The organism is Mameliella sp. CS4 (assembly GCF_019392335.1).
Lineage (GTDB): Bacteria > Pseudomonadota > Alphaproteobacteria > Rhodobacterales > Rhodobacteraceae > Antarctobacter.
Genome location: NZ_JAHXRQ010000028.1, coordinates 1 through 49,271, shown reverse-complemented (window position 1 = coordinate 49,271; position 49,271 = coordinate 1). Strand labels below are relative to the sequence as shown.

General features: G+C 64.2%; 49 protein-coding genes and 3 pseudogenes. 28 read left to right on the top strand and 24 right to left on the bottom strand.

Features of this window, described 5'->3' with window-relative positions:
* The 3 genes and pseudogenes from KZZ07_RS28150 to KZZ07_RS28290 all read left to right on the top strand — a co-directional run.
* Window positions 1-287 (top strand): annotated as a pseudogene (locus KZZ07_RS28150) (transposase); the annotation flags it as partial.
* 51 nt (window positions 288-338) lie between these two features.
* On the top strand, window positions 339-776 hold the full coding sequence (locus KZZ07_RS28145) for a DDE-type integrase/transposase/recombinase (protein ID WP_219518013.1): 438 nt from the start codon (window positions 339-341) through the stop codon (window positions 774-776).
* Window positions 777-893: 117 nt separating this feature from the next.
* A pseudogene (locus KZZ07_RS28290) lies at window positions 894-1,001 on the top strand (integrase core domain-containing protein); the annotation flags it as partial.
* A 185-nt stretch (window positions 1,002-1,186) separates the two neighbouring features.
* Here the strand turns inward: KZZ07_RS28290 and KZZ07_RS23190 are convergent.
* The 3 genes from KZZ07_RS23190 to KZZ07_RS23180 form a co-directional block, all read right to left on the bottom strand.
* Window positions 1,187-4,558, bottom strand: a complete 3,372-nt coding sequence (locus KZZ07_RS23190) for a caspase family protein (RefSeq protein ID WP_219518009.1) — start codon at window positions 4,556-4,558, stop codon at window positions 1,187-1,189.
* Between the two features lie 9 nt (window positions 4,559-4,567).
* Window positions 4,568-5,218 carry an OmpA family protein gene (locus KZZ07_RS23185; RefSeq protein WP_219518007.1) on the bottom strand — a complete coding sequence of 217 codons (651 nt, stop codon included), beginning with the start codon at window positions 5,216-5,218 and terminating at the stop codon, window positions 4,568-4,570.
* Window positions 5,219-5,341: 123 nt separating this feature from the next.
* On the bottom strand, window positions 5,342-6,151 hold the full coding sequence (locus tag KZZ07_RS23180) for an ABC transporter permease (RefSeq protein ID WP_219518005.1): 810 nt from the start codon (window positions 6,149-6,151) through the stop codon (window positions 5,342-5,344).
* A 117-nt stretch (window positions 6,152-6,268) separates the two neighbouring features.
* On the opposite strand from KZZ07_RS23180, the gene KZZ07_RS23175 reads away from it, so the two are divergent.
* Complete coding sequence (locus KZZ07_RS23175; protein WP_219518002.1) at window positions 6,269-6,859, top strand: GcrA family cell cycle regulator; 591 nt, start codon at window positions 6,269-6,271, stop codon at window positions 6,857-6,859.
* Window positions 6,860-6,895: 36 nt separating this feature from the next.
* On the opposite strand, the gene KZZ07_RS23170 is transcribed toward KZZ07_RS23175, so the two are convergent.
* Window positions 6,896-7,141 carry a hypothetical protein gene (locus tag KZZ07_RS23170; RefSeq protein WP_219518000.1) on the bottom strand — a complete coding sequence of 82 codons (246 nt, stop codon included), beginning with the start codon at window positions 7,139-7,141 and terminating at the stop codon, window positions 6,896-6,898.
* Between the two features lie 45 nt (window positions 7,142-7,186).
* Between KZZ07_RS23170 and rimO the strand changes: the two genes are divergently transcribed.
* Window positions 7,187-8,548 carry a 30S ribosomal protein S12 methylthiotransferase RimO gene (rimO, locus tag KZZ07_RS23165; RefSeq protein WP_219517983.1) on the top strand — a complete coding sequence of 454 codons (1,362 nt, stop codon included), beginning with the start codon at window positions 7,187-7,189 and terminating at the stop codon, window positions 8,546-8,548.
* 75 nt (window positions 8,549-8,623) lie between these two features.
* Here the strand turns inward: rimO and KZZ07_RS23160 are convergent, their stop codons facing one another.
* Window positions 8,624-9,082: a hypothetical protein gene (locus KZZ07_RS23160; protein ID WP_219517980.1), complete on the bottom strand. Its 459-nt coding sequence runs from the start codon at window positions 9,080-9,082 to the stop codon at window positions 8,624-8,626.
* 204 nt (window positions 9,083-9,286) lie between these two features.
* Between KZZ07_RS23160 and KZZ07_RS23155 the strand changes: the two genes are divergently transcribed.
* The gene (locus tag KZZ07_RS23155) at window positions 9,287-9,874 is read left to right on the top strand and encodes a thymidine kinase (RefSeq protein ID WP_219517978.1); all 588 of its coding nucleotides are present in this window, start codon (window positions 9,287-9,289) and stop codon (window positions 9,872-9,874) included.
* Between the two features lie 54 nt (window positions 9,875-9,928).
* Here the strand turns inward: KZZ07_RS23155 and KZZ07_RS23150 are convergent, their stop codons facing one another.
* A complete protein-coding gene (locus KZZ07_RS23150) occupies window positions 9,929-10,846 on the bottom strand; it encodes an MBL fold metallo-hydrolase (protein WP_219517976.1) in 918 nt (305 codons plus the stop codon).
* A 145-nt stretch (window positions 10,847-10,991) separates the two neighbouring features.
* On the opposite strand from KZZ07_RS23150, the gene KZZ07_RS23145 reads away from it, so the two are divergent.
* Window positions 10,992-12,314 (top strand): MFS transporter, encoded by a 1,323-nt coding sequence (locus KZZ07_RS23145; RefSeq protein ID WP_219517974.1) that lies wholly within the window; start codon window positions 10,992-10,994, stop codon window positions 12,312-12,314.
* Here KZZ07_RS23145 and KZZ07_RS23140 read toward each other — a convergent pair.
* A complete protein-coding gene (locus KZZ07_RS23140) occupies window positions 12,278-13,396 on the bottom strand; it encodes a beta-ketoacyl-ACP synthase III (protein WP_219517972.1) in 1,119 nt (372 codons plus the stop codon). The two genes, KZZ07_RS23145 and KZZ07_RS23140, sit on opposite strands and share 37 nt — an antisense overlap.
* A 102-nt stretch (window positions 13,397-13,498) precedes the next feature.
* On the opposite strand from KZZ07_RS23140, the gene KZZ07_RS23135 reads away from it, so the two are divergent.
* A complete protein-coding gene (locus tag KZZ07_RS23135; RefSeq protein ID WP_219517970.1) occupies window positions 13,499-13,744 on the top strand; it encodes a hypothetical protein in 246 nt (81 codons plus the stop codon).
* On the opposite strand, the gene KZZ07_RS23130 is transcribed toward KZZ07_RS23135, so the two are convergent.
* The 5 genes from KZZ07_RS23130 to pcaQ form a co-directional block, all read right to left on the bottom strand.
* Window positions 13,741-14,082: a tRNA-binding protein gene (locus tag KZZ07_RS23130; protein ID WP_219517968.1), complete on the bottom strand. Its 342-nt coding sequence runs from the start codon at window positions 14,080-14,082 to the stop codon at window positions 13,741-13,743. The two genes, KZZ07_RS23135 and KZZ07_RS23130, sit on opposite strands and share 4 nt — an antisense overlap.
* Window positions 14,075-14,887: a pyrroline-5-carboxylate reductase gene (gene proC / locus KZZ07_RS23125; protein WP_219517966.1), complete on the bottom strand. Its 813-nt coding sequence runs from the start codon at window positions 14,885-14,887 to the stop codon at window positions 14,075-14,077. Before proC ends, KZZ07_RS23130 begins: the two co-directional genes overlap by 8 nt.
* A gap of 60 nt (window positions 14,888-14,947) precedes the next feature.
* Window positions 14,948-16,345 carry a tannase/feruloyl esterase family alpha/beta hydrolase gene (locus KZZ07_RS23120; RefSeq protein WP_219517957.1) on the bottom strand — a complete coding sequence of 466 codons (1,398 nt, stop codon included), beginning with the start codon at window positions 16,343-16,345 and terminating at the stop codon, window positions 14,948-14,950.
* 186 nt (window positions 16,346-16,531) lie between these two features.
* Complete coding sequence (locus KZZ07_RS23115; protein WP_219517935.1) at window positions 16,532-17,032, bottom strand: type III secretion system chaperone family protein; 501 nt, start codon at window positions 17,030-17,032, stop codon at window positions 16,532-16,534.
* Window positions 17,033-17,213: 181 nt separating this feature from the next.
* On the bottom strand, window positions 17,214-18,137 hold the full coding sequence (gene pcaQ, locus KZZ07_RS23110; protein ID WP_219517933.1) for a pca operon transcription factor PcaQ: 924 nt from the start codon (window positions 18,135-18,137) through the stop codon (window positions 17,214-17,216).
* Window positions 18,138-18,230: 93 nt separating this feature from the next.
* Here pcaQ and pobA point away from each other — a divergent pair, with 93 nt between their 5' ends.
* From pobA to KZZ07_RS23085, 5 genes are all read left to right on the top strand, one after another.
* Window positions 18,231-19,400: a 4-hydroxybenzoate 3-monooxygenase gene (gene pobA, locus KZZ07_RS23105; RefSeq protein WP_219517932.1), complete on the top strand. Its 1,170-nt coding sequence runs from the start codon at window positions 18,231-18,233 to the stop codon at window positions 19,398-19,400.
* A gap of 49 nt (window positions 19,401-19,449) precedes the next feature.
* A complete protein-coding gene (gene pcaC, locus KZZ07_RS23100; protein WP_219517929.1) occupies window positions 19,450-19,863 on the top strand; it encodes a 4-carboxymuconolactone decarboxylase in 414 nt (137 codons plus the stop codon).
* Between the two features lie 12 nt (window positions 19,864-19,875).
* Entirely contained in the window at window positions 19,876-20,604 is a 729-nt protein-coding gene (gene pcaH, locus KZZ07_RS23095) for a protocatechuate 3,4-dioxygenase subunit beta (protein ID WP_219517927.1), read from the top strand.
* A gap of 3 nt (window positions 20,605-20,607) precedes the next feature.
* Window positions 20,608-21,228 carry a protocatechuate 3,4-dioxygenase subunit alpha gene (pcaG, locus tag KZZ07_RS23090; protein ID WP_219517918.1) on the top strand — a complete coding sequence of 207 codons (621 nt, stop codon included), beginning with the start codon at window positions 20,608-20,610 and terminating at the stop codon, window positions 21,226-21,228.
* A 109-nt stretch (window positions 21,229-21,337) separates the two neighbouring features.
* The gene (locus KZZ07_RS23085; RefSeq protein ID WP_219517917.1) at window positions 21,338-22,168 is read left to right on the top strand and encodes a 3-oxoadipate:acetyl-CoA acetyltransferase; all 831 of its coding nucleotides are present in this window, start codon (window positions 21,338-21,340) and stop codon (window positions 22,166-22,168) included.
* 51 nt (window positions 22,169-22,219) lie between these two features.
* Here KZZ07_RS23085 and KZZ07_RS23080 read toward each other — a convergent pair whose 3' ends face one another.
* Together KZZ07_RS23080 and KZZ07_RS23075 are read right to left on the bottom strand one after the other, a co-directional pair.
* Window positions 22,220-22,765, bottom strand: a complete 546-nt coding sequence (locus KZZ07_RS23080; RefSeq protein WP_219517914.1) for a DUF3859 domain-containing protein — start codon at window positions 22,763-22,765, stop codon at window positions 22,220-22,222.
* Window positions 22,766-23,103: 338 nt separating this feature from the next.
* A complete protein-coding gene (locus KZZ07_RS23075; RefSeq protein ID WP_219517912.1) occupies window positions 23,104-24,702 on the bottom strand; it encodes a phosphoenolpyruvate carboxykinase in 1,599 nt (532 codons plus the stop codon).
* A gap of 340 nt (window positions 24,703-25,042) precedes the next feature.
* On the opposite strand from KZZ07_RS23075, the gene KZZ07_RS23070 reads away from it, so the two are divergent.
* The 8 genes from KZZ07_RS23070 (at window position 25,043) to KZZ07_RS23035 (ending at window position 31,476) form a co-directional block, all read left to right on the top strand.
* The gene (locus KZZ07_RS23070) at window positions 25,043-25,744 is read left to right on the top strand and encodes a response regulator transcription factor (RefSeq protein WP_219517910.1); all 702 of its coding nucleotides are present in this window, start codon (window positions 25,043-25,045) and stop codon (window positions 25,742-25,744) included.
* Between the two features lie 3 nt (window positions 25,745-25,747).
* Window positions 25,748-27,466 (top strand): sensor histidine kinase, encoded by a 1,719-nt coding sequence (locus KZZ07_RS23065; RefSeq protein ID WP_219517908.1) that lies wholly within the window; start codon window positions 25,748-25,750, stop codon window positions 27,464-27,466.
* Window positions 27,467-27,475: 9 nt separating this feature from the next.
* Window positions 27,476-27,892 (top strand): HPr kinase/phosphorylase, encoded by a 417-nt coding sequence (locus KZZ07_RS23060; RefSeq protein ID WP_219517899.1) that lies wholly within the window; start codon window positions 27,476-27,478, stop codon window positions 27,890-27,892.
* Window positions 27,893-27,894: 2 nt separating this feature from the next.
* Window positions 27,895-28,824, top strand: coding sequence for an RNase adapter RapZ (rapZ, locus tag KZZ07_RS23055; protein WP_219517897.1), 930 nt, complete (start codon window positions 27,895-27,897; stop codon window positions 28,822-28,824).
* Window positions 28,821-29,219 carry a PTS sugar transporter subunit IIA gene (locus KZZ07_RS23050; RefSeq protein WP_219517887.1) on the top strand — a complete coding sequence of 133 codons (399 nt, stop codon included), beginning with the start codon at window positions 28,821-28,823 and terminating at the stop codon, window positions 29,217-29,219. Before rapZ ends, KZZ07_RS23050 begins: the two co-directional genes overlap by 4 nt.
* A 34-nt stretch (window positions 29,220-29,253) precedes the next feature.
* Window positions 29,254-29,532 (top strand): HPr family phosphocarrier protein, encoded by a 279-nt coding sequence (locus KZZ07_RS23045; RefSeq protein ID WP_219517885.1) that lies wholly within the window; start codon window positions 29,254-29,256, stop codon window positions 29,530-29,532.
* A 46-nt stretch (window positions 29,533-29,578) separates the two neighbouring features.
* Window positions 29,579-30,457, top strand: a complete 879-nt coding sequence (locus tag KZZ07_RS23040) for a lysophospholipid acyltransferase family protein (protein WP_219517884.1) — start codon at window positions 29,579-29,581, stop codon at window positions 30,455-30,457.
* A 149-nt stretch (window positions 30,458-30,606) separates the two neighbouring features.
* On the top strand, window positions 30,607-31,476 hold the full coding sequence (locus KZZ07_RS23035) for a response regulator transcription factor (protein ID WP_219517875.1): 870 nt from the start codon (window positions 30,607-30,609) through the stop codon (window positions 31,474-31,476).
* Here the strand turns inward: KZZ07_RS23035 and KZZ07_RS23030 are convergent.
* Complete coding sequence (locus tag KZZ07_RS23030; protein WP_219517872.1) at window positions 31,471-32,406, bottom strand: helix-turn-helix transcriptional regulator; 936 nt, start codon at window positions 32,404-32,406, stop codon at window positions 31,471-31,473. The genes KZZ07_RS23035 and KZZ07_RS23030 overlap by 6 nt on opposite strands.
* A gap of 155 nt (window positions 32,407-32,561) precedes the next feature.
* Entirely contained in the window at window positions 32,562-33,437 is an 876-nt protein-coding gene (locus KZZ07_RS23025) for a 3-hydroxybutyryl-CoA dehydrogenase (protein WP_219517871.1), read from the bottom strand.
* A gap of 144 nt (window positions 33,438-33,581) precedes the next feature.
* Here KZZ07_RS23025 and KZZ07_RS23020 point away from each other — a divergent pair, with 144 nt between their 5' ends.
* Window positions 33,582-34,412 (top strand): DUF6473 family protein, encoded by an 831-nt coding sequence (locus KZZ07_RS23020; protein WP_219517869.1) that lies wholly within the window; start codon window positions 33,582-33,584, stop codon window positions 34,410-34,412.
* Window positions 34,413-34,484: 72 nt separating this feature from the next.
* On the opposite strand, the gene KZZ07_RS23015 is transcribed toward KZZ07_RS23020, so the two are convergent.
* From KZZ07_RS23015 to KZZ07_RS22985, 7 genes are all read right to left on the bottom strand, one after another.
* Complete coding sequence (locus KZZ07_RS23015) at window positions 34,485-35,411, bottom strand: electron transfer flavoprotein subunit alpha/FixB family protein (protein ID WP_219517867.1); 927 nt, start codon at window positions 35,409-35,411, stop codon at window positions 34,485-34,487.
* Window positions 35,411-36,169 carry an electron transfer flavoprotein subunit beta/FixA family protein gene (locus KZZ07_RS23010; protein WP_219517864.1) on the bottom strand — a complete coding sequence of 253 codons (759 nt, stop codon included), beginning with the start codon at window positions 36,167-36,169 and terminating at the stop codon, window positions 35,411-35,413. The genes KZZ07_RS23015 and KZZ07_RS23010 overlap by 1 nt, the downstream gene beginning before the upstream one ends.
* 399 nt (window positions 36,170-36,568) lie before the next feature.
* Window positions 36,569-37,684: a M48 family metallopeptidase gene (locus tag KZZ07_RS23005; RefSeq protein WP_219517855.1), complete on the bottom strand. Its 1,116-nt coding sequence runs from the start codon at window positions 37,682-37,684 to the stop codon at window positions 36,569-36,571.
* The gene (locus tag KZZ07_RS23000; RefSeq protein WP_219517853.1) at window positions 37,684-38,904 is read right to left on the bottom strand and encodes a DUF898 family protein; all 1,221 of its coding nucleotides are present in this window, start codon (window positions 38,902-38,904) and stop codon (window positions 37,684-37,686) included. Before KZZ07_RS23000 ends, KZZ07_RS23005 begins: the two co-directional genes overlap by 1 nt.
* A 129-nt stretch (window positions 38,905-39,033) precedes the next feature.
* Complete coding sequence (locus KZZ07_RS22995) at window positions 39,034-40,161, bottom strand: M48 family metallopeptidase (protein WP_219517851.1); 1,128 nt, start codon at window positions 40,159-40,161, stop codon at window positions 39,034-39,036.
* Window positions 40,158-41,399 carry a DUF898 family protein gene (locus tag KZZ07_RS22990; RefSeq protein WP_219517849.1) on the bottom strand — a complete coding sequence of 414 codons (1,242 nt, stop codon included), beginning with the start codon at window positions 41,397-41,399 and terminating at the stop codon, window positions 40,158-40,160. Before KZZ07_RS22990 ends, KZZ07_RS22995 begins: the two co-directional genes overlap by 4 nt.
* A gap of 248 nt (window positions 41,400-41,647) precedes the next feature.
* Window positions 41,648-44,071, bottom strand: a complete 2,424-nt coding sequence (locus KZZ07_RS22985; RefSeq protein ID WP_370631235.1) for a DNA topoisomerase IV subunit A — start codon at window positions 44,069-44,071, stop codon at window positions 41,648-41,650.
* Window positions 44,072-44,223: 152 nt separating this feature from the next.
* Here KZZ07_RS22985 and KZZ07_RS22980 point away from each other — a divergent pair, with 152 nt between their 5' ends.
* From KZZ07_RS22980 to KZZ07_RS22965, 4 genes are all read left to right on the top strand, one after another.
* The gene (locus tag KZZ07_RS22980; protein WP_219517846.1) at window positions 44,224-45,015 is read left to right on the top strand and encodes an SH3 domain-containing protein; all 792 of its coding nucleotides are present in this window, start codon (window positions 44,224-44,226) and stop codon (window positions 45,013-45,015) included.
* Window positions 45,016-45,121: 106 nt separating this feature from the next.
* Window positions 45,122-45,952, top strand: a complete 831-nt coding sequence (locus tag KZZ07_RS22975) for an SDR family NAD(P)-dependent oxidoreductase (RefSeq protein WP_219517843.1) — start codon at window positions 45,122-45,124, stop codon at window positions 45,950-45,952.
* A gap of 63 nt (window positions 45,953-46,015) precedes the next feature.
* On the top strand, window positions 46,016-46,216 hold the full coding sequence (locus tag KZZ07_RS22970) for a twin transmembrane helix small protein (RefSeq protein WP_219517834.1): 201 nt from the start codon (window positions 46,016-46,018) through the stop codon (window positions 46,214-46,216).
* A gap of 1 nt (window position 46,217) precedes the next feature.
* Entirely contained in the window at window positions 46,218-46,793 is a 576-nt protein-coding gene (locus tag KZZ07_RS22965; protein WP_219517832.1) for a cob(I)yrinic acid a,c-diamide adenosyltransferase, read from the top strand.
* 215 nt (window positions 46,794-47,008) lie between these two features.
* Here KZZ07_RS22965 and KZZ07_RS22960 read toward each other — a convergent pair whose 3' ends face one another.
* On the bottom strand, window positions 47,009-48,367 hold the full coding sequence (locus KZZ07_RS22960) for a cytochrome P450 (protein WP_219518015.1): 1,359 nt from the start codon (window positions 48,365-48,367) through the stop codon (window positions 47,009-47,011).
* Window positions 48,368-48,496: 129 nt separating this feature from the next.
* On the opposite strand from KZZ07_RS22960, the gene KZZ07_RS22955 reads away from it, so the two are divergent.
* On the top strand, window positions 48,497-49,060 hold the full coding sequence (locus tag KZZ07_RS22955; RefSeq protein WP_219517824.1) for a hypothetical protein: 564 nt from the start codon (window positions 48,497-48,499) through the stop codon (window positions 49,058-49,060).
* 134 nt (window positions 49,061-49,194) lie between these two features.
* A pseudogene (locus KZZ07_RS22950) lies at window positions 49,195-49,271 on the top strand (GTP-binding protein); the annotation flags it as partial.

Genomic DNA, 49,271 nt, shown 5'->3' with positions numbered 1-49,271 from the left:
CACGGCATCCACTGCCCGGCAAGGCATTGCGCAGCAATGTCCCGAGTGGGAGCGATGGCACGTTTTACAAGTGGCGCGCAAAGTATGGCGGCATGGAAGTGTCCGAGGCCAAACGGCTGAAGGCCCTCGAGGCCGAGAACGCGAAGCTGAAGAAGATGCCGGGAAAAAACTTTTGAAGCCCGGCGCAAGGCGGAGAGCCATGGACTGGGCCGTGACGGAGAAGAACGACAACCAGCGGCGGGCCTGTGCCTTGGCCGGGATTGACCCGCGCGTCTACAGACGTCGATCGATCAGGCCTTCGGACACAGAGTTGCGAGAGAGGCTCAAGGAGCTGTCCGGTGAGCGGCGGCGCTTTCGGTTATCGGAGGCTGCACCTGTTGCTTGGGCGAGAGGGCTGGCAGGTGAACTGGAAGAAACTCTATCGGATCTACCGTGAAGAGGGTCTGACTTTGCGCAAGCGTGGCGGCCGCAAACGAGCCATCGGAACGCGGGCGCCCATGGCGATCCCACAGGGCCCGTACCAGAGGTGGTTGCTCGACTGCATGTCGGACGCGCTGGAAAAGGGGCGTCGGTTCCGGGTGCTGAACGTGATTGATGACTTCAGCCGGGAATGCCTGGCCGTCGTGGTAGATACTTCCATCGGCGGTGCGCGTGTCGCCCGTGAGCTGGATCGGATCGCCCGAACGCGCGGGTATCCTTGCCTGGTGGTCAGCGATAACCATTGCCCGGCAGACGATTTGCAAGGCAAATCTGCCGTGAGGGGGGCACCGAACTGACGTCGAATGCCATTCTGAAATGGCAGGAAGATCGAAAGGTCGAGTGTCACTACATCGCGCCAGGCAAACCCCCTCTGGGGACATTGCTTCGCAATGCCCTGCCGGGCAGTGATGCAGAACGGGTTTGTCGAAAGCTTCAACGGCCGCCTCCGGGACGAGTGCCTCAACGAGCACCTGTTCGCAAACCTGCGCCATGCCCAGGAGCGGATCTCGGCTTGGCGCAGGATCGCAAGGATCTGTGGTACGTTCAATCTCGTCATCTTCATCAGAATCTCATCAGGTATCTTGCTGAGAAAATTCTACGTCCGCATCCCCTTGGTTTTGGGACGGGTTACCCATCTGCCACGCGCGCAAATGCTTTTCTCCGCTTGCCAAAGCCATTGAAACCGACCGGCCCGCGCGGCAATCCGTCAGAACAGAACGAAGTCTCCGACCATCAAATTGCGCGCCATCCAGGGGGTTTGGCTGAGGCGGTCTTTTTCCGGAACGCCCGCTTGCGCATCCCGGACGCGCGATGACACCAGGCTTTTGGTTCCGCGGAACAACTCGCTGAGTTCGACCAGGCCGTTTCCGTTGCGGTCGTAGGCATTCCCGACGATCACCTCCGCAAGAGCCTGGGCGAAAAACCCTTGCGCCGTTTCCGGGTCTTCCAGCGAGAATTCGCGCCCTTTCGCAGCGGCCAGAACCACAAGACCGGAGGGCATCTGATCTATGGCCCCGCCCACAACCTGATCGTTGGTAGAGAAGAGGCCTTCACCGGCGCGTCCGCTATGGCAGGCGTCAATGAACAAAGCGATGCGCAGGTCCGTTCCCTCCAGAAGCGACGAGATCGAAGAAAAGGACAGAGCCGTTCCTGCGATATCGTCCAGCGTCGTCCCGGACGCGCCTAGGTAATATCCCCCGTCCAGGTCCAGCCCGTGACCGGCAAAATAGAGCGCGAGCGTGTCGCCAGGACGGGCTTTCTCAATGATGGCCGCCAGTTCGGACAGGATCCGGTCCGGAGTGGCCTCTCCGTCCAGAAGGACGGTTTCCGAGGCAATCTCAACCGTTTCCCCGGCACGCCCGGCCAGGGCCGATGCAACCAGGCGCGCGTCCGGAACCGCCGCCGTCAGGTTCAGGGCAGGATCCCCATAGTCATTGATCCCGACCGACAGTACATGAAGCTGGCGCTGAGCCTTTCCTGCGTTCACTTCCAGGCTGAATGGCACGCTGGCGACATCGTTTTCATCCGTTGCAACAAGGCTGATCCAGCGCGTCCCGGGCAGAAGCTCGATATCCTCTTGCCAGTCAAAGCGTAGATTTTCGCCGGGCAGGACATCTGTGCGCAATCCGTCCTGAAACAGGCTCAAGGCCTTGATGGGGACGGAAGCCTGTGCCCGCGCGTCGAGCCGAACCTTGGTTCCGTTGACCATGACCGAGGCTTGCAGGACCGGGGGTGGCGTGATCCGGACGGGGTCCGGCGCAGGCACGCCCGCCAGAACGCGTTGGGCTAGGCCGGGAACCTTGAGGAAGCCTTCGAATTGCTGGGCAGTGTATTCGCCGAAATGGCCGGGAAAGGTGTAGGCCACGAAATAGGCGCCTTCCGAGGTGGCATCGTAGTGGCCGTTTTCGGTCCAGACGATCACCTCGTCATCCGCGTAGAGACCGGACAGAACCGTCCGGGAATCCGACAGGCGATTGACGAAAAAGCTGCCGTCTTCCTGAACCGTGACAAGGTGGCGCCCGTCTTCGGTGATCATCACGTTGTCAAAGAGATCGCCGCGCGGCAGATCGAACTGCTTGGCAATCACCTTGCCGGTCCGCAGGTCGACCACGGCATAGCCAAGCGCCTCTTGCGAGTGCAGGATCGCCAAATCGCCGAAGGCCTTTAGCCGGAAGGAGCAGGCGTCGATCGCATAGGGGCAGATCGTCGCCGTGTTCGTGCCGTCATTGCGCAGGTCGAGGCCAAAGACGGTTCCCCAGGGTTTTTCAAACTGGGAGACACCGCCGTCAATGTTGGAAGAAAAGAGGTAGGTTGTCGGATAGGCGAAGGCAGCCGAGCCTTCGTGGCACTGGAATGTGGTCAGCCGATGCTCGGCCCCGCCAGAGGACCATCGCCAAAGGGTGTGGAAATCCCCGAGCAACTTGTCGTTGGCGGCGCTGCAGGACGACAGGCTCATCCGCCGCCCAAAGCGCGTGACATCGACACCTGTTTTCGTGGCGATCTCGGTCCAGAATTCGCGATAGGCTTCGGTCACTCTGAGGTCGTGTTGATCCTGCGCGGCGAAACGATCTGCGGGAGTGACATATTTCTTGCGGTCGTCGAACTTGGGCAACCGTTCCTCGACGTCGATCCGATCGACGACTTCACCCGCGACCACCGGCAGGCCAAACTCCCGCAACCGCTTGTGCATCCGGTCAGCGGCCCCGGGCGCATCCGCGTCCAGGGACCGCCACGCCAGCGCACCGCCCGACAGGGGCCGCGACGCGGAGCCGCCCTCAGCCAGCGGTTCCAGTTTGCGCTGAGCAACGAGGTACGGCGTCAGCGCGTCCGAGATGATCTGGTTTTCCTTTGACTTGTAAGACTGAGAGAAATGGGTCGGAAACGCCTGCGTGATGGCCACCTCGGTGGAATACCGGAGCCCGATCCCGATGGCCGGTTCCACCACAGCCTGTTGACGTCCGATTTCCCTGAGCGCGCGATTGCGGTGCGAGGCATCCACGCGCGCGCGCCCGGTGATCTTGGGCATGAACCTGTAAAACGGATTGCCGTCGCTCAGCCGAAAGACCGTCATCTCGTTGTAGGCCTCGGTCACGAGGGCGTTGTTTTCCAGCTCCAGAAGGTAGCGGTTCTTGTTCGCGCCGCAGATGCGGCAGCCGTTGTTCGTTGCCAGTAAGGTGCGCCCGGCAACGAAGTTGTGGAACCGCGAAAGACCGCCACCCGAGAGGACCTGCAAGGCGAAACTGTCGTCGTGGGACCAGATCAGCGCGCTCCAGTCCGAATTCACCAGCATACCGTCCTGGTCCTGAACCACACGTTTGCCGTCGACCGAGTCGTAGATCCCGGCCTCGTCGCCGCCGGTCAACACGACGTAGCGCCCGGCGGGCGAGAAATGCGGAACCCCGACCCTGTCCATGATTTCTGCGCCCGTGGCGGCATCGGTCAGGCGAAAGCGTCCGTCGAACAGCTGCAGGTGCCGGGTGCCATCGCGGTTGATCAGCGTGCTGGACGGCGCCGTCCCCGTGACCCTGTCGCGGACAACGATCACGGGCCGGCCCGCGGTGGCGACTGTCACGGTGGCGCTGCCCTGTCCGGGCGTCTGCACGTGCTCGTCACAGCCGCTATGGCCCAGAACGGCCCAATCCACCCGAAGTGGCCCGGATTGCAGCGGCTCGACCGCGATGTTGCCGGATTTCGGCATGCCGCGCCCGTAGTAGGGGATGACCGCGCGGGTTCGATCACGGTTCCACGAAATGTCAAAAGGCGCCTTGGCGCCGGGCAGCAAGGCATACATGCCATCGCCCGAGAGGCGCACGGGACGGTCGAAAGAGACCATCAGGAAGATCGGTTCGCGTTCCGGAAAGCCGGGCCGCGCCCAGTCGATGGAGAGGCGTTCGCCCACGTCCAGACTGTCGCTCTCAAGTCTGACGCGGGTTTCCCCGGCAAGGCGGTCGGTCACCTCGACACGGGCCTCACAGCTCATGTCGGAGCGCAGGCCGTAGGGCCCGGCCTGGGCCGCCAGTGTGGGCAGGAAAAGGGCGGCCAGCGCGGTGGCCAGCATGGTCACGGGGAAACGCGTCATGGAATGTCCTCAGCTGTCCAGCAGGATGATCTGTACCCGGCGATTGACCTCGCTTTCGGGGCGTGCGGGATCCTTCAGGTCGCTCTCTCCCCGCCCGGCCGAGATGAATCGGTCGGCAGAGAGGCCCGAAAGGCTCTGCAGCCTTTGCCGGACGCTTTCGGCGCGGCGTTCGGACAGGTCGAGGTTGTAGCGGTCAGAGCCGCGCGCATCGGTATGACCCAGGATGACAAAACGCTTTGTGGCAAAGCGCTCATCCGTGATCGCCGTGGCCAGTGTCTGGATGTCGGGCAGCGATGTCGTCGCCGGGGTCGCGCTGTTGTAGTCGAAGAAGATTTCCACATCGACGCTGACCAGCGGACCGGGCTTGGCTGCGCCGGGCAGATCCTCGGTCCGGTCCTTGACCAGAAGGCGGGGTTTCAGCCCGTTGGTGGTGACGGGCTTTGTGCCCGGCACGCTGGCGGGGTCGATGCTGCGCCGGGTCAACTGTACGCGCGGGCCGCATTTCTCTGCGATGCCCGCCAGGCAGTCACTCATGGCGCGGGCGCGTTCGTCTGGTTCGGGGGGCAACTGAAAGCCCTTGAGTTCGACGGATTGGGCGGCCAGGGGAAGCGCCATGCCAATCGCCAGGGGCAGGGCAAGGTAAAGGGATTTCCGGGTCAATGCGTCAGCCTCCTCACGGGCCGGGGGCCGAAACCGCCCCCTGTCCCGTGTCATGTGTCAACAATCACCCGGAAAGTGTCTGTTGTGACAGAAGAGTTGGCAAGTCCGCATTTCCTGTCCCGTTCAGGACTTCAGCCGCGTTCCCCTGCGGAACAATAGCCAGGCGGCCAGGCAGGCAAGGATCGTTGCGGCCAGCGCGATGGCAAAACCCAGGGCGGGGGCGGTGTCAGACACACCGATCACGCCCCAGCGCGCGCCGTCGATCAGGTAGAAGACCGGGTTCAGATGGGTGATCTGGTACAGCCCCTTGGGCAGCGCCTCGACCGAGTAGAACGTGCCCGACAGGAAGGCGAGCGGCGTGATGATGAAATTGGTGATCGCCGCCATCTGGTCGAACTTCTGCGAAAAAATCCCCGCGATCAGCCCCAGCGCCGACAGGAAGGCCGCGCCCAGCGTGACAAAGGCCAGTGTGACCAGCGGCGCCTGCGGCACGATGCCCAGTACGGCCCAGAACATCGCCAACAGGGCCACAGCCACGAACAGCCCCCGCGCCGTGCCGCCGATGACATAGCCCAGCACGACCTCGCCCGCCGAAAGCGGCGGCATCAGCGTATCGACGATATTGCCCTGCACCTTGGACACCATCAGCGAGCTGGAGGTATTGGCAAAGGCGTTCTGGATCACGGTCATCATCAGGATGCCAGGCGCGATAAAGGTGGTAAAGGCCACGCCCATGACGTCGCCGCGCTGCGGACCGATGGCGATGGTAAAGATCATAAGGAACAGCCCCGCCGTGACCAGCGGCGCCAGCAGGGTCTGGGTCCAGACATTGGTGAACCGCAGGATCTCGCGCTTGCACAGGGTCCAGAATCCCAGCCAGTTCACCCGGCCGAAGCGGCGATCGCCGGGGGCGAATGTCGGTGTGTCGCTCATGGTGCCTCCAATTCCGTTCGGCGCCTTGTAACTCGGGCTGCGATGATTAGTATAGGCGCGTCACTCAATCTCTCGGCGGCCCCTGCACGTGGCCGCTTTTTTCGCTGGGGGAACCCGATGTCGTGGACCGATGAACGCGTTGAACTGCTCAAGAAGATGTGGTCGGAGGGTCAGTCGGCCAGCCAGATCGCCAAGGAACTGGGCGGGGTGACGCGCAACGCGGTGATTGGCAAGGTCCACCGGCTGGGCCTGTCGAACCGCGCCGGGGCCGCGCCCGCCGCCGCAGAGGCCAAGCCGGAACCCAAGGCCCAGCCGGCCGCGGCCAAGGCCAAGCCACAGCCCAAGGCCGCGCCGGCGAACAAGCCCGAGCCGACCCCCGAGGCCAAGCCGCAGCCCGTCGCCACGACTCCGGCGGTCAGCCCGGCCCGCAAGCAGATCATCCCGGCCGGTCAGCCGCTGCCGCCGCAGCCCTCGACCAATGAAATCAGCCCCGAAGCCCTGGCAAAGGTGAGCGAGATCGAAAAGAAGGCCAAGAGACTGACCCTGATGGAACTGACCGAACGGACCTGCAAATGGCCCGTCGGTGACCCGGCGACAGAGGACTTCTGGTTCTGCGGTCTGCCCGTCCAGCAGGGCAAACCCTATTGCGAGGCCCATGTGGGCGTCGCCTTTCAGCCGATGAGCGCGCGGCGCGACCGCCGCCGCTGACCGACCGGCGCCGGGGGCGTTGACCGCCCCCGAACCTCAGGTTCCGACGCCGCGCAGCCGCAGGGCCCGCGCGGCGTCGTTGCGACAGGGGGTCTTCCAACCGTAGTTCCCCGAGATTTCCTCGACGCTCCAGACCCCGTCACCCAGGGCACCTTCGTCCTCGGGCGCGGCATCTATCCAGCCGGAGAGGACATAGCGGTAATGTCCGGCTGGATCGCCCTGCATCTCGACCTTTGCCCGCCCGTCGCTGCTTGTCTGCTGTTCAAGCTGTCGCCAATCCATCAACTGTCGCCTTTCCCAGTTCGCCTGCCCGCGCTATGACGCGCCATGACCCAGAATCCTCCTGATCTTCGCCCCGACCTTGCCAGGGCGCGTGTGACCGAAACCGCCCGCCCCGGCCAGCCGACCATCGGAATGGTCAGCCTTGGCTGTCCCAAGGCGCTGGTCGACAGCGAACGCATCCTCACGCGGCTGCGGGCCGAGGGTTATGGCATCTCCCCCGATTATTCGGGCGCCGATGCGGTGATCGTCAATACCTGCGGTTTTCTCGACAGTGCCAAGGCCGAGAGCCTGGATGCCATCGGTGAAGCGTTGAGCGAGAATGGCCGCGTGATCGTTACCGGCTGCCTGGGGGCGGAGCCCGAGTATATCACCGGCGCGCACCCCAAGGTTCTGGCCGTGACCGGCCCGCATCAGTATGAACAGGTGCTGGACGCGGTCCATGCCGCCGTGCCGCCCGATCCCGATCCCTTTGTCGACCTCTTGCCCGCCAGCGGCGTCAGCCTGACCCCGCGCCATTTCAGCTATCTCAAGATCTCCGAAGGCTGCAATCACGCCTGCAAGTTCTGCGTGATCCCCGACATGCGCGGCAAGCTGGTCAGCCGCCCGCACCGCGCGGTTCTGCGTGAGGCGGAAAAGCTGGTCGAGGCGGGGGTGAAGGAACTGTTGGTCATCAGCCAGGACACATCGGCCTATGGCACCGATTGGAAGGACCGCGAGACGAAATTCCCGCTTCTGGACTTGGCGCGTGACCTCGGGTCGCTCGGCGCCTGGGTGCGGATGCATTATGTCTACCCTTACCCTTACGTGCGTGAGCTGATCCCGCTCATGGCCGAGGGCAAGGTGCTGCCCTACCTCGACATCCCGTTCCAGCACGCGCACCCGGACACGCTGCGCCGCATGGCCCGGCCCGCCGCTGCCACCCGCACGCTGGATGAGATCGCCGCATGGCGCGCGATCTGTCCGGACATCACGCTGCGTTCGACCTTTATCGTCGGTTATCCCGGCGAGACCGAGGAAGAATTCCAGACGCTGCTGGACTGGATGGATGAGGCTCAGCTGGACCGCGTGGGATGTTTTCAATACGAGAACGTCGCCGGCGCGCGGGCCAATGCGCTGCCCGATCACGTCCCCGAAGAGGTCAAGGCCGAACGCTGGGCGCGGTTCATGGAAAAGGCGCAGGCGATTTCCGAGGCCAAGCTGGCGGCGAAACTGGGCACGCGGCAAGAGGTGATCGTCGACGAGGTTGACGAGGATGGTATCGCCACCTGCCGGACCAAGGCCGACGCCCCCGAGATCGACGGGAACCTCTTCATCGACGAGGGCGCGGCCCATCTGCAGCCCGGCCAGATCGTGACCGTCGAGGTGGACGAAACCGGCGAATACGATCTCTGGGGCCGCCTGGTCTGACTCATCTGCAACGACGCGCCGTCTTTGCTCTTTGGCCAGTCTGGATTTCATCCGGACCGGCCAAGGTCATAGGTCTCAGACCGTTTCGTCCTCAAGGTGCAGCTTCATGTCGATCAGGACCTTTTGCAGCGCCACCGCCTCCTTGAGCAGGCGTTTGGCCTCGTTGGCCGAGATCACCCCGTCCTCGATCGACTGGTTGTACTCGGCCATCAGCATGGCAAAGCGCTGTGACAGCGCGATCACGTCGGAATTGACCCCGCCCGAGGATTTGGCGTTGCGCCGGTTGTCGTCGAATTGCAGCTGGATGCCCTTGAGCTCGGCCAGCGCGGCGGTGACATGGGGGTAAGAGGCGGCCTCTTCCAGCGCGGCCACGGCATCCACGGGCATGTACCTGTCGGCATGTTCGGGATAGTCGGAATAATAGCGGCCGAGGGTCGCCTTGGATTTGCCGGTCAGCGCGCAGGCTGCCTCTATCCCGACGTCCTTGACCAGTGCCTCAATATGTTTCTTCAGATACCGTCCGACTACTGACATTTCTCTCCTTCACCCCGGCCAATTTCCCGGGGACAACAAAATACCCATTCCCATTATTATCCCCGTATTGTCATGTCATGTGCAAACGCGCCGGGCGTCAAGGCAGCACCGTTGGTTGACCTGACGTAATGGTCTTGTCCGATGGGTTGAAACGCCGTCTGCCCGCGCTTGCTTTGCCTGCGGGGCTGGGGCAAGACGCCCGGCATGGCCAAGCTGCATTTTCACTACTCGACGATGAACGCCGGCAAGTCGACATTGCTGTTGCAGGCGGCGCACAACTACAACGAACGCGGGATGGAAACCTATCTGCTGACCGCCGCGGTGGACAATCGCGCCGGGGCGGGCCAGATCGGCTCGCGGATCGGGTTGGCGCGTCCGGCGGACACCTTCGGCCCCCGGACGGATCTCTTTGCCAAGATCGCGGCGCGGCTGGACAAGGGGGCGGTCGCCTGCGTCTTCATCGACGAGGCACAGTTCCTGACGCGCGACCAGGTCTGGCAACTGGCGCGGGTGGTGGATGACCTCGACGTGCCGATCATGGCCTATGGCCTGCGGGTGGATTTCCGTGGCGAGCTTTTTCCCGGATCGGCGGCCCTGCTTGCCCTCGCGGATGTCATGCGAGAGGTGCGCACGATCTGTCATTGCGGGCGCAAGGCGACGATGGTGATCCGCCAGGGACCGGAGGGCGAGGTGCTGCGTGACGGCGCCCAGGTGCAGATCGGCGGAAACGAGACCTACGTTAGCCTGTGCCGCCGGCACTGGCGCGCCGCGATGGGAGACGAGGCCGTCTAGACAGTACCCCTACAGTTCGGGCCGGGCAGGGGGGCTAACGGCGCGCGGCGCTGGTCACTCCCATTCCATCTGTTCAAAGACGGTTTGCGCATTGCGCCGGGCAAGCGCGTCGAACTGGTCGAGATAGGCAAAGTCGGACTGATCGACATCGACAGCGCCCAGAATGTCCCCGCCGGAGTCGATATGGTCGCGGATGCGTGCCCGCAGGTTCGCCAGGTAATCGCGGGTGTCGCGTTGCGCGGTGGCCAGATCCGTTGCGGGGCCGTGACCGGGGACCAGGTGCAGCGGCTCCAGTGCCTCGATCGCGGCGAAGGCCTCCAACCAGTGGGCGCTGTCGGAAAACTCCATCACGCCGAGGACGCGGCCGATGTAGACCACGTCGCCGGTAAAGACGATGCGCGCCTCGGGCAGCCAGACAAGGCTGTCGCCCGGGGTATGCGCCGGGCCGACATGGTGGATCTCGATCCGTTTGCCGCCGAGGGCCAATTCATGCGAGGCGGCAAAGATCACGTCCGGTTGCGCCGGTTCTGTCCCTTCCAGCCCGTCGCTGCCGATCAGCGCGTCGAGCATGGTCATCTGCAGGGAGGCACGATCCTTCTGGTCGGCGAAGGCCGCGGCAGAGGTGATCACCTGCGCGCCCTGCGATTGCCAATAGCCGTTGCCCAGCCAGCGGTGATCTTGTCCGCCGGTGTTGATGACATGGGTTACGGGGCGATCCGTCAGCCCGCGCACGACGTCGTGCAGCGCCTCGGCGCCTTTCCAGCTGCCGCCCGGATCGACCAGCACCGCGCCCTCGGGCGTTTCGATCAGCCCAAAGGTGGCATTGTTGCCCAGGTTCTGCGGATCGCGCTGCGCGGCAGGGCCTTCGATGGCCCAGATGCCCGGCGCGACCAGTTGCGGATCAAGACCCTGGGCCAAGAGGCCAAGAGGCCAGAGGGTCAGGGCGGCAGCGGCAAGGGCAAGGCGGCGCATGGGGAAATCCTCGGGTCGTGAACGGTATCGGATCCTAGGCGGTGCAAGGCGCGGCTGGAAAGCCTGCGGGCTGCGGCGCATCGTCCGGGCCGGGGGTGCCCGCCTTCGTTCTTGAAGCCTGCGCATGATCCACTAACCTGCCGCCATGATCCGCCAGCTTCTTCCCGTCAGCGCCCTTTTGCTTGGGTCCGGCCTGTTGCTCTTTGCGGGCGGGATGCATGGTCTGATCCTGCCGGTGCGCGGCGCCGCCGAGGGATTTGGGGCGACCGAACTGGGGCTTTTGGGCACCGGCTGGGCCGTGGGCTATGTCGCGGGTTGTTTCTACGTGCCGCGCATCGTCGGATCGGTCGGCCATATCCGCGCCTTCGGTGTCATGTGCGCCTTTGCGGCCATCGCCATCCTGTTGCAGGCGCTTCTGGTCACGCCCCAGTTCTGGATTCCGGTACGCGCGGTGTCGGGGTTCTGCTTTGCCGGGGCGGCGATGATCGTCGAAAGCTGGCTGTCGGACCGGGCCTCGCCGCAGTCCCGGGGGACGATCTTTGGCATCTACACGATGGTGAACCTTGGCGCGACGACCGCCGGGCAACTGGCCATCGCGACAGGCGATGCCAGCGGGTTCCTGTTTTTTGCCGTGGCGGCCATCGTCTACAGCCTGGCGCTGGTGCCCACGGCGCTGTCGACCTCGGAATCCCCGGCGCCGCTGACCTCGGTGCGGCTGAACCTGCCGCTCTTGTGGCGCAACTCACCCGTTGCGGTGGTGGCGGTCTTTCTCGTGGGGATTTCCAACGGCTCTTTCGGCACGCTGTCGGCGGTCTATGCTGACCGGGTGGGGCTGACGCTGGGGGCGCTTGCGCTGTTTGCCTCGATCCCTGTCTTGGCGGGGGCCTTGTCGCAGGTGCCCATCGGCTTTGCCTCTGACCGGATGGACCGGCGCAAGGTCCTGCTGGTGGTGGCCGTGCTGGCGGTGGCGGCGGACCTCGGGTTCATCCTGCTGGCGCCGCAGGATCAGATGATGAACCTTGTCCTTGTGTCCATCTTTGGCGCGGCGATCTTTGCGATGTATCCGATCATCGTGGCCCATGCGAACGACCACGCGCCCGAGGGCACCTCGATCCAGGTGTCGGGCGGACTGTTGATGGTCTACGGGTTGGGCAATATCGCCGGGCCGCTGATCGCCGGTGTCGCCATGTCGGCGGCGGGCGCCTCGGGGCTGTTCCTGACCACCATCGTGGCGCATGTGCTGATGATCCTCTACACCGCGCTGCGCATCGCCCAGCGGGCGGCCGTGGCGGAAGAGGACAAGGGTGCGTTCCAGATGTCGGCCCCGGCGCGCGGCCTGACCCCTGAAACGGCGGCGCTGGCCGGCGGAGAGGAGGAGGCCGAGACCCTGGAAGACGCGCTGGAGGCCGAAGAGGCGGAGGACGCCGCCGATCAGGCCCGTTCGACCAGAACCGACCCAACGGAATAACCCGCCCCAAAGGAACAGATCACGCCCTTGTCGCCCTTGCCCATGTCGCCGGAGTGCTTGGAAAAGGCGATGATCGACCCGGCGGAAGAGGTGTTGGCATAGTCCTGCAGGATGTTGGGCTGTTCGCCGTCCTCGGGCACGCGGCCCAGCACCTTTTTCCCAATGAAATCGTTCATCGTCTTGTTGGCCTGATGCAGCCAGAGCCGCGTGAGGTCATCCGCCTGCCAGCCGTGATCGGAGAGGTGGCCCAGGATGTGCGAGGACACCAGCGGAAGCACCTCCTTGAAGACCTTGCGCCCGTTCTGCATGAACTGCATGTCGCGCCGGTCCTCCATCTGGTCATGGGCGCGGCGCAGGAACCCGGCATTGTTGCGGATGTTGTTGGAAAACTGCGTGGCGCAGCGGGTGGAGTGGATCAGCCAGTGATCGCCCTGCGCTTCGGAGGCCGGTTCGATCACAACCGCCGTGCAGACGTCGCCGAATATGAAATGGCAGTCGCGGTCGCGCCATTCGAGGTGACCGGAACAGATTTCGGGGTTCACCACCAGCGCGCGGCGCGCGCTGCCGGCGCGGATCATGTCGGCAGCGGCCTGGATGCCGAATGTGGCCGAGGAACAGGCCACGTTCATGTCGAAAGCAAAGCCGCCGCAGCCCAATAACTGCTGGATTTCGATGGCAATCGCCGGGTAGGCGCGTTCGTGGTTCGAGGCGGCGCAGATCACCAGGTCGACCTCTGCGCCCTCGCGATCCGCCATTTTCAGCGCCCTGGTGCAGGCATCGACCGCCATTTCCGCCATGATGCCCGGCGCCTCGTCGGCGCGCGCGGGCAGGCGCGGGCACATGCGGTCAGGATCCAGCACGCCGTCCTTGTCCAGCACAAAGCGGCTTTCGATGCCGGAGGCGGAGAGGATGAACTCGGAACTGGAATGGGTCAGCGGCTCGACCTCTCCGGCGGCGATGCGGCCCGCGTGATCGGCGTTCCATCGGTCGACATAGGCGTTGAAGGCGGCGACAAGCTCGTCGTTGGAAATGCTCTGATCCGGGGTAAAAACCCCGTGGCCGGTGATCGCTGGCTGTGTCATGGGCGCGTCCTCCTGCTCTCGACAGGACCGCAAGCGGGGGACGAGGTCAAGGGAACCCGTCGGGGCAGGTCTGCGTTCTCATAACGAAAGGAGGACCGACATATGGACCGACTTGCGCTTTACCTCACCCTCATGAGCGGCAGCGGCATCGCCGGGACGCTGCTCATCGTTTTCTTTGCCTTCAACTGGTACAGTTGGACCGCGATTGCCGTCGCCGCCGGGATCGGCCTTGTGACCGCCTGGCCCGCGGCGCGGATGGTGTCGAAACACATCAAGGACCGCGATCCGCTGTTCCATCGGCGCGAGCCGAAAGGCATCCTGCCCGACCCGAGTGGACCGGAGCTTTAATGCATCCGCGCCCCGTTCGGCGCGGCCTGATCCGGAGCGATCAGAATGATGGCGCCGTCCGGGTCGGACACGCCCAGCACCAGAACCTCGGACCGCATCGGCCCGATCTGGCGCGGTGGGAAGTTGACCACCGCCATGACCTGTTTGCCGATCAGGCTCTCGGGCTCGTAATGCACGGTGATCTGTGCCGAGCTTTTCCTTTCCCCGATCTCCGGGCCGAAATCGATCCACAGCTTGATCGCCGGTTTGCGGGCCTCGGGAAAGGGTTCGGCGCGGATCACCGTGCCCAGCCGGATGTCGACCTTGAGAAAGTCGTCGAATGTGATCTCGTCAGCCATTGGCCAATTCCTTCGACCGGCGCGCAGCCGCCGCAACGGTGGCACGCATGAGGGGCGGCAGGCCCTTGTCCTCGTCCATCAGCACCTCCAGGCCCGCCTGCGTGGTGCCGTTCGGAGAGGTGACGTTGCGGCGCAGTTGCGCCGGGTCTTCGCCTGTTTCCTGCGCCAGAGCACCCGCGCCCGCCACCGTGGCGCGGGCCAGGGCCATCGCCAGCTCGGGCGCCAGACCCTCGGCCTCTCCGGCCTTGGCGAGGCATTCGATCATGTGAAAGACATAGGCCGGGCCGGAGCCGCTGACGCCGGTGACGGCATCCAGCTGGTTTTCGCTGTCCAGCCGCACGACCTCTCCCACCGCCGAAAGAAGATCCTCGGCGGTCTTCAGGTGTGCGTCCGTGGTCCGCGCATTTCCGATGATGGCGGTAATGCCTTTGCCAACGGCGGCGGGCGTGTTGGGCATGGCGCGCACGATGGGGACATCCCCCAGATGCGCCTCGTAGGTGGTGATCGGCGTGCCGGCGGCGACGGAGACGAACAGCGTGTCGCCCTTTGGCAAGGTTTGCAGCGCGGGCAGCGCCTCGCCCATCATCTGCGGCTTGACGGCGATCAGCACGACGGCGGGGCTGTCGCCAAAGCCCTCGTTGATGTGCACGCCCTGCGCCTGCAGCCAGTCCGAGGGGTTCGGGTCCTGGACCCGCACCGATCCGGCGGGCAATCCGCGCGCCAGCCAGCCGGCCAGCATCGCCGATCCCATCTTGCCGCATCCCAAGAGCGCCAGCCCGCGCCGGGCGAGATCTGTATCCTGCATCACGTCCCCCTAGTCTCGTGTTCCGGCGGACCCTAGGCCCGCCGGAAGAGAGGGACAAGATCACTCTGCCATGATCGAGGCAGGCGCAGTGCCCTCGTTTAACCAGGCCTCAAGCGGGGTCATGGGGTCGAGGCTGGCGGCATTGATCCCGTCCGGGCCGGGCAGGATGCCGCAGTGATCGACGCCCGGCACCATGAAGAGCGCGACGTTTTCCTTCAGAACGTCCTCGCCCCCGGCGGCTTCGGCGGCCTTCTCAAACCAGTCCACGGTCTTGTAGGGCGTCACGATGCTGTCCGCCCAACCGTGCCACACGATCATCTTGCCGCCCGCCGCGCGGAATTTCGACAGATCGGGGCTGTCGCCGTTGTAGACGGCGGCCATCGTGGACAGCCGGGCCGGATCAGTCTCCATGTCGAAATCCAGTGGCGTCCATTCCGGGCCGGGATCGACAGGAAAGGCCATGTAGCGCCCGAAATTGGTGACGAAGGCGGGCACCAGCTTGCCGCCGCCCGTGCCGTTGCCGGTCAGCCAGAGCCACCAGAAGGGTTCCGAGCCTTCGGGGATACCACCGGGATACAGCTGCTCGCCAGCCGCATTGCGCGGCCCTTCGCGCCATTTCATCAGCGTGTCCATCTGCTGGTTGGTCAGGCCAAGGCTGCTGTAATCGACGTCACACGCGCGCGGGTCTGCGATAAAGCCGTCTTCTGCCCCATCTACCGCGTCGCACTGTTCATAGACCGCGTCGCCGATCAGCTTGGCCTCCTCGGGGCCAAGGATTTGGCTGCCGTCGGGCGCGGTATTTGCCTGCACCAGGAAGGCCATCTTGGTGGCCACCAACCCGGTGTAATCCATCGCCGGTGCGCCCGAGATGATGCCGTCGAACATCTCCGGGTAGCGTTGCGCGGCGACATGGGCCATGCGCCCGCCGGTCGAACAGCCCTGAAAGATCGCCTGTTCCGAGGCGTTGCCGTAAAACGCCCCGATCAGCGCCTGTGCCACGCGGTTGGTTTCGCCGATCGAGCGCCAGCCCCAGTCGCGTTCCGCGTGGGGATTGCCCTGCGCCCAGCCCGCGTCGACCACCGACAGCCCGTGGTGCCCGCTGTCTGAGGTAGCCGTGGCATAGCTCCGTTCCAGCCCCGGACGCATGGCATTGACCCAGCCGCCTCCGGCATCGGCCCGGCCAAGGATGCCGCAGAAGCCGCCGCAACCGGCCTGGTAATACTTGCCGTTCCAGCCATCCAGCGGCAGGCGCACCTCGATGTTGATCGCGGGCAGGGCGGTGGCGCGCACCTCGCAATAGGCAGGCAGGCCTTCGACCTCGACCACGCGGGCGGTCTGGACATGAGCGGCGCTCAGGACCGTGTCGCGCAACGCGGCACAGGATGCGGCGTCCTGCTGGGCCAGGGCCGGGCTGGACCCGGCCAATAGGATAGCCAGCGCCGAAAGGCGGGTTTGCATGGATTTTCCTCCCTGGGGTTTTCTTGTGTCGGCAGAATTGCCGCGCCCCTGATTCAACTCAAGGGAAATCCCGGGTGAAACGAAAAAGGGCGCCGCAATTGCGCCGCCCCTGATGTTTCTTCCTGGTCCAAGTACCTCCGGGGGAGGCGACCGAAGGGAGGCGGGGGCAGAGCCCCCATCGGGCCGTCAGGCCCGCCCGTATGCCTCGGCAATGGCGACCTGCATGGAGTCCCGGGCACTCTTGTCGGTCCAGACCATCAGCTGGAACGCCGGATAATAGCGTTCCGAACTCATGACGGCGGCGCCGATCATCGTGTCGATCTGCTCGGCGCTGGCGACGTTTCCACCGGCCAGGACCAGCCCGTACTTGTAGACCATCAGCTTGTTCTCGGGCCAATAGCTGAAGGCGCCTGCCCAGCACTGGTCGTTGATCAGGTTCAGCCCTTCGTAGAGCTCTGGCAGCCGCGCCTCTGGCGGTTCCATCTCGAAGGTGCAGATCATCCGCAGGGTCTCGTCGAAGGCAGACCAGGCCAGGGTGATCGAGTAGGTGCGCCACTGACCTTCGACCGCCATCGCGATCTGGTCGTCCGCGATGCGGTCGAAATCCCAATCGTTGAACTCGGCGATATGCTCGACAAGGTCGATCGGATGCAAGTCGTCGTTGAGATACTGCTCGGACAGGGCCATAAGGACACCCCTTTGATTATAGCGCCGAAGCTGGTGATTCACCCCCAGCACTTGCTGCCTGCTCTAGGGTCTGCGGGCTATCCCCGCGCCCTTACCAGATATGGTGCCTGTCCAAATAGGGGTGTGTAAAGCGATATTTTGATAATTACCGCATTAAGTTGTGGACGAGTTCGATTCGGCGTCACGATATGGGTAAAGACTCCGCTTCGTGTCTGAGTGCGCGTTCGAACAACTGGCGCGAGCGTGAGGCGGCACTGTCGGGCCGCGTCATCAGGCCCACGGGACCGGCTGTCAATCCCAGGTCCAGCGGCAGCGCAGCAAGGGCGCCATCGCCGATTTCCGGCGCCACGACGCCTTCGGAAATGAACCAGAGCATGTCCGACTGCCGCAGGAACCGCCGCCCGAAGGCACCGGAAACGCAGTCGATCCTGTCACGGAAAGGGGCAAGCCCCTGCGCCAGGCACCAGCGATCCACCAGCGGCCGGATTGCGGCGCCTTCGGGCGGGTAGAGCACGGGCCAGTTCGCCAGGTCCTGCGGCGCCAGCGCGGGGCGGGCCAGCAGGGGGTGCTGGCTGCGCACGACGCAGACGACGCCTTCCTGGTAAAGCTGCGTGAAACTGACCCCGGCCATGCTGTCCGGCGCCCCCATGCGCCCGATCACCAGATCCAGCGCGCCGGATTGCAGGTCGCGTGTCAACGCGCCGTGCGCCCCGTCGCGCAGCACCAGCCGGGTCGAGGGCGACAGCGCGCGGAACCGTGCCACGACACGCGGCATCAGGCGCACTGCAACCGAGGGCAGGGCGCCCACCCGCAGCACCTCGGCGCCGCCTTCGCGCAACTCGGTCACACCGGACACCCCGCGCCTCAGCGCGGCGAGGCTCTGTCCCGCGAACTCCAGGAACACCTCGCCCTCGGGGGTCAGCCGCACGCCGCCACGGTCCCGGGTCATCAAGGCGGCGCCCAGGATCTCTTCAAGTTCCTTCAGGGTCTTCGACAGGGCGGGCTGGGTCAGGTTCAGCTCTGCACAGGCGCCCTTGAGGCTGCCCTGACGCGCAATCGCTGTCACCGTCTCGAGGTGGCGCAGTTTGATCCGGCGGTCCAGCATTTCACTTTCCCTTTTTGACAAGTATCCGGCTGAAAGCGTCATTTTACATAGCGCACAGGTTCATTCTAGTCTTGCGTCAAAGCGGAGGACATCATGCGTACCCAAGTCTGCATTATCGGTGGCGGCCCGTCGGGCCTGCTGCTCAGCCAATTGCTGCACAAGAAAGGCATCGACAGCGTCGTTCTGGAACGCAAGACCAAGGACTATGTCCTGGGCCGCATCCGCGCGGGCATCCTGGAAACCGGGATGGTCGACCTGATGCACGAGGCCGGCGTGGGTGAACGCATGGACCGTGAGTGTTTCGTGCATGACGGCACGATCATCTCCTACGGGGAAGAGCAGTTCGGCATCAACTTCAAGGAGCTGACCGGCAGCCACGTCGTCGTCTACGGTCAGACGGAGGTGACGCGCGACCTCTACGAGGCGCGGGAAAAGGCGGACGGCAAGATCGTCTTCAACGTCGAAAACGTACAGATCAAGGATGCCGACGGCGACGCCCCCTATGTCACCTACGAAGTGGACGGGGCCGAGGCGCGCATCGACTGCGATTTCGTTGCCGGCTGCGACGGGTTCCACGGCGTCAGCCGCCAGACCATCCCGCTGACCGTGCGCAAGGAATATGAGAAACTCTATCCTTTCGGCTGGCTGGGCATCCTGTCGGAAACCCCGCCGGTGAACGAGGAGCTGATCTATGCCAGTTCCGAGCGTGGTTTCGCCCTCTGTTCCATGCGCAATGAGAACCTCAGCCGCTATTACATCCAGTGTTCGCTGTCGGACAGCCCGGATGACTGGACCGACGACGCCTTCTGGGAAGAGCTCAAGCGCCGCATTCCGACCGAGGCGGCAGAGGCGCTTGTGACCGGCCCGTCGATCGAAAAGAGCATCGCGCCTCTGCGGTCCTTCGTGACAGAACCGATGCGCTGGGGGCGGCTGTTCCTCTGTGGCGACGCGGCGCATATCGTGCCGCCGACCGGCGCCAAGGGGCTGAACACTGCCGCCAGCGACATCCACTACCTCTATAACGGGCTGGTGCAATATTATCAGACCGGCGACAGCGAGGGCATCGACACATACTCGGAAAAGGCACTGGCCCGGATCTGGAAGGCCGAGCGTTTCAGCTGGTGGATGACCACGCTGCTGCATCGCTTCCCCGATCAGAACGAATTCGATCTGAAGATCCAGCTTGCCGACATCGAGTTCCTGCGCTCCAATCGCGACGCGCAATCTGTGCTGGCGCAGAACTACATCGGGCTGCCCTACTGATGGCCGGGGTGTCAACGCGAACCCGGGCCCGGCCCGAACGGAGGACCGCATGACCAACCGATACGACGCTGGCATGAAGGTACGCCGCCGCGTTCTTGGCGATGCCCATGTCGATCGCGCCGAGGCGGCCAAGACACCTTTTGACGAGGCGTTCCAGACCCTGATCACCGAAGGCGCCTGGGGGACTGTCTGGGCCTCTGACGGGATCAGCGACCGTGAGCGTTCGATGCTGACGCTGGCACTGCTGGCCGCGCTGGGCAATTTCGACGAGATCCCGATGCACATCCGCGCCACCGCCCGGACGGGCGCCAGCAAGGCGGATGTATTGGAAGCGTTTCAGCACGTCGCGATCTATGCCGGTGTGCCACGCGCCAACCACGCGCTGAAACTGGCAAAGCAGACCTATGCCGAGATGGACGGCCCTGAGACAGGGCAGGCAAACGCGCAGTCCGGGGACAAGTGAGGAGAGACCGACATGCCCGATCAAGGCGAATTCTACCAACGGGACCGGGACTGGCACCCGCCCGCCTACGTCAAGGAATACAAGACGAGCGTGGCGCGCTCGCCGCAGTATTCGCTCATCAGCCTGCAGAACTCTGTCGGTGAGATCACCGGCCCGGTCTTCGGTCACAACGACATCGACCCGATGGACCGTGACCTGATCCACAACTACGCCACGGCCGGCGAAAGCGCGATTGGCGAGCGGATCATCCTGCACGGCCGGGTTCTGGACGAAAACGCGCGGCCCGTGCCCAACACGCTGGTCGAAATCTGGCAGGCCAACGCGGGTGGGCGTTATCGTCACAAGAAGGACACCTATCTTGCGCCCATCGACCCCAACTTTGGCGGCTGCGGGCGGACCCTGACCGACGAGAACGGCTATTACTATTTCCGAACGGTCAAGCCCGGCGCCTATCCTTGGCGCAACTACGTCAACAGCTGGCGTCCGGCGCATATCCACGTCTCGGTTTTCGGCTCGGGCTTTGTGCAGCGGCTGATTTCGCAGATCTATTTCGAAGGGGACCCGCTGATCCCGCTCTGTCCGATCGTGAAAAGCATCCCCAACCAGGAGGCCATCGACAGCCTTGTGGCGGTGCTGGACATGAATTCGACCATTCCGCTGGATACCATCGCCTACAAGTTCGACATCGTGCTGCGCGGGCGTCGCTCGACGCTGTTCGAAAACCGTCTGGAAGGAAACTGATCCATGCTCCAGAAGCTGAATTACCTCAAGGAAACGCCCTCGCAGACGGCCGGGCCCTACGTCCACATCGGGCTGGCGCCGGGCGCCGCGGGGTTCGACATCTACGAACGGGAACTGGGCTGGGACATCGCCGGGCCGAATGCCGAAGGTGAACGCATCCGGGTCGAGGGCCTGGTGATCGACGGCACGGGATCGCCGATCAAGGACGTGCTGCTGGAGGCCTGGCAAGCCAACTCCAAGGGCATCTACGCCCATCCCGAAGGCGGCGGCGCGGTCGAGGAGGGATTTCGCGGCTGGGGCCGGGTGATCACCGATTTCGACACCGGCGAATGGGGGTTCGACACGGTCAAGCCGGGCAAGACGCCGGGCCGCAACGGCCGCATTCAGGCCCCGCATATCAACCTTTGGGTGGTGGCGCGCGGCATCAACCTCGGCCTCAACACACGGATCTATTTCGACGACGAGGCAGAGGCCAACGCCGAAGACCCGGTGATGAACATCATCGAATGGGAACGCCGCCGCGCCACGCTGCTGGCGAAGCGCAGCGAAAAAGACGGCAAGACCGTCTATCGTTTCGACATCCAGCTTCAGGGCCAGGACGAAACCGTCTTCTTCGACGTATGAAATGATACCCGGGCCGGGGCGGTGTTGTAACCGTCCCGGCTTTTTCCTGTCCGCAAAACGCATTATCCTGCCGTCACCCGACACGACGCCAGCGAGGGGAGCGCCCGTCATGACCAAACCCTGTATCATCTGTGTGGCCATCACAGGCTCTGTCCCGCGCAAGAAGGACAACCCGGCGGTGCCGATCACCATCGAGGAGCAGGTCGAAAGCACCCAGGCCGCCTTTGAGGCCGGGGCCAGCATCTGCCATGCCCATGTTCGGATGGAGGACGAGACGCCGACCTCGGACCCGGAACGTTTTGCACGGCTGGTCGAGGGACTGAAGAAACACTGCCCCGGCATGATCATCCAGCTGTCGACCGGCGGACGGTCCGGCGCCGGAAAGACGCGCGGCGGGATGCTGCCGCTGCGACCCGACATGGCCTCGCTGTCGGTGGGATCGAACAACTTTCCGACCCGCGTCTACGAGAATCCGCCGGACCTGGTGGACTGGCTGGCCTCCGAGATGCGCACCTACGAGATCAAGCCAGAGATCGAGGCCTTTGACCTCAGCCACATCTTCAAGGCTGCCGAGATGAACCGCGACGGGCGCATTCCGGGCAAACTCTATGTGCAGTTCGTCATGGGCGTGAAGAACGCGATGCCCTGTGACCGCAACGTGTTCGATTACTACATCGAGACGGTCAAGCGGCTGGCGCCCGAGGCAGAATGGTGCGCGGCGGGGATCGGGCGTCACCAGGTCGAGGTCAACGAATGGTCCATCGCGGCAGGGGGCCATACGCGCACCGGGCTTGAGGACAACGTGCGCTGGGACAAGGACTCCCTGGCGCCCTCGAACGCGGCGCTGGTCACGCGGGCCGTGGACCTGTGCGAGAAATACGAGCGTCCGGTCGCAACCTGGCAGCAGGCGCGCGAGATCCTTGGGCTGCGGGCGGCCTGAAAGACAAAGGGCGCGGCGGGGTAAACCCCGCCCTACGCCCCCTGGTCAGGGTCAGGAGATGACCCCGGCGGCGAAACAGGCCTGTTGAACCGTTGGAACGGTCCCCGGGGCCGTGACCTCGAATGGCTGTTGCAGCAACACCTTGCCGTCCTGTTCCACCTGGAACATCCAGGCGCCTTCGACCAGCTCATAGTCCCGTTCGAAGGTGAACAGGTTCAGCGAGACATCGCCGAAATTCATCGGCGTCACCCAGCGCTCGACAGTGCGCCCTTCCGGGCCCATCGGTGGATGGGTGACGACAATCGTCACCTCGGGCACCGAAGCGCCGGGGGCCAGGCTGGCGCGGATGCCAAAGCTAAGCCCCATTTCGGCCGGCACCTGCACCGTCTCGACGTCGATCGGGCGATCCTGGTCGACAAGGTTCAGAAGACCCGACAGCGTGTCCGGCGCGGGGCGCGTGCCCTGAAGCTCGACTTCGCAGATGACGCCGAAGGCTTCGAGCGTCAGAGGCGGTTCGACAAAGGCCCCGACATCGGCCAGGGCGGGGCCCCCGACCAGCGCGGCAGCAATCAGGGGGGCAAGCGGTTTGGCGTGCATGTCGTCATCTCCCGGAAACTGGAACCACAGTTTAGCACGGCCTCAGGTTAGGTGCAGGGGCAGGTTTTGCCTACCCGCCTTGCCACTTGAAATACACTTGGACGCACAGGTGCGCGGCCATTGGCCAAAGGCGCAGTTTCACCGGGCGAAGATCCGCGAGCGCCCCAGGCGACTGAGACAGGTGCAAAAGGCCATTGTCGCAAGTTTGAAGACGTTGGGCGCTGGAAGGGCGGTGAAGATTCCAACCGCAATGGCCAATCTTCCCGGGGATCCGGAAACGAAAAAGCCCCCCGCGATGCGGAGGGCTTTGACCGTCTTGTTCCTGGTGATCGACCGGATCAACCGATGGCGACGGCTTTCACGTCGTCGTCGATGTAGGGAACATATTGTTCGAAGTTGTCGGCGAACATCTGCACCAGCTTTTCCGCCTGCGCGTCATAGGCCGCCTTGTCGTCCCAGGTCTTGCGCGGGTCCAGCAGCAGTTCCGGCACGCCCTCGACCGAGACCGGAACCTCGAAGCCGAAGTTCGGGTCCTTGCGGAATTCGGCCTGGGCCAGCTTGCCCTCCAGCGCGGCGTGCAGCAGCCCACGGGTCGCCTTGATCGGCATCCGCGAGCCAGTGCCATAGGCGCCGCCGGTCCAGCCGGTGTTCACCAGCCAGCAGGTGGCGCCATGCTTGGCGATCTTGTCACGCAGCAGGTTGCCGTAGGCCTCGGGGCGGCGCGGCATGAAGGGCGCGCCGAAGCAGGTCGAGAAGGTGGGTTCCGGCTCGGTCACACCGCGCTCGGTGCCTGCCACCTTGGAGGTGAAGCCCGACAGGAAGTGATACATGGCCTGCGCCGGGGTCAGCCGCGCGATCGGGGGCAGCACGCCGAAGGCATCGCAAGTCAGCATGATGATATTCTTGGGGTGACCGCCCAAGGCGGTCTTCGACGCGTTCGAGATATAATGCAGCGGGTAGGCGCAGCGCATGTTGGCCGTCAGGCTGTCGTCCTCGAAGTCCAGATCAAAAGTCTCGGGGTCGAAGACCATGTTCTCGATCACGGTGCCGAATTTCTCGGTCGTGGCATAGATTTCCGGCTCGGCCTCGGCTGACAGGTTGATGGTCTTGGCATAGCAGCCGCCTTCGAAATTGAAGGTGCCGCGATCCGACCAGCCGTGTTCGTCGTCGCCGATCAGCACGCGCGACGGATCAGCCGACAGCGTGGTCTTGCCGGTGCCCGACAGGCCGAAGAAAACGGCGGTATCGACCGGGTTGCCCGGCGCGTGGTTGGCCGAACAATGCATCGCCATGATGCCCTTGCCGGGCAGGATGTAGTTCAGCAGCGTAAAGACCGACTTCTTGTTCTCACCGGCGTATTCGGTGTTGCCGATCAGGATCAGCTTCTTGTCGAAGTTCAGCGCGATGACCGTTTCCGTGCGGCAGCCGTGCTTTTCCGGGTCGGCCTTGAAGGTCGGACAGTTGATGATGGTGAAATCCGCGGTGAAACTGTCCAGGTCCTCGCGGTCGGGACGGCGCAGCATGTGGCGGATGAAAAGGCCGTGCCAGGCCAGTTCGGTTACCATGCGCACGTCGATGGCATTGGCCGGGTCGGCGCCGCCGACCAGATCCTGGACGTAGTAGTCCTTGCCCTTCATGTGTTCCAGCATGTCGGCGTGCAGCCGGTCAAAGGCCTCGGCCTCCATCGGCTGGTTGTTCTCCCACCAGATGCTGTCTTCGACCGCGGGCGTGCGGACGACGAATTTGTCCTTGGGTGACCGGCCCGTGTAAGTCCCGGTGGTCACGAGGAAAGAGCCGCCTTTGCCCAGCGTGCCCTCACCCCGTTTGAGCGCCGCTTCGATCAGCGCTGGCTCCATGAGGTTGTAATAGACATTTCCGAGCCCTTCGATGCCCTGGTCTTCAAGCCGGAACTGAGGGTTCACCCGTCCAAATGTCATCTGCCTTGCTCCTGTGGATCGCGCTGATCAAGAATAGTTGTATGCGGCGACATACAGCGCCGATGCCAGACCTCTTAACATGCCGCTTTTCGACATGAACAGGACGCAAGAGCGCAGTTTGCGCTACCAAGCGCGGGTTTAGCGATACCACGGCGGGCAGCTGCCGAACTGCAATCAATGCGACGCAAACCGGTGAGGCATTTTAGCCATTCCTTTTCCAAATTCGCGTCGGATGGACCCAGGCGGCGTGCCCGATTCGCAGTTAAGGATTGCTGTAAAGCGGAAAATCGCCGATAGTACGAAAAAAAATAGGCAACCAGAGCAGTATAAGGACAGCAAAATGTCTAAGATCGCCCTTGTGGACGACGACAGGAATATCCTGACGTCGGTGTCAATGACTCTTGAGGCGGAAGGGTTCGAGGTAGAGACCTACAACGACGGCCAATCGGCCCTTGACGCCTTCAACAAGAAGATGCCCGACATGGCCGTGTTCGACATCAAGATGCCGCGCATGGACGGCATGGACCTGCTGCAGCGCGTGCGCCAGAAATCCAAGATGCCGGTGATCTTCCTGACCTCGAAAGACGATGAGATCGACGAGGTTCTGGGCCTGCGCATGGGCGCCGACGACTATGTGAAAAAGCCGTTTTCGCAGCGTCTTCTGGTGGAACGCATCCGCGCGTTGCTGCGCCGTCAGGAGGCGGTGGCCGGAGATGTCGTTGGCGACACCGAAGAGACCAAGCTGATGACCCGCGGCAGCCTGACGATGGACCCGCTGCGCCATGCGGTCAGTTGGAAAGGGCTTGACGTCTCGCTGACCGTGACGGAATTCCTGCTGCTGCAGGCCTTGGCGCAGCGCCCGGGTTTCGTGAAATCCCGCGACCAGTTGATGGATGTGGCCTATGACGATCAAGTCTATGTCGATGATCGCACCATCGACAGCCACATCAAGCGGCTGCGCAAGAAGATGCGCACGGTCGATACCGACTTCTCGGCGATCGAAACGCTTTACGGTATCGGATACCGCTACAACGAAGAGTAAGGGATGGCCCTGGCCGAACAGCTCCCGATGCAGGATGATCGTCAAGGCGGGCGGCGTGACGCCGACGTCGTGCTGGGCGACGATTGGGTCGCGCCCGACAGCACGGTTGAAAAGGAATTGCGCGACAGCCGCGCGCGGCGGGGGCTGTTCACGCTCAACCGCTCGCCGCTGACGCGCAAGATCATCACGTTCAACCTGATTGCGCTCAACGTGCTGGTCGCGGGGATTCTCTGGTTGAATTCCTCCCGCGATACGCTGGCGGTGCAGCGCGTCAACGCGCTGCAGGCCGAGGTTGAACTGGTCGCGGACGTGTTCGAGGCGCAATTGCCGCGCGGGGCACCGGTCAGCCTTGGCACCGGTGACGGCATCGACGTGGCCAGTACGGTCCAGGGGATCGACCTGCGCGACGGCGTGCGCCTGATGGTCTTCGACAGTGCCAGTTTCCTGGTCGGTGAGACACGGGGCAGCGTGCCGCCGATCATCGCGCCGGTCGAAGAGGACAAGCCGACCCTGATCTCGGATTTCCTGAACACGATCTGGGACGGTGTCGCGGGCCTGTTCAGCTATTTCGAAACCGAACCCGAGCTCGACCTCGAGGATCGCCTGCGCCGCGCCATCGAATCCGGCGATCCGGCCCTGACCCGTGTCGAATCCGGCGGTGGAGACGGGGCGACCGTCTTCTTTGCCCTGACCCCGATCCGGCAGGGCGATGCCTTGGTGGGGACCATTGCGCTGGTCTCTCCGGCGACCGAGATCGACGCCGCCGTCAGCGCCGAAAGGGAGCGTGTGCTGCAGATGTTCGTGATCGCGACGCTGGTCTCGATCGGTCTTAGCCTGGTGCTCGCCTCGACCATTTCCAACCCGATTTCCGACCTCGCCGACGCGGCCGAGATCGGGCGCGATCGGAACCGCAAGGCGCGCACGCCGGGCCGTATCCGCATCCCCGACCTGACCGCCCGCCCGGATGAGATCGGGCGCCTGTCGGGTGCATTGCGCGGCATGGTCGGCGCGCTTTACGACCGGATCGACCAGAACGAACAATTCGCCGCCGACGTGGCGCATGAGATCAAGAACCCGTTGGCGTCGCTACGCTCTGCCGTGGGCAGCCTGCGGATGGTCAAGAAAGAGGATCACCGGGTCAAGCTCTTGGACGTGATCGAACATGACGTGCGCCGCCTGGACCGGCTGGTCAGCGACATATCGAATGCCTCGCGGTTGGACAGCGAGCTGGTCAAGGAAGAGGAGCAGGAGTTCAACCTGCTGGAAATGCTGGGTAACCTGACCAAGTTCCTGGGCGAGGATGCGCGCAAGAAGGGCATCGAGTTCATCACCGACCTGCCGAAAAAGCCGGTCACGATCACCGGGCTGGAACCGCGCCTGGCGCAGGTCTTTGTCAACCTCATCACCAACGCGATTTCTTTTTGCGAGGACGGCGACGCGATCCGCGTCTGGGCGCGGCGCCGCGACAACCGTGTGCTGGTGGTGGTCGAGGACACCGGCCCGGGCATCCCCGAGGAATCGCTGCAGAAGATCTTCAAGCGCTTCTACACCTCGCGCCCGCAACAGGATTTCGGCAACAACTCCGGCCTCGGCCTTGCCATTTCCAAGCAGATCATCGAGGCGCATGGCGGCGTGATCTGGGCCGAGAACATCCGCCCGACCGAGGCCGATGTGACCTCGGAGCCGCTGGGCGCACGCTTCGTCGTCGGCCTGCCGGTCTGACCCCGCCCCATGCGGGAGGTTCTGCATGCCACCTCGGTTGCCGTGGCGGGCCGGGGCCTGATGATCCGCGGCGCTTCTGGCAGTGGCAAATCGGGTCTTGCGCTGGAACTGATGGCGCGGGGCGCGCAGCTGATCGCCGATGACCGGACCATCGTCACCCGGCAGGGCGCGCACCTGATCCTTTCCGTACCTCGCGTGCTGGCGGGGATGATCGAGGCGCGCGCGATCGGTCTGCTGTATGCGCCCCATGTGACCGGCATTCTCCTGGTCGCCGTGCTGGACCTGAATGTGGCCGAAAGGCATCGCTTGCCGCCTAACCGGTCCACCCGGCTGCTGGGGGTGGATGTGCCATTGCTTCACAATTCCGCGTCTGAATATTTCCCCGCAGGACTCGTTCACTATCTCAAGTCGGGACGGCGAGAGTAGAGATGGACCAAAAGGAAACAGGCAGCGCGCGCATCGTCTTTGTCACCGGCCCCTCGGGTGCCGGGCGGTCAAGCGCGATCAACGTGCTTGAGGATCTTGGGTTCGAAGCCATCGACAACATTCCGCTGAGCCTGGTGCCGCGGCTGGTCGATCGTAACATGCCTCCCGCGCGCCCCCTGGCGCTGGGCATCGACGTGCGGAACCGCGATTTCAGCGCAGAGGGGCTGTTGCAGCTCTATGAAATCCTGACGGAACAGATGCCTGCCCCTGTCGATCTGCTTTATGTCGACTGCACCGACGAGGTCCTGGTACGGCGCTATTCCGAAACCCGCCGCCGTCACCCGATGGCCCCGGACGAGATGCCGGTAGACGGCGTGGTGCGCGAAAAGGCCCTGCTGACCGACGTACGCTCGCGGGCGGATATCCTGATCGACACATCGGAACTGTCTGTGCACGACCTGCGGGCGGAACTGGAAGGCTGGTTCGGCGAGGTGACGGGGCAGGGCACCGCCGTTTCGGTGCAAAGCTTTTCTTACAAGCGCGGGCTGCCGCAGGGGCTGGACGTGGTGTTCGACTGCCGGTTTCTGCGTAATCCGCATTGGGAGCCGGAATTGCGCGCCTTGACCGGGCTGGATCCGCAGGTCGCCGCCTTCGTGGCGGGTGATCCCCGCTACGAGGATTTCCTGGATCGGCTGACCGGTCTCATCCTTTTGATGCTGCCGGCGGTGGTGGCAGAGGGCAAGGCGCATTTCGCCATCGGTTTTGGCTGTACCGGCGGGCAGCATCGGTCGGTTGCCGTGACGGAAAACGTCTCGGCAGCTCTTGCGCAGGAAGGCTGGCGGGTGTCAATTAGGCACCGCGAACTGGAACGGAGCGGCGGAACGCCCGTTTCCGAACGCGTCGTCGGCATGGTTGGAAAGGTGTCCCGGTGATCGGTATCGTGATCGTCGCGCATGGCGGACTGGCCCGTGAGTACCTCGCGGCGGTCGAACATGTGGTCGGCCCTCAACCGGCGATGCTGGCGATTTCCATCGAGGCGGATGCCAACCGTGCCGACAAGCAGGCCGAAATCTGCGCCGCCGCCGATGCGGTGGACAGTGGGGGCGGCGTGGTGATCGTCACCGACATGTTCGGCGGCTCGCCTTCGAATCTGTCGCTGAACGCCTGCCGCCCCGACAATCGCCGTATTCTATACGGCGCGAATCTGCCGATGTTGATCAAGCTGACCAAAAGTCGTCACCTGACTGTGCCAGAAGCGGTACGTCATGCCCTTGAAGCCGGTCGGAAGTACATTGACAGCCAGAACATTCCGGCCGATTCAGCTTGAACCTATTGATCCGTCACGAGAAAGCCGGGTTTCCATGACCAACTCCGTTCACCGCGCGCTGAAGATCGTCAACGAGAAGGGCCTGCACGCCCGCGCCTCTGCCAAACTGGTCGAGGTGGTCGAGGGATTCGACGCGATGGCCGAGGTCAGCCGCGACGGGATGTCCGCCAGCGGAGACAGTATCATGGGGCTTTTGATGTTGGCAGCCGCGAAAGGAAGCACTATTGAAGTCCAGATCTCGGGGCCGGACGCCGAGGCGCTGGCCGATGCGGTTGAGGCCTTGGTGGCCGACCGTTTCGGGGAAGACTGTTAGCGCCGGTGTCAGGCGCTGACGTGCAATACGGGACAGTAGCAGGCGCATGGTCGAAAGCACCCAATCGACATCCCTGAGGGGGCGGAGCGTGTCCAGAAATCCTGCACCCTATGACAAGCGTCAGGTCAGTTACGCCAACACGTTTACCAACCCGTGGAAGGCGAACACGATCCGGACGCTGGAATGGCTGACGGGCAAGATCCCCCTGCTGCGCATGGTGCGGCGGTTCGAACGCATGGGTCCTGTCGAGGGGCAGGCGTTCTGGAGCCAGGCACTGGGCATCATGGGGATCGACCTCATGACCCCGGCCGAACAGATCGCCCGGATCCCCAAGGACGGCCCGGTGATCATTGTGGCCAACCACCCCCACGGGCTGGTTGACGGGATGGTCCTGGCCGAACTGATCGGCCGGGTCCGCACCGATTACAAGATCCTGACGCGCTCGTTGCTGACCGGCGTCAAGGAGGTCGAGCCGTTCATGATCCCGGTGCCCTTCCCGCATGAGGAAGACGCGCGCGAGCAGAGCCTTGAAATGCGGGCGCGGGCGATGGAGCACCTCAAGAACGGGGGCGTCATCGTCCTGTTCCCCTCCGGCGTCGTGGCCTCGTCCGAAACCTGGTTCGGCACGGCGCAAGAGGCGGGCTGGAATCCCTTTACCGCCAAGATGATTCAACGGTCGGGGGCGACCGTCGTGCCGATCTTCTTTCCGGGGCAGAACAGCCGCGCTTACCAGATCGCCAACAAGCTCTCCGCCACGATCCGCCAGGGGCTCTTGATCCACGAGGTGGTGCACGCCTGCAAACGCCCGCAGAAACCCGTCGTCGGAGAGCCGATCACCCCCGAGGACGTCAAGGCCTTCACCGGCGGCCAGCGCGAGTTCGTGGCCTGGCTGCGTGAGCGGACACTGGGCCTGCGCGAGGGCTGAGGCGCTCTGGGCGCCCGCGATCAGATTCGTTCCAGAAACAGACCAGATCTACGTCGGCGGGCCCTGCTCTGGGAACGCGGCGATTTTGAGGGTGTGTTGGCACGTTCCCGCAAGGCTTTGTCCTTCGATCACAATAAGCATGGCCGAAAATGGACAATAACCAGACCGTCCTTGGGCTGTTTGCCGTTCTTCTGGCAACGGTCCGTTTCATTAGCCGATGGTGGGCCTGGGAAATGAACAAAGTAAGCAAGACCGTTACCGGGAAGCCGGTCAAAGCCGACAAGACTTCGGTGGTGCTTGTCACGCGCGACAGGCGGCGCGTGGCTTTTTTGAAGGCGTTGATGCCGCCCGATGAATTTGCCGTTACGGTGCTGACCGATGCGGACATGGCACTCAACGTGATCCGGCGTGATGCGCCTGAGCTGGTCGTTCTCCAGACTGCCGATGTGCTTGGAGGTGGCCTGATGGTGATTCAGAAACTGCGAATGTTCAGCACCGTGCCCTTGGTTCTCGTCGCTGAGATGGAGGATGCCGCCGTGACCATTCTTGCGCTGAAGGTCGGTGCGGATCTGGTGTTGACGCCTCAGCAGGACAGCAAGTTGGCGCTCGAGCAGATGCGCACCCTGGTGCGTCGTGCAACGTTGTCGGGACCCGACTCGCCGGAGAACAAACGCTTGATGCGGCGCGGGCCGCTGGAAATGGATGCGACCTGTCATATCGTGACTTGGAAAGGCACGCCGGTCACACTGACTCGGACGGAGTTCATGTTGTTGCACGCGCTGGCCAAGCGGCCGATGCACGTCCGCTCGCGCGATCAACTTCACTCCATGAGCTACGAGGATGGCATTTTTGTCGAGGAACGGACCATCGACAGCCATATCAAGCGGATTCGCCGGAAGCTCCGGGAAGTGGACCCCGAGTTTGAAGCGATCGAAACACTGTACGGCCTGGGCTACCGATTTCGTGGAGAGCCGGAGGGGATGCTGCGCGAACCAATCCCCTTCAAACGGGTTTCATGATGCCGTGCGGCGCACCGAACCCGGGGTCTGGCCTGTCCATCCTCGATAGGCGGTGACAAAGGCGGCCTGATCGGAAAACCCCAGCATGAAGGCGATCTGGGTCTGCGATATCGTGCTGCGGGTCAGATACCGGGTCGCCAAGGCCTCTCGCAGCCCGTTCAGGACATCACGATAGGTCAGGCCGTTGTCCTGCAGCCGCCGGGACAGCGTCCGCGGGCTGAGCCCCAGATCGCCCGCGATGTCGTTCAACGCGACCTTGCCTTCGGGCAGGCGACGCATGAGCGCGCGTTCGACGGCGGTTTGAAGGGTGGGCGCATTCCTCGGATGACGGTCCAGCACGTCTTCGGCAGTGCGTCGCAGGAAACCCAGCAGCTTGTCGTCGGCGCTCGGTATATGCGTGGCGAGGTCCGCCTGTGAGAAATAGAGCGCGTTTTCCCGGGCGCCGAACTGCGGCGTGCATCCGAAATGCTGATGCATCTCGCCGAGGCCGTGTTCGCGCAGATGCCGAAAGTGCACGGCCCGGCATTGGATATGTTTCTGCATGACAATTCGATAGGCGTGAAGACAGCCTGACGCGAACCACTCGACGTATTGTCGTGTCTCGACGCTGATCGGAACACGGTAGTCGTAGCCAAGACGCCCCTCGGTATCGAGCCGGGACAGATCGAAGGATATGGCATCGCCGAAGGTGCTGGAAAACTGCGCCGTGTTGACGATGCCTTCGTGCATGGTTTCGGCATAGACCCCCAGAAAGGCGATCAGCCCGGCATCCCGCACGTCGATGGCGGTTCCGAAACGGAAGCCAAGCAGGTCGTCGCCCGTGGCCTCTGCAGAAAGCTCGAAGAAACCGGCGATCCACTCGAACGGAACCGCGATTTCGGTGTCTATCGCCGTCGGCTGGGGAAAGCCCGCCTTTGCGAGCAACGGCACTGTTCGGACGCCACGCGCATCGAGATAGGACGCCAGTTGAACGGCCCAATTCGGGTGGTGGAGCGGCCCGTTGACCATGAACAGTCCCGTCGCGACGTTTCAATTCACCGTATAACGACGCCCCGAAAATGCAACTTTTTTGGTCTGAAGACGGTTCAGCGTGTCGGCACCGGTTCGTCGCCGCGGTAGTCGTAGAACCCGCGCCCGGCCTTGCGGCCCAGCCAGCCGGCCTCGACGTATTTTGTCAGCAGCGGGCAGGGGCGGTATTTCGTATCCGCCAGCCCGTCGTGCAGCACGTTCATGATCGCAAGGCAGGTGTCCAGCCCGATGAAATCCGCCAGTTCCAGCGGCCCCATCGGGTGGTTGGCGCCCAGCTTCATCGCCATGTCGATCGAGCGCACGTTGCCGACGCCCTCGTACAGGGTGTAGCAGGCTTCGTTGATCATCGGGATCAGGATGCGGTTGACGATGAAGGCGGGGAAATCCTCGGCGCTGGCGGCGTTCTTGTCCAGTTTCTCGACCACGCCCAGGCAGGCCGTGTAGGTGTCGTGGTCGGTCGCGATGCCGCGGATCAGTTCCACCAGCTTCATCACCGGCACCGGGTTCATGAAGTGGAACCCCATGAATTTCTCGGGGCGATCCGTGCGGCTGGCCAGACGGGTGATCGAGATCGACGAGGTGTTCGAGGTCAGGATGGTCTCGGGTTTGAGGTGGGGCAACAGCGCGGCAAAGATCTTGTCCTTGACCTCTTCGCGCTCGGTCGCCGCCTCGATCACAAGGTCGGTCTGGGCGATCTCCGGCAGCTGCAACGTGGTGCGGATGCGCGCCATTGTCCGGTCGCGCTCCTCGGCCGAGATCTTCTCACGGCTGACCTGCCGGTCAAGGTTCTTGCCGATGGTGGCAACGGCCTTGTCCAGCGCCTCCTGGCTGATGTCGTTGAGGCGTACCTCGTAGCCTGCCAGCGCCATGACATGGGCAATCCCGTTGCCCATCTGCCCCGCGCCGACGACCCCGATAGACTTGATTTCCATGACCCGATCCCCTTTTGCCGCGGCCACCATGACCCGGCTTTGGCGGGGCTGCAAGAGCGTCGGATTCGTCTCGCATTGTCGCATTAGCAAAATGGCAAGGGCTTTGCCCGATTCTCTCCTGTGGGTGAAAAATGAGGTGGGAAAATGTCTGCACATGGCGGGGGCCATGCGACCCTGGAATACTATCCGTGCCGATACGGCACATCACGCGTCCTGTTTCGCGGGCCGCGCCGGCAGCTCGACGGGCTTTATTTTGCCTTCCTGGGAGGAACGGAAACCTACGGGCGGTTCATCGAGCAGCCTTTTCCGGCGCTTCTGGAGCAACGGATCAAGCTGGCATGCGTGAATTTTGGCGTGGTCAACGCCGGGGTGGACCTGTACCTGAACGATCCCGGTGTGCTGGACCTTGCCAGCGGGGCCGCGGTCAGGGTCGTCCAGGTGATGGGGGCACAGAACCTGTCGAACCGATTCTACACGGTGCATCCGCGTCGTAATGACCGTTTCCTGCGGGCCTCCGAAACGCTGCAGGCGCTGTATCCTGAGATCGATTTTACAGAGTTTCACTTTGTCCGGCACATGCTGGGGCGGCTGGCCGATGTCTCCAGCGACCGGTTTGCCGAGGTCCAGTCAGAGCTGCGCATGGCCTGGACCTCCCGCATGAAACAACTGCTTGCGCAACTGCGGGGGGACACGGTGCTGCTGTGGTTCGCCGACCATCCGGTGCCGTCCGAATTGCCCTGGCGGCTGGATGGCGACCCGCTGTTTGTGACCCGGGACATGATCGAGACGCTGCGCCCCAGGGTCAGCGAGGTGGTCGAGGTCGCAGCCTCTGGCACGGCCCTGACCGAGGGCACGCGTGGCATGGTGTTCGGAGATTTCGAATCCTGCGCCGCCGCCGAACTCATGGGGCCGCTCGCCCACGAGGAGGCGGGAGAGGCGCTGACGCCGGTGTTGCGCGCGATGGTGCGGCGCTGACATGAAAAAGGCCCGCCTTTCGGGCGGGCCTTGATGGTGTTCGCGGGATGGGGGCGGTGCGCCCCCGCCGGATTACAGCTTTTCGGTCAAGGCCGGAACGGCCTCGAACAGGTCGGCAACAAGGCCGTAGTCCGCGACCTGGAAGATCGGGGCCTCTTCGTCCTTGTTGATCGCGACGATGACCTTCGAGTCCTTCATGCCGGCCAGGTGCTGGATCGCGCCCGAGATGCCGACGGCAACGTAAAGGTCCGGCGCGACAACCTTGCCGGTCTGGCCAACCTGCCAGTCGTTCGGGGCAAAGCCCGAGTCGACGGCGGCACGGGAGGCGCCCACGGCAGCCCCCAGCTTGTCGGCCAGCTTTTCGATGATGGCAAAGTCTTCCTGCGATCCGACACCACGGCCGCCGGAAACCACGACACCGGCCGAGGTCAGCTCGGGACGGTCGCTCTCGGCAACCTTGTCCTCGACCCATTCCGACAGGCCGGGGTTGTCGCCTGCGGCAATCGTCTCGACCGAAGCGGAGCCGCCGGTGGCGGCCGCGTCAAAGGTCGAGGTCCGGAAGGTGATGACCTTGGTCGCGTCCTTGGATTTCACCGTCTGCATCGCGTTGCCCGCGTAGATCGGGCGGACAAAGGTGTCGGCGTCCACGACCTCGGTCACATCGGTCAGCACCATCACGTCCAGCAGCGCGGCCACGCGCGGCAGGATGTTCTTGGCGTCGGTGGTGGCGGGCGCCACAACGTGGCTATAGTCGCCGGCCAGCGAGGCGATGAGCGCGGCAACCGGCTCTGCCAGGCGGTGACCATAAAGGTCATCCTCGGCCACCAGGACCTTGGACACGCCTTCGATGGTGGCGGCCTCGTCGGCAGCAGCCTTGGCAGAGGCGCCGGCGGCCAGGACGGTCACGTCACCCAGTGCCTTGGCGGCGCTGACGGCCTTCGCGGTGGCGTCCATCGCCAGCGCGCCGTCGTTGATCTCGGCAATCAGCAGAACGGCCATCACACGATCCCCTTTTCTTTCAGCTTGGCGACAAGCGTATCGACGTCCGGGACGATCTCGCCGGCCGCGCGGGCCGCCGGTTCGCCGGTCGAGACGATTTCGAGGCGCGGGCTGACATCGACGCCGTAGTCCTCGGCGGTCTTCTCATCCAGCGGCTTCTTCTTCGCCTTCATGATGTTCGGCAGCGAGGCATAGCGCGGTTCGTTCAGGCGCAGGTCGGTCGAGATGATGGTCGGCATCTTGACCTTGACGGTCTGCAGACCGCCATCGACTTCACGGGTGACGACAGCGGAATCGCCCTCGACGTCCACCTTGTTGGCGTACATGGCCTGCGACCAGCCCAGCAGCGCGCTCAGCATCTGGCCGGTGGCGCCCAGGTCATTGTCGATGGCCTGCTTGCCGCACAGGACAAGACCCGGCTCTTCTTCCTTGATGATGGCGGCCAGGATCTTGGCAACGGCCAGCGGCTCGATGTCGGTATGCACGTCATCGGCAGCGACAACCAGGATGGCGCGGTCGGCGCCCATGGCCAGCGCGGTGCGCAGGGTTTCCTGGCTCTGCTTGACGCCGATCGAGACGGCGATGACCTCGTCCGCCTTGCCGGCTTCCTTCAGCCGGATCGCCTCTTCCACGGCGATCTCGTCGAAGGGGTTCATCGACATCTTCACGTTCGCCAGATCGACACCCGATCCGTCCGCCTTGACGCGGACTTTCACGTTGTAGTCGATCACGCGCTTGACGGGCACAATGACCTTCATCTGCGTGTCTCTCCTCAGGTCTACCATTGCCGCGGGCGGGCCCGCGAGACTTCCTCGTCGCGTGGTGTAGCCTGCCGGGACCTGAGGAAACAGCGAAAAATCGTCGCGTTACCGTCAATACGCGTCGCCATGACGAGACGTTTTCCGGTATACCATCGAATCCAATAAAATCCGGGCGCTCCCCGAGGCGCCAGTGCTTTGCCGTTGGCGGCATTTGCATCGGCGCGCGCAGGGATTCGCAGATCTGTCTGACTGCTTGCGGCATCAAAGCTTCGAAAAATCGAATGAATTTCCCGGCGTTGGCGGGCGGGTCCGCGCCGTTCTGCAATGAGAAGACCGTTGATTTTCAAGATTGTTTTCCGGGCGTAGAAGGCCCCGAAAGCCCCCCTTTTTCAGGCCCTATCGACAGATGTTCTGCAGTGCGCGCCATTCGGAAGCGGTGAGGATAGGGCGGGTTCCGCTCTGCTCCCGTGCGAAATTCCGCGCCTGGTCCGCCCGGTCCGAGGTGATCGGGTGGGTCGACAGGTAGGCGGGGATTTCAATGCCTTGCATGTCGTCCAGTTCGTCGAAGAAACGGGCAAAGCCGTCCGCGCTCACCTGGGCCCCTTGCAGCATGTCCAACGCAAACAGGTCGGCGGCGGCTTCGGCCTCACGCGTATAGGCGGCAGTCATCAGCTGTTCGCCCACCAGCGCGATGGCAGCACCGCCGGAGAAATCGCCGATGATCATGGTCAGCAGGCCCGCCGACCCGGCAGTGCGCAGCGCGTGCCGCGTGGCATCGCGCGATTCGACGTGGCCAATCTCGTGCGCCAGAACCCCGGCGACCTCCTCGGGGCTTTCTGCCGCCTCCAGCAGCCCGCGCAGGACGACAACCTGTCCACCGGGGGCGGCAAAGGCGTTGACCATGCCGTGGTCAAAGACCTGGCTGCTGATCTGGTATTGCATCTCGCGGTTCCGGGTCAGGCGCGTCACCATCTTGTCCAACGCGGCGACCCCCGCCGGATCGGTGCAGCGCAGCGAACCGCTGCCGCTGCCCAGCACGCGTTCCATCTGGCGGACCACGACCTTGCCAAAGGCGATCTCGCGTTCGACGGGGATGATCCGGGCCAGAGTGTTGGCCATCGCGGGCAGGATCACGAACAGCATCAGCCCGGCTGCCGCCACCGCGCCGCCGGTGTAGATCCCGATCTTGCGCCAGGTGCCCTTGTGCATGTCGGCGCGGAACAGGCCGGGGCGGGTGCGGTGCATCCAGGCGATCAGTTCAGGGTCCAGAAGGATCAGCCGCGCGGGGTCGCGCGGCGCCTCGTCCTCGGTTTCCGCGTGGCGCGTCAGGGTCAACCGGTCGGTGTGGCCGGTGTCGCTGAGCGCACGCAGGTCCATCAGAGGCCAACGCAGGGTTTCGGGCAGGGTCTCACCCGTGATGATCATGGCCTGCCGGTCATCGGAAAGGGCGACACGAACATCATGCCGCCCTGCCGTGAGGCCATCAAAGAACTGCGCCTCGGTCTTTTGCATCAGATCGCGCCACCCACGTCCAGAGCATCGGCAAAGCCTTCGGCATCGACGCCGGTTTCGGCCTCGCGCTGGGCGATGCGGTTGAGCGCGCCGGCGTTCCGGATCTGCAGCGTCTCGATGTAGTGGCCCAGGATCGGCTGGGTGATCAGGATCATGGCAAGAGCCTGCACAACCACCAGCGCGACGATGTAGCCAACCGCCATGATGACGCCAAAGAGCGCAACGGTCACGCCGGAGGCCCCCTGCATCAGCGGGATGAACCCGGTCGCCAGAGCGCCGACGATCCCGAAGGCCACCGAGGCCAAGAGGCTGAGCAGCAGCCCGCCGAGGATGTAGGTCTTGATGACAAAGCCGGTGCGCGGCTGGGCGTTGAACCGGATCTCGTCACCCAGCAGCTTGTTGCGGCTGAGGTAGCCAAAGCTCTGCACGCTGTAGTGGACCGAGCCGAAGAAGAACCAGATGTAGCCGACAAAGATGCCGATGCCGCCCAGCACCGCCAGCCCGACCGCCTCGCTGGCGGCGGCACCGGCCATGGCGATGGCGCTGACGACGACAATGCCGATGGCGATCAGGATATGCGTCATGGCCTTGTAGAGGTCGCTCCACTTGCCTTCCTGGGTAAACCGTGCGCTGCCGTAATAGCTGCGGTCGGCCATGTATTTTTCCAGCTTGAAGGTCTGCAGCGGCAGCAGGATGCCCAGTGTGATCGCGGCCAGAAAACCATAGCCGATGGCGCGCAGAACGTAGCCCCAGGCGCCTTTTTCCATGCCGAAGCGGATGCCCCTCCAGCGGGTGCGGGCCATTTTGTAGCGGCGCGCGCGGTACATGGCGTAGAGGATGAAGGGCAGCACCGCGAAGAAGGTGATGTAGATCGCCGCGACCTGGGCGATGGCCTCCTGCGGCGAGGCGGTTTCCGGATCGACCATGATGTTCAGCCCGGCATAGAAAAGCACCATCTGAATGATGCCGACGTAGATCGCCAGAAAGACGATGGCGACGAGAAAGCCCAGGAATTTCTCGATCCCGGTGCCAGTGTATTCGAACGTATCGCCCCCGGCATCGACCGAGGACCAGATGTATTTGCGAATGCGGGTTTTTTGCCAGAATCGGTAGATGCCCAGTGTGACGATAGTCAGCAGGCCGGTTTTCAGGGCGAGGCCGAACAAAGGGCCTTTCTCGCCGGTATAACGGATGTCCATTAAATCTTGATCAGTATTCATTAAACCTGTCTTTCTTTGGCGGAAACGGGCGCGAAAGCGGATGAGCGGGTGATGCCATCAGAATGCTGTCAGTACAAAGAGGCGTAAAGTCGGGAATGCCTGCCCTTTGGGGGTTGTTGCTGATTGGCGTCAGAACGCCTGTTCGCCCTCGCAGATGCCCTGCAGGGCCCGCCATTCGCCGGGGTCCAGCAGGGGCCGGGGCTGGAACCCTTCGGGCACCGCCTCGCGCGCGGCGGCGATGCGGTCGCCCAGCCGGGGATGTGACAGGAAATGCCCGATGAACCCTTCGGCATCGCCGCCCGCCAGGGTGCGGAACCGTTCGAACATTACCGCCAGCGCGGCAGGGGACAGATCGGCCCGCTGCATCAGGTCATGGGCAAAGACATCGGCCTCTGCCTCGGCCCCCTGGCTGTATTGCGCCTCGATCAGTTGTTCGGTCACGAACAACACGATGGCCCCGCCCGCGAAATCGCCAAAGATCAGCCCCAGCACCCCGATGGACCCGGCAGAGCGGAGCGCGTGCCGTGTGGGATCGCGGCTGATGACATGGCCGATCTCATGCGCCATGACGGCGGCGATCTCTTCTGGCGTTTCCGCCTCGTCGATCAGCCCGCGGAAAAAGACCACGTGCCCGCCGGGCAGGGCAAAGGCATTGACCATGTCGTGATCCAGAACATGCACCGTCAGCTCGACGGGCGGGTCCATCTGCTCGGTCAGCCGGTCCTCGATCCGGCGAAGGGCGCGTTCCCCCTGGGGCCCTGTGCAAAAGGCGATGGGCTGAAGCCCGCTGTCGTCCAGCGCCTCGCGGATCTGTTTCAGGGTCACCTCTCCCAGGGCCTTTTCGCCCTCGGGCGGGAGGTGTTCCGCCAGCTGGTCGGCCATCAGCGGTACCAGCACGAAAAGGATCAGCGCGACAGAGGCGATCGCTCCCAACGCCCAGGCCGCCAGACGTCCGCGCCGCGCAACGGGGGCCGAACGGTCCTTTTCGGGCAGGCGGGTCAGCAGCGCTTCGTCGGTCAGGATCAGACGGGCGGCAGGGTCGTCGCGGTGGCGCAGGATCACAAGGTCCTTGCCGGCCACGTCCGGCACCAGGCGGATCTTGTCCAGTGGCCAGTCCAGCCCCTCGCCCAGCAGGACGCCGCGCTTTTCGTTGATCGACAGGTCGATGGGGCGGGCCTCGGCGTGTTTGCCGTCGTAGAACAGCCCCTCGCCGCGAAAGACCGGGGGACGGGCGCTGACCTTCAGGACCGTGCTCATAGCGAGGCCCCCACGTCCAGCGCCTCGGCAAAGCCCTCAGCCTCGATATGTTCGTCGCGCGGGCGTTGGCGAATGGCGGGCAGGGCCTCGGCACCCTCGACCGTCAGACCGCGCGCATACAGCCGGGCGATCGGCAGCGTCACCCAGGCCTGGGTCAGCGCGGACCACAGCAGGAAGATCGCGAAATAGCTCATCACGGTCATGCCCACCAATGCCCAGCGGTCGGCCCCGGCCAGCACCTGAGACATCTCGTCCATGCCGATTTCGGTCAGGGTCTCTGCCGATTGCAGGCGAAAGAACAGCACCAGCAGAAAGCCGGTCGGGATCGCCGCCACCAGCAGCGACAGCGTATAGCCCGACAGCAGAATCCAGAAGACCCGCAAGGAGTTGACCTTGAGGGTCAGGCGGATCGCCCCCAGGCGTTTCTCGCCGGTCAGCCGCTTGCGCGTTTCCACCCGGTAATAGACCGCGCCGAAGACCAGCAAGAGACCCGACAGGCAGAACCCGAAGACCGCCAGAGGCATCAGTCCGGCGCCCAATATGGGCAGGCAGACCAGGGCGACACCCAGGGCCGCCAGGTGCCACTTGATCGTCCAGAACAGCATTGTCCAGGTGCCGCCCTGTTCCATGCGGTGATCGCCGAACCAGGTCCGGTCGGTGCGGTATTTCTCCAGCTTGAAGGTCATGCGCGGCCAGAGCAGGCCCAGCGTGATCAGCGTCAGGATCCAGTGCCAGAGCGCGCGCAGGGCAAAGCCCCAGGCGCCCGGCGCCAGCCCGAACCGCAGGCCCATCCAGCGGGTCCGCGCCAACACGTAGCGCCGCGCGCGGTAACGGGCATAGAACCAGATCGGCACGACGCCGATGAAGCTGAGCGCATAGGCCGCGACATTGCCCTGAAACAGAGAGAAGCTGGCGAACATCAACAGCAGGTTCACCACGCCGATGTAAAAGGCCAGGATGACAACGGCGATCAGGAAACCCAGCAGTTTCTCGTATGGGTCGCCGACATATTCCAGCGGGTGCCCGCCGGGGCGGATCGCCGACCAGTACCATCGTCGGACGCGGGTCTTCTGCCAGAACCGATAGAGTCCCAGGGTCAGGACCGACAGGACCCCTGTGCCCAGCACCAGCGTGAACAGCGGCCAGCGGCGCCCGGTAAAGAGCGTCGACAGCCTCTCGACGCGCTGCTCCTGCGCGGCGATCTCGGCCTGGGCCAGGGCGCCAGGCGATGTATCCATAGCGTCCAAAGCGGTGCCCGGCCTGTCATCTTCCCTTGGCGAAAGAGTGGCGCTTTCGGCGCCAAGGCGCAACAGCGGTGGTCTTGGGCAAACGGCGAGGCCCCGGATCACGTCCGGGGCTGCGGCATCGCGGATGGTGCGGGTCTTCGCGGAACACTGTCCCGGGCTTGACCCGGGACCTCTGGCCACCTGACGGGGTTAAAGGGTTAACCCTTTGTTAAAGGGCGATGTTTCGCGCGCGAAACAGGTCAGGTGAACTTGTTGTCCCTTGGGATTCCACGCGGCGCCATGCGGCCTGTCCCGGCGCGCTTGCCGGTCCATTCCTCCAGCGCCGTTTCGGTGCGGGTCCGTCCCGCCGGGTCCAACCAGCTCAGCCCCTCGGCCAGGGTAAAGGTCCGTGCGTCGGACAATCCGCCGTCTTTGTACTTTTGCAGGCGCACACCCTTGCCGCGTCCCATCTCGGGCAATTCGTCCAGCGCAAAGACCAGGACCTTGCGGTTCTCGCCCACCACCGCGACGTGATCGCCCGCGACCGTCTTGCAGACCAGCGCCCGCGACGGCGCCCTCACGTTCAGCACCTGCTTGCCGCTGCGGGTCTGGGCGATCACCTCGTCCTCGGGCACCACGAACCCATCCCCGGCAGAGGAGGCCACCAGCAGCTTGCGCCCCGGCTTGTGGATGAAGATGTCGATGATCTCTGCCTCGTTGGGCAGGTCGACCATCAGGCGCAGGGGTTCCCCCATGCCGCGCCCGCCGGGCAGGCTGGCCGCCGACAGGGTGTAGAACCGCCCCGTCGAGGCAAAGACCAGCAGGCGGTCGGTGGTTTCCGCGTGGAAGATGAAGCGCGGCCCGTCGCCGTCCTTGAACTTCAGCTCGCGGTCCAGCGCGATGTGGCCGGTCATGGCGCGGATCCAGCCCATCTGCGAGCAGACCACTGTGATCGGCTCGCGCTCGATCATCGCCTCCAGCGGGACCTCCTCGGCCTCTGCCGCCTCGGCCAGAGAGGTCAGGCGCGCCCCACGGTCCAGTCCCTTGCCAAACTTCTTTTTCACATCCTTCAGCTCGTCGCCGATGCGGGACCACTGCATGTCCTCGCTGTCCAGCAGGTCCTCTAGCCCGGCGCGCTCTTCCATCAGGGCGTCGCGTTCCTTGACCAGTTCCAGCTCTTCGAGGCGGCGCAAGCTGCGCAGGCGCATGTTGAGGATCGCCTCGGCCTGCACGTCCGACAGGCCCTCGGACCGGCCCACGAACCGCGCGGGCACCTTGGCGTCGGTGCCGTCATCGGCCAGCACGCCGCGCGCGATGGCCTCGGGGTCCTCGCGCAGTTCCAGCGAATTGACGTCGATGCCCGCCAGCGGCGAAACATAATCGCGCTCGTCCGTGGCGCGAACGACGGTCTCCTGATGCGGCTTCGACCAGTCCTCGTACATCAGGGCGGCTTTGGGGTCGTCGTCGTAGCGGATGATGTCGATCACCCGATCGAGATTCAGAAAGGCGACGATCAGCCCTTCCAGCACCTCCAGCCGGTTGTCGATCTTGGCCATCCGGTGTTTCGACCGCCGGATCAGTACCTCGCGCCGGAAATCGAGGAAGGCGCGCAGCACCTCCTTGAGCGAGCAGACCTTGGGCGTCACGCCGTCGATCAGCACGTTCATGTTCAGGGAGAACCGGATTTCCAGGTCCGAGTTGCGGAACAGCATGTTCATCAGGACATCCGGGTCCACGTTCTTGGACTTCGGCTCCAGGATCATGCGGATGTCCTCGGCGCTTTCGTCGCGCACGTCGGCGAGGATCGGCACCTTCTTGGTCTGGATCAGTTCCGCGATGCGCTCGACCAGCTTGGACTTTTGCACCTGGTAGGGAATTTCCGTCACCACCACCTGCCAGGTGCCGCGGCCCAGGTCCTCGGTGTGCCACCGGGCGCGCAACCGGATGCTGCCGCGCCCGGTGCGATAGGCGGTCGCGATATTCTCGGGCGGTTCCACGATGACGCCGCCGGTGGGGAAATCCGGCCCGGGAACATATTGCAGCAGCGTGTCGTCCACCGCGTTCGGCGACTTGATCAGGTGCAGGCAGGCATTGATCAGCTCGACGATATTGTGCGGCGGAATATTGGTCGCCATGCCGACGGCGATCCCGGAAGAGCCATTGGCCAGGAGGTTCGGATAGGAGGCCGGCAGAACCGAGGGTTCCGTCAAACGGCCATCGTAGTTCGGGCGGAAATCGACGGAGTTCTCGTCGAGCCCTTCCAGCAGCGCCTCGGCCATCACGGTGATGCGCGCCTCTGTGTAGCGCGAGGCCGCCGGGTTGTCGCCGTCGATGTTGCCGAAGTTGCCCTGGCCGTCGACCAGCGGGTAACGGATAGTGAAATCCTGCGCCAGGCGCGCCATCGCGTCATAGATTGCCGCGTCGCCGTGGGGGTGGAAATCCCCCATCGTGTCACCGCTGATCTTGGCGGATTTCAGAAAGCCGCCACTGGAACTAAGTCGCAGTCTGCGCATTGCATAAAGGATACGCCGGTGCACCGGCTTCAGCCCGTCGCGCGCATCGGGCAGCGCCCTGTGCATGATCGTGCTGAGCGCATAGGTCAGGTAACGGTCGCCAATGGCGCGCCGCAGCGGCTCTGCTTGATCACGTTCGGGCATGTTGGGGGTATCGGCGTCCTCGTCCATAGATCTGGTGATACCTGCGCCACATCAAAGCGGCAAGCCGCGTGATGGGAAAAAACACCGCCCAAGACCCTACGAGAGGCGCGCGAAATCGGCTATCAACGGGCGACGCCGCCCCGGGGTGGTGGGGGCGGTGACTGAACGGAGACCTGGGGATGATTGTCCGCGGCACGATGCTGATGACCTTTTTGCTGTTGGGCGTGGCCTGGTGGTATCTTTCGGGCGGCAGTGATTTCGAACCCGGAGAGCATGGCGTGACCATCCTGGCCGATGTCAAGCCGAGCGCGCCACAGGTCCGCGTGCCGGCAAATACGCTGACGGTGCGGCGCCCCGATCCCGCGCCCGAACCCGCCGCAGAGCCGCGGGTCAGCTCGCTTGCGCCGCGCGATCCCCTGCCGTCCAAAACCGTGCGCGTGCCCGATCCGGCGCCCGAGGTGGCCGATCCCACGCCGCAGGTCGTGGCCCCTGCGCCAGAGCCTTCGACGCCCGACCCCGAGGACGAGATCGCCGCCGCGCTGGCCGATGCGATCGTCAAGGACGATACGCCGCCCCCGGTGCCCGATGCGGCAGACCCGGCGGACGAGCTCGCGCGTTCGCTGGCGGATGTGCTGGGGCCGGGGGTGATCCCGGAAACCGTGGGGCCGGGCGACCCGATCCCGCCGCTTGCTGGCCTGGGGGACGGCGCACCGCTGGGCTCTCGGGTGGGTGAGGGCGCGGCGCCGGTGATCGCGCCCGACGAGCGCGACCTGCGCACCGTGACCGGCACCCGCGTGAACCTGCGCGGCGGCCCTGCGACCAGCTATGATGTCATCACCCAGCTGTTCGAGGGCGACGAGGTCGAGGTGCTGGACGATACCGGCGACGGTTGGGTCAGGCTGCGGGTGTTGTCGGGCCTCGACGAGGCGGTTGGCTGGATGTCCGACGATTTCCTGCAGGCGGCGGACTAGGTCGCAACCGGAAGGGCGGGGGCAGAGGCCCCGGGTCAGGCCCGGGGCTGGGTCACGCTGGCCGCACGCGCTTTCAATTGCCGTCTGCCTGTCCTAAATCGCGCCCATGACGACACGCAGCATTCTCATCACCGGCTGTTCCTCGGGCATCGGCCATGACGCGGCGCATGGATTGAAGGCGCGCGGCTGGCGCGTCTTTGCCGCCTGCCGGCAAGAGGCGGATTGCGAGAGCCTGCGCGCCGCAGGGTTCGACAGTCCGCGACTGGACTACAGCGATCCCGCCAGCATCGAGGCGGCGCTGGACGAGGTGCTGACAGCCACTGGCGGCACGCTGGATGCGCTGTTCAACAACGGCGCCTATGCCATGCCGGGCGCCTCCGAGGATCTGCCGGTGCAGGCGCTGCGCGAGATTTTCGAGGCGAATGTCTTTGGTTGGCATGACCTGACGCGGCGGGTGATTCCGGTCATGCGGGCGCAGGGGCACGGTCGGATCGTCAACCACGGGTCGGTTCTGGGCCTGGTGGTGGCGCCCTGGCGGTCGGCCTACAATGCCACCAAGCACGCCACCGAGGCGCTGACCGACACCCTGCGGATCGAGATGCGCGACACGCCGATCCATGTTGTGACGCTGAACACCGGGCCGGTGACGTCAAAGATCCGGGTCAACGCGATCCCGCATTTCGAACGCTGGATCGACTGGAAGAACAGCCCGCGCAAGGCCCTGTACGAGGCGAAGCTGCTGAAACGGCTGTATGAGGATCGCGGTCCCGATACCTTCGAACTGCCGCCCTCGGCGGTGACCGCGAAACTGATTCATGCGCTGGAAAGCCCGCGCCCGCGTCCGCGCTATTACATCACCACGGCGACCTGGCTGATGGGGGGGCTGCGGCGCCTGCTGCCGACCCGGGCGCTGGACTGGCTGGTGGCCAAGGGGTGACGCTACGCCCCGTCGCCTTTTTGAATACGTCCGCTATGTGAGGGACAAAGCCCGGGAGATATCATGGCCAAGGATCCACTGTTCATCGTTGTCGGTGTCGCCGTTCTGGCGGTGCTCGGCATTCTGCTTTTCGGCATCGGGACCTTTGCCAGGGGCGGAGACTTCAACAAAAAACACGCAAATAAGATCATGCGCTGGCGGATCGCGGCGCAGTTCATCGCGGTAATTCTGATCCTGGCCTTCGTCTGGATCCGGGGGAAATGACATGGTTGTTCTGAGCAAGATCTACACCAAGACCGGCGATGCCGGCGAAACCGCGCTGGGCAATGGCGCGCGCGTGGCGAAATTCTCTACGCGGGTGACGGCCTATGGCACGGTGGATGAGCTGAATTCGGTTGTCGGGCTGGCCCGTCTGCAGGCCGAGGGTGACCTGGAGGGCCAGCTGAGCCGCATCCAGAATGACCTTTTTGACCTGGGCGCGGACCTGTGCACGCCGGACATGGAAAAGGATGCCGAACGGGACTTCCCGCCGCTGCGCATGGACGCGAGCCAGGTTGCCCGGCTGGAGTCCGAGATTGACGTGATGAACGGACGGCTGGAACCCCTGCGCAGTTTCATCCTGCCGGGCGGGACGCCACTGGCCGCACACATGCACCATTGTCGGACTGTGGCGCGCCGGGCGGAACGCTTCGTGGTGGAGCTGGCGACGATGGAGACGGTGAACCCCGAGGCGGTGAAATACCTCAACCGCCTGTCCGACTGGTTCTTTGTCGCGGCGCGGATCGCCAATGACGACGGCCGCGCGGATGTCTTGTGGGTTCCGGGCGCGAACCGGTCGTAAGACCGGCGATCCTTCCAGTGGAAGGATTGGCGACCGGAAGGGCGGAGCCCCGGCTCGAAGGGCGGGCGCGAACCGGTCGTAAGACCGGCGATCCTTCCAGTGGAAGGATTGGCGACCGGAAGGGCGGAGCCCCGGCCCGACGGGCGGGCGCGAACCGGTCGTAAGACCGGCGATCCCTTCCAGTGGAAGGATTGGCGACCGAAAGGCGTCGCAGGTCAGAGCCGCTGCGCCTCCAGCCAGACGCCGCCTTCGGGGCGCAGGGTCAGGATCATCACCGGTTTCGGATCACGCCCCCGCACGGGCGTGAAACGGAAGTTGGCGAGCAGCGTCGCCAGGATGATCACGGCCTCCTGCAGGGCGAAACTTGCGCCGATGCAGATGCGCGGGCCGTCTCCGAACGGCAGGTAGGCATAGCGGTCCGGCCTCTCGCCGGCCCAGCGGTCGGGGCGGAAAGCCTGCGGCTCGTCCCATAGCGCATTGTGCCGGTGCAGCGCGTAGATCGGCAGCATCACCGTGTCGCCCGGCAGGATGCGCGTGCCGCAGAGCCTGTCCTCGTCCAGCGCCGTGCGCGACACCAGCCCGCCGGGCGGATAAAGCCGCAGGGCCTCGTCCACCACCTGCCGGACATAGACCAGCCGCGAAACATCCTCGCCCCGGGCGAAACCGTCCGAAAGGACCGCCTGCGCCTCGGCCCGGGCGCGATCCTGCGCTTCTGGGTCGAAGGCCATGAGATAAAGCGCCCAGGACAGGGCGAGCGCCGTCGTCTCATGCCCGGCGACGATGAAGGTCAGCAGGTTGTCGCGCAGTTCGGCCAGGCTCATCTTGCGCCCGCTCTCCGGATCCTCGCCCGCCAGCAGCAGGTCGAGCAGGTCGGGCACGTCCTCGGGGCCTTCGTCGATGCGGCGCTGGATGGCGCGGTCGGCGATCTGGCGCATCTCTGGGACACCGCCGGCCCGCAGGCGGCCCGGACGCGGCACCCAATCAGGAAAGCCCAGCACGTCGAAGAGCGAGACCTTGCCCGCCTCCGAGATGTAGGCGTCGATGGCCTGGTGAACGGTGTCGCGCTGGAACCCCTCGCCTGACGAAAATGTGACATCCGAGATCACGTCGAAAGTGGCGGTCACCATCTCCTGCATCATGTCCACGGCGCGCGGCCCGGCCTCTGCGATCCGCGCGACGGACCGTTCCGCAGCTCGGGTCATGACAGGGGCAAGGTTGAGTACGTTGCGATGCGAAAAGGCGGGCGCCGCTGTGCGCCGCTGCCAGCGCCAGTGCGCGCCCTCGGCGATGAACAGGGAGTCGCCGACGGCGGGGCGCAGAAGGTTCTTTGTCACCAGGGACTTGGGGTAATTGTCGAGGTTTTCCAGCAGCACCCGGCGGATTGCCGCGGGGTCCATGACCATGTGCCATCGTTTGCCCGTGCGGCCCGACACGATGGGCAGGTGCAGCGCCACCTCGGGGATGATCGACAGCACGTTTTCGCGCGTGGCCTGCAGGCTGCCCCACAGGCCCAGCGGGCCGGTGACAAGCGGCACACGGACGGGCAGGCGGGCCGGATCCGGCGCAGAAGGCATTCGGGTCATCTGTGGCTCCACGGTCGCTGTTGCAAAGATAGGGGCCGCACGGGGGTCGACAAAGCCCCCACCCGATTGCAGGCAGACGGGTGGCGCGCTATCGCAGGCGCCGACTAAGGAGGGATGTCTATGATCCGGATCGCTGCCGTTTTGCTGCTGGCCCTTGGGCTGACCGCCTGCACGGATGCCACCAAGGACCTGTCGGGACCGACGACGCCGGTGGGGGATTTCTCGCTGGGCTATGTCGCCGTCGTGACCGAAAAGCCCGAGCCGTCCAAGCTTTTGGTGTCGCGCGACGCGACCCCGGAGGAATGGATCGAAACCGTGGATGCCGCGATGCAACAGCGGTTTACCCGTTTCGAGGGAGAACGCCTCTATCACCTCGGTATCAAGGTGATCGCCTATTCCCTGCCGCCGCCGGTGGTGCCGGGCAAATCGGCCCTGCATGTCGCCGTGACGGTCTTTGACGATGGCAACTGCATCAAGATGAACAACAAGGCGCATGACATCATGGTCATCCAGGTCTTCGAATCGCGCCTGCAGCTGACCCGCGAAGAGCAGATGCAGAAGCTGGCCGAGGCCGCGGCGCTGGACATCGAGAAGTGGCTGCGCGAGATGCAGGACAGCGACGACTGGTTCACCGAAGACTACACGCCGCCCTCCAACGCAAAGCGCGTTCAGGGCGCCTGCTGAGACAGGGCCCGGCCCGGGCCCGACAGGGGCCGGGGCCGACTAGGTGCTTGATTTTCGCTGCCCGACTCAATAAACGGCGCGCGATGAAACTCGGGGCGCGTCGGCGGCCCCCTCTAACGTGAGGCGTCTGAGAGATGGCAAAGGAAAAGTTTGAACGCGGCAAGCCGCACTGCAACATCGGCACGATTGGCCACGTTGACCACGGCAAGAC

Excerpts from the sequence above, each read along its gene's own strand:
- KZZ07_RS23190 (WP_219518009.1), bottom strand. The coding sequence starts at position 4,558 with ATGACGCGTTTCCCCGTGACCATGCTGGCCACCGCGCTGGCCGCCCTT.
- KZZ07_RS23180 (WP_219518005.1), bottom strand. The coding sequence starts at position 6,151 with ATGAGCGACACACCGACATTCGCCCCCGGCGATCGCCGCTTCGGCCGG.
- KZZ07_RS23175 (WP_219518002.1), top strand. The coding sequence starts at position 6,269 with ATGTCGTGGACCGATGAACGCGTTGAACTGCTCAAGAAGATGTGGTCG.
- KZZ07_RS23170 (WP_219518000.1), bottom strand. The coding sequence starts at position 7,141 with ATGGATTGGCGACAGCTTGAACAGCAGACAAGCAGCGACGGGCGGGCA.
- rimO (WP_219517983.1), top strand. The coding sequence starts at position 7,187 with ATGACCCAGAATCCTCCTGATCTTCGCCCCGACCTTGCCAGGGCGCGT.
- KZZ07_RS23160 (WP_219517980.1), bottom strand. The coding sequence starts at position 9,082 with ATGTCAGTAGTCGGACGGTATCTGAAGAAACATATTGAGGCACTGGTC.
- KZZ07_RS23155 (WP_219517978.1), top strand. The coding sequence starts at position 9,287 with ATGGCCAAGCTGCATTTTCACTACTCGACGATGAACGCCGGCAAGTCG.
- KZZ07_RS23150 (WP_219517976.1), bottom strand. The coding sequence starts at position 10,846 with ATGCGCCGCCTTGCCCTTGCCGCTGCCGCCCTGACCCTCTGGCCTCTT.
- KZZ07_RS23145 (WP_219517974.1), top strand. The coding sequence starts at position 10,992 with ATGATCCGCCAGCTTCTTCCCGTCAGCGCCCTTTTGCTTGGGTCCGGC.
- KZZ07_RS23140 (WP_219517972.1), bottom strand. The coding sequence starts at position 13,396 with ATGACACAGCCAGCGATCACCGGCCACGGGGTTTTTACCCCGGATCAG.
- KZZ07_RS23135 (WP_219517970.1), top strand. The coding sequence starts at position 13,499 with ATGGACCGACTTGCGCTTTACCTCACCCTCATGAGCGGCAGCGGCATC.
- KZZ07_RS23130 (WP_219517968.1), bottom strand. The coding sequence starts at position 14,082 with ATGGCTGACGAGATCACATTCGACGACTTTCTCAAGGTCGACATCCGG.
- proC (WP_219517966.1), bottom strand. The coding sequence starts at position 14,887 with ATGCAGGATACAGATCTCGCCCGGCGCGGGCTGGCGCTCTTGGGATGC.
- KZZ07_RS23120 (WP_219517957.1), bottom strand. The coding sequence starts at position 16,345 with ATGCAAACCCGCCTTTCGGCGCTGGCTATCCTATTGGCCGGGTCCAGC.
- KZZ07_RS23115 (WP_219517935.1), bottom strand. The coding sequence starts at position 17,032 with ATGGCCCTGTCCGAGCAGTATCTCAACGACGACTTGCATCCGATCGAC.
- pcaQ (WP_219517933.1), bottom strand. The coding sequence starts at position 18,137 with ATGCTGGACCGCCGGATCAAACTGCGCCACCTCGAGACGGTGACAGCG.
- pobA (WP_219517932.1), top strand. The coding sequence starts at position 18,231 with ATGCGTACCCAAGTCTGCATTATCGGTGGCGGCCCGTCGGGCCTGCTG.
- pcaC (WP_219517929.1), top strand. The coding sequence starts at position 19,450 with ATGACCAACCGATACGACGCTGGCATGAAGGTACGCCGCCGCGTTCTT.
- pcaH (WP_219517927.1), top strand. The coding sequence starts at position 19,876 with ATGCCCGATCAAGGCGAATTCTACCAACGGGACCGGGACTGGCACCCG.
- pcaG (WP_219517918.1), top strand. The coding sequence starts at position 20,608 with ATGCTCCAGAAGCTGAATTACCTCAAGGAAACGCCCTCGCAGACGGCC.
- KZZ07_RS23085 (WP_219517917.1), top strand. The coding sequence starts at position 21,338 with ATGACCAAACCCTGTATCATCTGTGTGGCCATCACAGGCTCTGTCCCG.
- KZZ07_RS23080 (WP_219517914.1), bottom strand. The coding sequence starts at position 22,765 with ATGCACGCCAAACCGCTTGCCCCCCTGATTGCTGCCGCGCTGGTCGGG.
- KZZ07_RS23075 (WP_219517912.1), bottom strand. The coding sequence starts at position 24,702 with ATGACATTTGGACGGGTGAACCCTCAGTTCCGGCTTGAAGACCAGGGC.
- KZZ07_RS23070 (WP_219517910.1), top strand. The coding sequence starts at position 25,043 with ATGTCTAAGATCGCCCTTGTGGACGACGACAGGAATATCCTGACGTCG.
- KZZ07_RS23065 (WP_219517908.1), top strand. The coding sequence starts at position 25,748 with ATGGCCCTGGCCGAACAGCTCCCGATGCAGGATGATCGTCAAGGCGGG.
- KZZ07_RS23060 (WP_219517899.1), top strand. The coding sequence starts at position 27,476 with ATGCGGGAGGTTCTGCATGCCACCTCGGTTGCCGTGGCGGGCCGGGGC.
- rapZ (WP_219517897.1), top strand. The coding sequence starts at position 27,895 with ATGGACCAAAAGGAAACAGGCAGCGCGCGCATCGTCTTTGTCACCGGC.
- KZZ07_RS23045 (WP_219517885.1), top strand. The coding sequence starts at position 29,254 with ATGACCAACTCCGTTCACCGCGCGCTGAAGATCGTCAACGAGAAGGGC.
- KZZ07_RS23040 (WP_219517884.1), top strand. The coding sequence starts at position 29,579 with ATGGTCGAAAGCACCCAATCGACATCCCTGAGGGGGCGGAGCGTGTCC.
- KZZ07_RS23035 (WP_219517875.1), top strand. The coding sequence starts at position 30,607 with ATGGACAATAACCAGACCGTCCTTGGGCTGTTTGCCGTTCTTCTGGCA.
- KZZ07_RS23025 (WP_219517871.1), bottom strand. The coding sequence starts at position 33,437 with ATGGAAATCAAGTCTATCGGGGTCGTCGGCGCGGGGCAGATGGGCAAC.
- KZZ07_RS23020 (WP_219517869.1), top strand. The coding sequence starts at position 33,582 with ATGTCTGCACATGGCGGGGGCCATGCGACCCTGGAATACTATCCGTGC.
- KZZ07_RS23015 (WP_219517867.1), bottom strand. The coding sequence starts at position 35,411 with ATGGCCGTTCTGCTGATTGCCGAGATCAACGACGGCGCGCTGGCGATG.
- KZZ07_RS23010 (WP_219517864.1), bottom strand. The coding sequence starts at position 36,169 with ATGAAGGTCATTGTGCCCGTCAAGCGCGTGATCGACTACAACGTGAAA.
- KZZ07_RS23005 (WP_219517855.1), bottom strand. The coding sequence starts at position 37,684 with ATGCAAAAGACCGAGGCGCAGTTCTTTGATGGCCTCACGGCAGGGCGG.
- KZZ07_RS23000 (WP_219517853.1), bottom strand. The coding sequence starts at position 38,904 with ATGAATACTGATCAAGATTTAATGGACATCCGTTATACCGGCGAGAAA.
- KZZ07_RS22995 (WP_219517851.1), bottom strand. The coding sequence starts at position 40,161 with ATGAGCACGGTCCTGAAGGTCAGCGCCCGTCCCCCGGTCTTTCGCGGC.
- KZZ07_RS22990 (WP_219517849.1), bottom strand. The coding sequence starts at position 41,399 with ATGGATACATCGCCTGGCGCCCTGGCCCAGGCCGAGATCGCCGCGCAG.
- KZZ07_RS22985 (WP_370631235.1), bottom strand. The coding sequence starts at position 44,071 with ATGGACGAGGACGCCGATACCCCCAACATGCCCGAACGTGATCAAGCA.
- KZZ07_RS22980 (WP_219517846.1), top strand. The coding sequence starts at position 44,224 with ATGATTGTCCGCGGCACGATGCTGATGACCTTTTTGCTGTTGGGCGTG.
- KZZ07_RS22975 (WP_219517843.1), top strand. The coding sequence starts at position 45,122 with ATGACGACACGCAGCATTCTCATCACCGGCTGTTCCTCGGGCATCGGC.
- KZZ07_RS22970 (WP_219517834.1), top strand. The coding sequence starts at position 46,016 with ATGGCCAAGGATCCACTGTTCATCGTTGTCGGTGTCGCCGTTCTGGCG.
- KZZ07_RS22965 (WP_219517832.1), top strand. The coding sequence starts at position 46,218 with ATGGTTGTTCTGAGCAAGATCTACACCAAGACCGGCGATGCCGGCGAA.
- KZZ07_RS22960 (WP_219518015.1), bottom strand. The coding sequence starts at position 48,367 with ATGCCTTCTGCGCCGGATCCGGCCCGCCTGCCCGTCCGTGTGCCGCTT.
- KZZ07_RS22955 (WP_219517824.1), top strand. The coding sequence starts at position 48,497 with ATGATCCGGATCGCTGCCGTTTTGCTGCTGGCCCTTGGGCTGACCGCC.